52 protein-coding genes (1 of these 52 cut by a window edge) are annotated in these 57,190 nt (G+C 62.8%); 29 read left to right on the top strand and 23 right to left on the bottom strand.

The features are described from left to right. The 3 genes from NE591_RS08175 to NE591_RS08165 all read left to right on the top strand — a co-directional run. Window positions 1-639, top strand: the 3' portion of a protein-coding gene (locus NE591_RS08175; protein ID WP_114539532.1) for a carboxymuconolactone decarboxylase family protein. The gene continues 117 nt to the left of window position 1, outside the view; only the last 639 of its 756 coding nucleotides appear in the window; its start codon lies beyond the left edge, outside the window; its stop codon occupies window positions 637-639. 476 nt (window positions 640-1,115) lie between these two features. Beyond that, on the top strand, window positions 1,116-2,291 hold the full coding sequence (locus NE591_RS08170) for an SLC13 family permease (protein ID WP_231699583.1): 1,176 nt from the start codon (window positions 1,116-1,118) through the stop codon (window positions 2,289-2,291). 86 nt (window positions 2,292-2,377) lie between these two features. Further along, window positions 2,378-3,709 carry a helix-turn-helix domain-containing protein gene (locus tag NE591_RS08165; RefSeq protein ID WP_173112041.1) on the top strand — a complete coding sequence of 444 codons (1,332 nt, stop codon included), beginning with the start codon at window positions 2,378-2,380 and terminating at the stop codon, window positions 3,707-3,709. Between the two features lie 101 nt (window positions 3,710-3,810). On the opposite strand, the gene NE591_RS08160 is transcribed toward NE591_RS08165, so the two are convergent. Next, on the bottom strand, window positions 3,811-5,352 hold the full coding sequence (locus NE591_RS08160) for a helix-turn-helix transcriptional regulator (RefSeq protein WP_161128322.1): 1,542 nt from the start codon (window positions 5,350-5,352) through the stop codon (window positions 3,811-3,813). A gap of 253 nt (window positions 5,353-5,605) precedes the next feature. Between NE591_RS08160 and NE591_RS08155 the strand changes: the two genes are divergently transcribed. The 3 genes from NE591_RS08155 (at window position 5,606) to NE591_RS08145 (ending at window position 8,956) form a co-directional block, all read left to right on the top strand. Then, complete coding sequence (locus NE591_RS08155; RefSeq protein ID WP_256156566.1) at window positions 5,606-7,318, top strand: FAD-binding protein; 1,713 nt, start codon at window positions 5,606-5,608, stop codon at window positions 7,316-7,318. A 284-nt stretch (window positions 7,319-7,602) separates the two neighbouring features. After that, window positions 7,603-8,055: a hypothetical protein gene (locus NE591_RS08150; RefSeq protein ID WP_173112035.1), complete on the top strand. Its 453-nt coding sequence runs from the start codon at window positions 7,603-7,605 to the stop codon at window positions 8,053-8,055. A gap of 148 nt (window positions 8,056-8,203) precedes the next feature. Then, window positions 8,204-8,956: an SDR family NAD(P)-dependent oxidoreductase gene (locus tag NE591_RS08145; RefSeq protein ID WP_202427919.1), complete on the top strand. Its 753-nt coding sequence runs from the start codon at window positions 8,204-8,206 to the stop codon at window positions 8,954-8,956. A gap of 103 nt (window positions 8,957-9,059) precedes the next feature. Here NE591_RS08145 and NE591_RS08140 read toward each other — a convergent pair whose 3' ends face one another. Together NE591_RS08140 and NE591_RS08135 are read right to left on the bottom strand one after the other, a co-directional pair. Then, a complete protein-coding gene (locus tag NE591_RS08140; protein ID WP_173112032.1) occupies window positions 9,060-10,544 on the bottom strand; it encodes a S10 family peptidase in 1,485 nt (494 codons plus the stop codon). 216 nt (window positions 10,545-10,760) lie between these two features. Further along, complete coding sequence (locus tag NE591_RS08135) at window positions 10,761-11,690, bottom strand: DMT family transporter (RefSeq protein WP_114539358.1); 930 nt, start codon at window positions 11,688-11,690, stop codon at window positions 10,761-10,763. Between the two features lie 112 nt (window positions 11,691-11,802). Between NE591_RS08135 and NE591_RS08130 the strand changes: the two genes are divergently transcribed. Further along, window positions 11,803-12,675: a LysR family transcriptional regulator gene (locus NE591_RS08130; RefSeq protein ID WP_173112029.1), complete on the top strand. Its 873-nt coding sequence runs from the start codon at window positions 11,803-11,805 to the stop codon at window positions 12,673-12,675. 97 nt (window positions 12,676-12,772) lie between these two features. Further along, complete coding sequence (locus NE591_RS08125; protein ID WP_114539360.1) at window positions 12,773-14,470, top strand: FAD-dependent oxidoreductase; 1,698 nt, start codon at window positions 12,773-12,775, stop codon at window positions 14,468-14,470. Window positions 14,471-14,488: 18 nt separating this feature from the next. On the opposite strand, the gene NE591_RS08120 is transcribed toward NE591_RS08125, so the two are convergent. Continuing rightward, window positions 14,489-15,283, bottom strand: a complete 795-nt coding sequence (locus tag NE591_RS08120; RefSeq protein WP_157012876.1) for a ZIP family metal transporter — start codon at window positions 15,281-15,283, stop codon at window positions 14,489-14,491. Between the two features lie 229 nt (window positions 15,284-15,512). Here NE591_RS08120 and NE591_RS16270 point away from each other — a divergent pair, with 229 nt between their 5' ends. Further along, on the top strand, window positions 15,513-15,734 hold the full coding sequence (locus NE591_RS16270) for a 4Fe-4S binding protein (protein WP_181815543.1): 222 nt from the start codon (window positions 15,513-15,515) through the stop codon (window positions 15,732-15,734). Here the strand turns inward: NE591_RS16270 and NE591_RS08110 are convergent. After that, window positions 15,731-16,774, bottom strand: a complete 1,044-nt coding sequence (locus tag NE591_RS08110; RefSeq protein ID WP_157012875.1) for a deoxyguanosinetriphosphate triphosphohydrolase — start codon at window positions 16,772-16,774, stop codon at window positions 15,731-15,733. The two genes, NE591_RS16270 and NE591_RS08110, sit on opposite strands and share 4 nt — an antisense overlap. A 189-nt stretch (window positions 16,775-16,963) precedes the next feature. Between NE591_RS08110 and NE591_RS08105 the strand changes: the two genes are divergently transcribed. The 3 genes from NE591_RS08105 (at window position 16,964) to NE591_RS08095 (ending at window position 21,427) form a co-directional block, all read left to right on the top strand. Then, complete coding sequence (locus tag NE591_RS08105) at window positions 16,964-17,614, top strand: putative ABC transporter permease (protein ID WP_114539363.1); 651 nt, start codon at window positions 16,964-16,966, stop codon at window positions 17,612-17,614. A gap of 132 nt (window positions 17,615-17,746) precedes the next feature. After that, the gene (locus tag NE591_RS08100; protein WP_114539364.1) at window positions 17,747-19,657 is read left to right on the top strand and encodes a fructose-1,6-bisphosphatase; all 1,911 of its coding nucleotides are present in this window, start codon (window positions 17,747-17,749) and stop codon (window positions 19,655-19,657) included. A gap of 225 nt (window positions 19,658-19,882) precedes the next feature. Next, the gene (locus NE591_RS08095) at window positions 19,883-21,427 is read left to right on the top strand and encodes an APC family permease (RefSeq protein WP_161128329.1); all 1,545 of its coding nucleotides are present in this window, start codon (window positions 19,883-19,885) and stop codon (window positions 21,425-21,427) included. A 79-nt stretch (window positions 21,428-21,506) separates the two neighbouring features. Here the strand turns inward: NE591_RS08095 and NE591_RS08090 are convergent, their stop codons facing one another. Together NE591_RS08090 and NE591_RS08085 are read right to left on the bottom strand one after the other, a co-directional pair. After that, window positions 21,507-22,034 (bottom strand): adenine phosphoribosyltransferase, encoded by a 528-nt coding sequence (locus NE591_RS08090; RefSeq protein ID WP_114539366.1) that lies wholly within the window; start codon window positions 22,032-22,034, stop codon window positions 21,507-21,509. Between the two features lie 129 nt (window positions 22,035-22,163). After that, window positions 22,164-22,484, bottom strand: a complete 321-nt coding sequence (locus tag NE591_RS08085; protein ID WP_114539367.1) for a rhodanese-like domain-containing protein — start codon at window positions 22,482-22,484, stop codon at window positions 22,164-22,166. Window positions 22,485-22,597: 113 nt separating this feature from the next. Between NE591_RS08085 and NE591_RS08080 the strand changes: the two genes are divergently transcribed. After that, window positions 22,598-22,951: a GIY-YIG nuclease family protein gene (locus tag NE591_RS08080; RefSeq protein ID WP_114539368.1), complete on the top strand. Its 354-nt coding sequence runs from the start codon at window positions 22,598-22,600 to the stop codon at window positions 22,949-22,951. 156 nt (window positions 22,952-23,107) lie between these two features. Further along, a complete protein-coding gene (locus NE591_RS08075; protein ID WP_114539369.1) occupies window positions 23,108-24,811 on the top strand; it encodes a bifunctional aspartate transaminase/aspartate 4-decarboxylase in 1,704 nt (567 codons plus the stop codon). Between the two features lie 3 nt (window positions 24,812-24,814). Here NE591_RS08075 and arcC read toward each other — a convergent pair whose 3' ends face one another. Continuing rightward, window positions 24,815-25,780: a carbamate kinase gene (arcC, locus tag NE591_RS08070; RefSeq protein WP_256156565.1), complete on the bottom strand. Its 966-nt coding sequence runs from the start codon at window positions 25,778-25,780 to the stop codon at window positions 24,815-24,817. A gap of 286 nt (window positions 25,781-26,066) precedes the next feature. Between arcC and NE591_RS08065 the strand changes: the two genes are divergently transcribed. Beyond that, a complete protein-coding gene (locus NE591_RS08065) occupies window positions 26,067-26,711 on the top strand; it encodes a GyrI-like domain-containing protein (RefSeq protein WP_114539371.1) in 645 nt (214 codons plus the stop codon). Between the two features lie 36 nt (window positions 26,712-26,747). Here the strand turns inward: NE591_RS08065 and NE591_RS08060 are convergent, their stop codons facing one another. Next, a complete protein-coding gene (locus NE591_RS08060) occupies window positions 26,748-27,188 on the bottom strand; it encodes a GNAT family N-acetyltransferase (protein ID WP_114539372.1) in 441 nt (146 codons plus the stop codon). Window positions 27,189-27,492: 304 nt separating this feature from the next. Between NE591_RS08060 and NE591_RS08055 the strand changes: the two genes are divergently transcribed. The 3 genes from NE591_RS08055 to NE591_RS08045 all read left to right on the top strand — a co-directional run bounded on the left by NE591_RS08055 (window position 27,493) and on the right by NE591_RS08045 (window position 30,219). After that, the gene (locus tag NE591_RS08055; RefSeq protein WP_256156564.1) at window positions 27,493-27,705 is read left to right on the top strand and encodes a helix-turn-helix transcriptional regulator; all 213 of its coding nucleotides are present in this window, start codon (window positions 27,493-27,495) and stop codon (window positions 27,703-27,705) included. A 70-nt stretch (window positions 27,706-27,775) separates the two neighbouring features. After that, window positions 27,776-28,339: a hypothetical protein gene (locus NE591_RS08050; RefSeq protein ID WP_114539373.1), complete on the top strand. Its 564-nt coding sequence runs from the start codon at window positions 27,776-27,778 to the stop codon at window positions 28,337-28,339. Window positions 28,340-28,551: 212 nt separating this feature from the next. Continuing rightward, window positions 28,552-30,219 carry an FAD-binding protein gene (locus NE591_RS08045; RefSeq protein ID WP_114539374.1) on the top strand — a complete coding sequence of 556 codons (1,668 nt, stop codon included), beginning with the start codon at window positions 28,552-28,554 and terminating at the stop codon, window positions 30,217-30,219. Window positions 30,220-30,299: 80 nt separating this feature from the next. On the opposite strand, the gene NE591_RS08040 is transcribed toward NE591_RS08045, so the two are convergent. The 3 genes from NE591_RS08040 to NE591_RS08030 form a co-directional block, all read right to left on the bottom strand. Next, entirely contained in the window at window positions 30,300-31,697 is a 1,398-nt protein-coding gene (locus NE591_RS08040) for a helix-turn-helix transcriptional regulator (protein ID WP_198161069.1), read from the bottom strand. A 235-nt stretch (window positions 31,698-31,932) separates the two neighbouring features. After that, window positions 31,933-34,023: a SulP family inorganic anion transporter gene (locus NE591_RS08035; RefSeq protein WP_157012874.1), complete on the bottom strand. Its 2,091-nt coding sequence runs from the start codon at window positions 34,021-34,023 to the stop codon at window positions 31,933-31,935. A gap of 207 nt (window positions 34,024-34,230) precedes the next feature. After that, window positions 34,231-34,920, bottom strand: coding sequence for a hypothetical protein (locus tag NE591_RS08030; RefSeq protein ID WP_256156563.1), 690 nt, complete (start codon window positions 34,918-34,920; stop codon window positions 34,231-34,233). A 272-nt stretch (window positions 34,921-35,192) separates the two neighbouring features. On the opposite strand from NE591_RS08030, the gene NE591_RS08025 reads away from it, so the two are divergent. From NE591_RS08025 to NE591_RS08010, 4 genes are read left to right on the top strand one after another with little or no spacing between them, the layout of a single operon-like run. Next, entirely contained in the window at window positions 35,193-35,624 is a 432-nt protein-coding gene (locus tag NE591_RS08025; protein ID WP_022740587.1) for an NAD-binding protein, read from the top strand. After that, entirely contained in the window at window positions 35,621-36,202 is a 582-nt protein-coding gene (locus NE591_RS08020) for a TrkA family potassium uptake protein (RefSeq protein ID WP_117283815.1), read from the top strand. Before NE591_RS08025 ends, NE591_RS08020 begins: the two co-directional genes overlap by 4 nt. 5 nt (window positions 36,203-36,207) lie before the next feature. Next, the gene (locus tag NE591_RS08015) at window positions 36,208-37,743 is read left to right on the top strand and encodes a TrkH family potassium uptake protein (protein ID WP_256156587.1); all 1,536 of its coding nucleotides are present in this window, start codon (window positions 36,208-36,210) and stop codon (window positions 37,741-37,743) included. Then, window positions 37,733-38,599 carry a DUF4118 domain-containing protein gene (locus tag NE591_RS08010; RefSeq protein ID WP_256156562.1) on the top strand — a complete coding sequence of 289 codons (867 nt, stop codon included), beginning with the start codon at window positions 37,733-37,735 and terminating at the stop codon, window positions 38,597-38,599. Before NE591_RS08015 ends, NE591_RS08010 begins: the two co-directional genes overlap by 11 nt. A 56-nt stretch (window positions 38,600-38,655) precedes the next feature. Here NE591_RS08010 and NE591_RS08005 read toward each other — a convergent pair whose 3' ends face one another. The 5 genes from NE591_RS08005 to NE591_RS07985 form a co-directional block, all read right to left on the bottom strand. Beyond that, complete coding sequence (locus tag NE591_RS08005) at window positions 38,656-38,949, bottom strand: hypothetical protein (protein ID WP_022740591.1); 294 nt, start codon at window positions 38,947-38,949, stop codon at window positions 38,656-38,658. A 277-nt stretch (window positions 38,950-39,226) separates the two neighbouring features. Further along, on the bottom strand, window positions 39,227-39,703 hold the full coding sequence (locus NE591_RS08000) for a DUF454 family protein (RefSeq protein ID WP_256156561.1): 477 nt from the start codon (window positions 39,701-39,703) through the stop codon (window positions 39,227-39,229). 837 nt (window positions 39,704-40,540) lie between these two features. After that, entirely contained in the window at window positions 40,541-41,815 is a 1,275-nt protein-coding gene (locus tag NE591_RS07995; RefSeq protein WP_173112014.1) for an MFS transporter, read from the bottom strand. A gap of 54 nt (window positions 41,816-41,869) precedes the next feature. Further along, the gene (locus NE591_RS07990) at window positions 41,870-42,151 is read right to left on the bottom strand and encodes a hypothetical protein (RefSeq protein ID WP_173112011.1); all 282 of its coding nucleotides are present in this window, start codon (window positions 42,149-42,151) and stop codon (window positions 41,870-41,872) included. A gap of 124 nt (window positions 42,152-42,275) precedes the next feature. After that, complete coding sequence (locus NE591_RS07985; protein ID WP_173112008.1) at window positions 42,276-43,856, bottom strand: NAD(P)/FAD-dependent oxidoreductase; 1,581 nt, start codon at window positions 43,854-43,856, stop codon at window positions 42,276-42,278. 368 nt (window positions 43,857-44,224) lie between these two features. Between NE591_RS07985 and NE591_RS07980 the strand changes: the two genes are divergently transcribed. After that, window positions 44,225-44,935 (top strand): hypothetical protein, encoded by a 711-nt coding sequence (locus NE591_RS07980; RefSeq protein WP_147270688.1) that lies wholly within the window; start codon window positions 44,225-44,227, stop codon window positions 44,933-44,935. A 96-nt stretch (window positions 44,936-45,031) separates the two neighbouring features. On the opposite strand, the gene nagB is transcribed toward NE591_RS07980, so the two are convergent. The 3 genes from nagB to NE591_RS07965 all read right to left on the bottom strand — a co-directional run bounded on the left by nagB (window position 45,032) and on the right by NE591_RS07965 (window position 48,579). Next, window positions 45,032-45,760, bottom strand: coding sequence for a glucosamine-6-phosphate deaminase (nagB, locus tag NE591_RS07975; protein ID WP_114539388.1), 729 nt, complete (start codon window positions 45,758-45,760; stop codon window positions 45,032-45,034). A gap of 113 nt (window positions 45,761-45,873) precedes the next feature. Then, on the bottom strand, window positions 45,874-47,580 hold the full coding sequence (locus NE591_RS07970; RefSeq protein ID WP_114549670.1) for a SulP family inorganic anion transporter: 1,707 nt from the start codon (window positions 47,578-47,580) through the stop codon (window positions 45,874-45,876). 198 nt (window positions 47,581-47,778) lie between these two features. Continuing rightward, a complete protein-coding gene (locus NE591_RS07965; RefSeq protein ID WP_173112002.1) occupies window positions 47,779-48,579 on the bottom strand; it encodes an SDR family NAD(P)-dependent oxidoreductase in 801 nt (266 codons plus the stop codon). A gap of 114 nt (window positions 48,580-48,693) precedes the next feature. Here NE591_RS07965 and amrS point away from each other — a divergent pair, with 114 nt between their 5' ends. The 3 genes from amrS to NE591_RS07950 all read left to right on the top strand — a co-directional run bounded on the left by amrS (window position 48,694) and on the right by NE591_RS07950 (window position 52,022). Next, on the top strand, window positions 48,694-49,596 hold the full coding sequence (gene amrS, locus NE591_RS07960) for an AmmeMemoRadiSam system radical SAM enzyme (RefSeq protein WP_231699581.1): 903 nt from the start codon (window positions 48,694-48,696) through the stop codon (window positions 49,594-49,596). Between the two features lie 351 nt (window positions 49,597-49,947). Next, window positions 49,948-50,397 carry a hypothetical protein gene (locus tag NE591_RS07955; protein ID WP_173111999.1) on the top strand — a complete coding sequence of 150 codons (450 nt, stop codon included), beginning with the start codon at window positions 49,948-49,950 and terminating at the stop codon, window positions 50,395-50,397. Window positions 50,398-50,501: 104 nt separating this feature from the next. After that, window positions 50,502-52,022: an ATP-binding protein gene (locus tag NE591_RS07950; RefSeq protein WP_173111997.1), complete on the top strand. Its 1,521-nt coding sequence runs from the start codon at window positions 50,502-50,504 to the stop codon at window positions 52,020-52,022. Window positions 52,023-52,338: 316 nt separating this feature from the next. Here NE591_RS07950 and NE591_RS07945 read toward each other — a convergent pair whose 3' ends face one another. The 3 genes from NE591_RS07945 to NE591_RS07935 form a co-directional block, all read right to left on the bottom strand. Next, complete coding sequence (locus tag NE591_RS07945; RefSeq protein ID WP_173111994.1) at window positions 52,339-52,845, bottom strand: hypothetical protein; 507 nt, start codon at window positions 52,843-52,845, stop codon at window positions 52,339-52,341. 177 nt (window positions 52,846-53,022) lie between these two features. Continuing rightward, a complete protein-coding gene (locus tag NE591_RS07940) occupies window positions 53,023-53,349 on the bottom strand; it encodes a hypothetical protein (RefSeq protein ID WP_173111991.1) in 327 nt (108 codons plus the stop codon). Next, the gene (locus NE591_RS07935) at window positions 53,333-54,367 is read right to left on the bottom strand and encodes a hypothetical protein (protein WP_173111988.1); all 1,035 of its coding nucleotides are present in this window, start codon (window positions 54,365-54,367) and stop codon (window positions 53,333-53,335) included. The genes NE591_RS07940 and NE591_RS07935 overlap by 17 nt, the downstream gene beginning before the upstream one ends. An 83-nt stretch (window positions 54,368-54,450) precedes the next feature. Between NE591_RS07935 and NE591_RS07930 the strand changes: the two genes are divergently transcribed. The 3 genes from NE591_RS07930 to NE591_RS07920 form a co-directional block, all read left to right on the top strand. Then, complete coding sequence (locus tag NE591_RS07930) at window positions 54,451-54,654, top strand: YlcI/YnfO family protein (protein WP_173111985.1); 204 nt, start codon at window positions 54,451-54,453, stop codon at window positions 54,652-54,654. Window positions 54,655-54,656: 2 nt separating this feature from the next. Next, on the top strand, window positions 54,657-56,816 hold the full coding sequence (locus tag NE591_RS07925; protein WP_256156560.1) for an SNF2-related protein: 2,160 nt from the start codon (window positions 54,657-54,659) through the stop codon (window positions 56,814-56,816). Window positions 56,817-56,957: 141 nt separating this feature from the next. Beyond that, a partial coding sequence (locus tag NE591_RS07920) for a hypothetical protein (protein WP_256156559.1) occupies window positions 56,958-57,190 on the top strand: 233 nt, incomplete at its 3' end.

Genomic DNA, 57,190 nt, shown 5'->3' with positions numbered 1-57,190 from the left:
CTGAAGATGCGCTCCATCCTCACCGTGACCACGCTGGTGGCCAAGGGAATGGCCGACGGCTCGTTCGAGCACCACGTGGCCAACGCCAAGAAGAACGGCGTCACGGCCCGCGAGATGGCCGCCATCCTCACTCATGTGGCCTTCTACGCCGGCTGGCCCAACGCCTGGGCTGCCTTCCGCGTGGCGCTGAAGGTGTACGCCGCAGACCCGCTGGACTTTGAAAACCCCGAGGGTCACGGCGGCCTGTTCGGCCTCGGCGCGCCCAACGACGCCTACGCGCAGTACTTCACGGGTCAGTCCTACCTGAACCCGTTGACCGATTCGGAAAAGACCCAGTTCATCGCCAACGTCACCTTCGAGCCAGGCTGCCGCAACAACTGGCACATCCACCACGCGGCCGAAGGCGGCGGCCAGATCCTGCTCGTCACCGACGGCGAGGGCTGGTACCAAGAATGGGGCGAGCCTGCCCGCAAGATCGTCGCCGGAGACGTGGTGTATATCCCAGCCAACGTGAAGCACTGGCACGGTGCCACCGCCGACCGTTGGATGAGCCACGTGGCCTTCGAGGCCCCGGGCACCGATTGCGCAAACGAGTGGTGCGAGCCCGTCACCGACGAGGAGTACGCCGCCCTTTCGTAACAGCACGCACGAGTGGCCGCCCAAGTGTCTCGCAAATCGCTGGCACCCTAAACGGCTCGGCTCCGACGCCATCGAAGTAGGAGCCGAGCCGTTCCGCATACTTGCATCGCATTCAAGCATGCGTCAAATATCGAGTTATAAGCGACTCGCCGCCTCTCGGTCAACGAACCGTTCGGAAAACGCATGAGATCTTGAGTTATAAGCGTCTTAGGAGACAGATCCTTCAGTGACCCGGAATAGTCTCGATGCGCGCGAAGCTTTGACCAGGCGTTTTCCAAAAACTTCTTCCGAAGACCGAACGCAACGCAGAGTTCAGACGCTTATAACTCGAGATCTCGTGCAAAAAAGGCCTCCCTCGAGAGCAAAGCCCTTCCCGGGTGGCTCGGGGCTACTGCTCATCCCGGTAACGGCGCTCTTTGTTTGTGCGACGTTGGGGTACACTACGGGCACTGTCCTGTTTCGAGAAAGAGCGTCCCTTGCGTATCTCCGCCACCACTCCTGCTGCCTTCCTACGCGAGCACGCCGTGCTTGTGGTGGCGGCGATGGCGGCTGCGGCTTCCGCCCTGGCGGTGCCGCCCGACGAGGCCTATCTGGGGTATTTCGATTGGAAGACCCTTGGATGCCTGTTCTGCGTGCTGGCCGTGGCAAGCGCACTGCGGCTCATGGGCGCTTTCGACCGGGCGGCCCGCGCCGTCATCGCACGGTTTCGCAGTCCTAGGCCCCTCGCGCTGGCCCTCGTGCTCACGACGGCCGGGCTTTCATGCGTGGCAACCAACGACATGGCCCTTATCATGATGCTGCCACTTTCGGCAGCCACCCTTATGGGCGCAAACCTCCCCCGTCTCGTGGCGCCCGTGTTCGTTCTGCAAAGTCTGGCTGCGAACCTCTGCGGGATGATCGTCCCCTTCGGCAACCCGCAGAACCTGTATCTCTATTCCTACTACGGGCTCGACCTCGGCGATTTCCTGGCCGCTATGGCACTGCCCTTCGCGCTGTCGACCGCCGGCATCGTCGCCTGCACCTGGTGGCTGTGCGGTCAGTCGAACGGCAGCTGTGGCCGAGACGATACGCGCAGTCTCGCCGTGCCGATGCCGCTCAGCCGACGGCGCCTGGCAATCTACGGAGCGCTTGTCGCCCTCACTTTGCTGGCCGTATTCCGCATCGTGCCCGTCGCCGCCGCCGTCGCCGTCGTAGCCGCCGCGCTCGCCGCCCTCGACCGGCGCGCCTTGGCCGCCGTGGACTGGGGCCTACTCGCCACCTTCGCCTGCTTCTTCGTGTTCGCGGGCAACCTGGCGCGCGTGCCAGAGGTGTCCGCATGGCTCTCGCCCCTCATGGCCGATCACGGCCTGCTCGTGAGCGCCGGCTTAAGCCAGATCATCAGCAACGTGCCCGCCGCTGTGCTGCTCTCCCACTTCACGGGCGCATGGCAGCCCCTGCTCGTCGGCGTGAACATCGGAGGCGCCGGCACCCTTGTTGGCTCACTTGCGAGCCTCATCACGCTGCAGCACTTCACCAGCGTGCGCAAAATCTTCCCCCGAGCGACCGCGTTGCCCGAGCTATCCACTGGTCGCTTCCTCGCCCTGTTCAGCGTGCTGAACTTTGGTTTCCTGGCCATTCTCTTGATTGCTTGCGGGACGGCGTCTTCCTTCTAGAAAAATATTTCGATTTCGAAAGATTTTTCTAGAATTACTAATTCCGTGATAATATTTCGCAATCGAAAGATTTTTTGGAGGAGCCTATGTTCAGCATTACCGTTGCCGAAGCCAGCGCAAAGCTCGGCGTGAGCCCCGCCCGTGTTCGCCAGCTCATCAAAAGCGGCGTGTTAGCCGCCGAACAAGTTGCGGGCATTTGGCTCATAGACGAAAAGAGCGTCGAGGCACGCCGCGAGCACAACCCCGGTCGCGGCCGACCAAGCGCGCGCCTGAGCCAGCCAAACATCTCCCGTTACCTGCTCATGAACCGCGACCATGAGGTGCTCGCTTTCCGTTTCGACGCCTCGACGGGAGAATTTCTCGATGCCGATGAGATCATCGACGCCAAACGCGCTCCCCTTTCCATCATGTCCCCGCGGGGAACAAAAGCCTCGAAAACCGCACTTTCCTACTGGTGGTGTCATCGTGCCATTCCGAAGGCGCGCCACGGCATCGAAGCGAAGCTGGTCGAGCTCGGCGTTGCCGACACCTATGATCTCCCCTTCAAAAGTATGGGGCTCTCCCTTTCCGACCAGTACTGGATCAAGCCCTATGGAAGCGAGATTCGCTGGAGCGACGTCAACTACTTCGAGAACGATTTCTCCGAAGCGCCGGTCGAAGAATGGATGGCCGACGTGGGCCTCGACTCCCCCGACAACACCTCCGACGGCGTTCTTTCCAAACGCTGGGTGTGCCGCAATGGCGAGCGATGCTTGCTCAAGGGAGGTACGCTGCTCGATCAGGAACCCTACAACGAGGTTATCGCCACGGAGCTTTTCTCGCGCCTGCTGTCTGACGGAGACTACGTTCCCTACACGCTGATCGAATGGGGCGGCGCGCCGGTCAGCTCGTGCCCGAACTTCGTCGGCCCCACCGAGGAGTTCATCCCCGCCTACTACGTGAACGAGGTTCTCCCTCAGGTCCCCCACCGCGACAGCTACCGTCATTACGTGGAATGCTGCGCCGCGCTGGGCGTGGAGGACATCGAAACAGCCCTCGGAAAGATGATCCTCTGCGACGACATCATGGCCAACACCGATCGTCACTGGCGCAACTTCGGTCTCATCCGCGATGTGGAAACCCTCGAGTACCGCGCTGCCCCGTTGTTCGACACCGGCTCGAGCCTCTGGTGCCGCGTGCCCACGCGAGAGCTGGCTTACACGCCCTTCGTGGTGAATATGCGTCCCTTCTACGAAGACGCCGACCGGCAGCTGCGTCTCATAGGCGACACCTCTTGGCTCGATCTGGACAAACTCGCGGGATTCCCCGAATGGGCCAGCGATTTTCTCGACGAGAACCCTTCAATGTACGGCCGCACCGATTTCATCTACGAAGGGTTGCAGAAGCGCATCGATTTCTTGCATCTGCTGTTCGGCTAGAAGCAACACACGACCAAGCACCGCCCTGCCCATCGCGCCCAGAAAACGCCCACAAAGACATCTCCGTAAAGGCATCGAAAGAAGAGGCAACTCCGAGCCTTCTACTTCCTTGCCGCCTCGGTAGCTAAATCGATAAGTTCCTCTTTCGAGTGAATGCCGAGTTTTCCATAGATGTGCCTGATATGCGTTGCCACCGTGTTCTTGGAGATGAACAGCTTCTCGCGGATATAGGGACGACTGTAACCACGGGCTAGGAGAAAGGCAATTTCCGTCTCGCGATCAGACAGGCCGAATTTCTTCTGCAGCAGTTCGCACCCCACCATGAGTGAGTGCTCAAGCGCATCCGAACCCGCCTCAGCCATCGGCCGCACTTCAATCGGTTCGCGCTGGGGCGCCACAATGCCAACGAGGGCCACGAGGCAGATGAGCGCCGACAGAAAGGCAACCTCAGAAGACGCCGCGGCGGGACCAGCGCATGCGCTCCCCGCAAGGTTGCCAAAAAGCACACCCAGCTGCACGGAGCCATTGAGAAGCCCCACGCCCAAGGCCACAGGCGCCTTTCCTTGCTTGGCAAGAGTGATCGCAAACAAATACACCAGCACCTGAATGAGCGAATCAAGAGTATCCCCGATGGCGTTGGAGACAAATCCGGCCCACAGACCGGAAGACCCATGCAGTACAAGCGTTATGATCACGCACGGAACCGCCCAGCGGAACAACCCCGTGAAACTCACCCTTCTCGAAAAGAATACGATGGCAATGCCCAAAGCTACGCTGGCAAGGCTGGAAATGAGCATGGAGACATCAAGATCGATGAGCGCATGCATACTGTCGCGGACATCGGCCAAAGCGGCCTGCCACCCGATGGCGAGATACAGCACCACGAGAACAACCGCGACGCGTCCAAGATAGAAGCCCCACGATTCTGCAATTCCGAAGCGTCGGGATAGAGACGCGCCGGCACCCGACGAAGCTGAAGCGGCGCCCGACGCTTCAGCTTCCTTGAGGTAGGGCGACATCCCCCCAACGCCTGACGCCGCCTCTTCGACGCCGCACCGTTTAGCCCCCTCACGCAAGCAAAGGAGAAGCAAGACGCCGGACATCAGCGGCAGCGACGCCGTCGCCACTACGCCCACAACCCCCTCCAGCAGAGGGTATACCACAACGCACGGCACGATAACTAGCGACGAGAGAGGCACTACCGCTTCCAGCTCCTCCACATCCAGCACCATGAGCGCACGGGCCCACAGCAGACTGAGCAACGCATAGCCCACGCCTGTCATGGCCCCTCCCAGCCACGCAAGCCCCAATGCAAATGCGCCCAGAGCCGAAACAATGGTTCCCGCCGCCAAAAGCAGCGCTGCCGCTATGGAAAATCTTCGCAAGCAGTGGCCCCCGAGCGGTCTTCGACTCAGCAACAAGCCACCGACGAGAAATCCGAGCACGACAGCTACCGCCGAGAGGAGCCATGATTCATCGGAGTTGATGGACTGACCGCTTCGGTAGGGAAACACCGCTGACGTTGCATAGGTGCAATACAACCACGCCCAGACAAACCCAATGCCCATATAGCGCAACTTGAGCGCCGCCTCAACACGGCGCATCGAGTCGAATACGCTGTCCTTGGTTATTGCCTTTCCCATCGATTTCTCCCCGAGCCTCTCACGTTATCGCACCCGCACTCCACAGGAGCTCCTCCTCAAAAGAGAAGTATAGCAACTCGCCTCCCTCAGGTTCAGAAAACCCCTGGTAGCGGTATCACCTCAGAGAGGTGATTTCTCGAATAACCGCGCGCAAGCGATGGCCTCTATCGCGCAGTTCCTCCATGATGACGCATTGCGTCGGCCAATCACACCGCTCGTCGACGCAAGAGAGATCCACGATACAGGAGGGACTATGAGCAAAGAATCGATGAAGATGAACCGCCGCGACTTCCTCGGCCTTGGCGCCGTGGCCGCCGTGGGGGCCATGGGCTTGGCAGGATGCGCGCCCCAGACTTCGGCCGAGAAAGACCTCAGCGCAACCGGCGACGCAGCCGCGACGCCCGAAGCCGCAGCGGTCGCGGAAGACTGGCTTGGCGCAGAGCCCGAAATCGCCGAGAGCGACATCGTCGAAACCCTCGACACCGACTTCCTCATCATTGGCGCCGGCACGGCTGGCCTTGCCGCTGCTGGCGCGGCGGCCGATTTGGGCCTCAACTTCATTGTCTGCGATAAGAGCAACCAGGTTCCCGAGACCCGCGAGTACCTCGGCGGCGTAGACACCGCTTACGCCAAGGCCAACAACGTGACCATCGACCGGCCGAAGCTCTTGAACGAGCTGACGCGCTACGCCTCCGGCAAGTGCAACCAGAAGCTCATCAAGCGTTGGATCGACGATTCGGCCGAATACATTGATTGGGTGACCGAGGTAATGAAAGACGCCGGCAAAGAGGTCATGCTGGACATGCCGCCCGAGCACGCCACTGGCGGTACCGACTACTATGTGCCCTATGTGCAGCACCTGTGGGAGCCCTCTTACGTCCCGCCCACGCGCAACGACGTCATCGCCGAGCGCTTGTCCGGCCAAGGTCACGACATTCTGTTCGAGCATAAGATGGTGAAGCTTGTTCACGCCGATGGCAAGGTGACGGGCGCTATCTTCGAAACCAAAGACGGTATGAAGCAGATCAATGCTAAAAACACCCTGCTCGCCACGGGCGGCTACGCGGCCAACCCCGTGATGATGACCGCCCTGCAGCCCTCCGCTGTAGCCTGCTGCACCGCCTCCAGCTTCAATCCCACTTGCACAGGCGACGGCATCAAGGCGGGGCTGTGGGCCGGAGCCTCTAAAGACAAGGACGCCGCCCCCATGGTCTTCGACCGTGGGGCCGTGGCTCCTGGCGTGGATGCCGGCTACGAGGGCGAAGGCGAAGGCGCCATGTTCCGTGGCAGCATCTTCCAAGAGAACATCGGCAGCCAGCCCTTCATGAAGGTGAATCGCCGCGGTCAACGCTTCGCCAACGAGTCTACCCCCTACGATTTCATCTGCTTCGCCGCCACCTACCAGCCCGGCGGGGTGTGGTGCCAGGTCTACGACAGCAACATGATGGATGATATGCTGCGCTTCGAAACCGTCGGCTGCTCGCGCGTGGTGCCCTACATCGAGATGGGCATGACCTACGACGAGTACACTGCCGCTTCCCAAGAGGCCGGCATCCTCATGAAAGCCGACACCATTGAAGAGCTGGCCGACATGCTCGGCTTCACCGGCCAGGACAAGGATAACTTCCTCGCCGAGGTGGAGCGTTACAACGGCTTCTACGACAACCAGGTGGACGAGGACTTCGGCAAGGAGGCCTACCGCCTCTCCGCCATCCGCCAGCCCCCCTTCTACGGTTGCTGGTTCGGCGGCTCGCTGCTCACCACGATCGACGGTCTGCGCATTAACGAGAACTGCCAGGTGCTCGATCCGGAGCTGAACGTCATCGAGGGCCTGTATGCCGCTGGTGACGTATCCGGCAGCTTCTTCTCGGGTAACTATCCCGAGTATGTCGTAGGCGTGGCCTGCGGCCGCAGCTCCGTTGAGGGCCGTCACGTGGCGAAGCTGCTCTCCGGCGCCGCTCAATAGCAGCCTGCGAGCACGGGAAGGCTCATTCGTCCATTTCGCCTTCCCGTGAGCCCGCTTCACCAACCGCCAACCATCGCCCCCGCCGCGCGTACGACCCTCCCCGTCGCGCGGCGGTGGACTTTCTGCAGGTTTTTGGCTTGAAAAGCCGGACGCCATCCAGACCACCCTCCCTTTCCCTGAAATCGCCAGCAAACCGACACAGAATCGCCCTCGCGCCGCGAGTACGCGCGTGCTATAGTGAGCGCGTGGCTTCAAACACTGCTGAAACGACAAAAGGGGCCCTTATGATTACCACTGAAGTGGCATTTGCCCGTTCCACGTGGCGCAAGTCCAAGGAGTTCAGCGCCGGCCTGCACGATCTCGCCCAACGCATGCCCATGGAGCTCGTGCGCCTCTACGTGACCGAGGGCGTGCGCACGCCACGGGTGCGCATCGACTACTACGACCGCATCGACGAGCTGCGCGAACTGCGTCGCGAAGCCCTGCTGGCCGAGATGCGCCACGTGGAGACCCAGGCCGAAAGCTGGCTTGAAGAGCATCCCGACGAAGCGGCCCGCATCGCCGCCGAGCATCGCCGCACCCAGGCCACGCCGGAGATGCTTTTGGGCACCGCCGTCGTCAACGGCGACAGCCCCGCATTCGGCTTCACGCCCGAGACCTACCTGATCGCCCCCAGCCTTCGCGTCTACGAGCTGTTCATGTGGTACGACGAGAACGAACGCTGGACGCGGAATTAGCAGCTGCCGACTTGCGCCCCGCCCTCGCCCTCGCCCCTCTCTGCCCTAGCCTTCGCTCTGAGCCTCTCGCTTTGTAACCGTCCCGAAACCAACGGGGCAGTTCCTCCGCGATATGATTATGCGAGTTTACCCAAGAGAAAGGACGCCCATGGGCATCGTAGAAGGCAAGGTAGCCATCGTCACCGGCGGCACACGCGGCATCGGATTCACCATCGTGCGCGAGTTTTTGAAGAACGGCGCGAAGGTGGCGCTGGCCGGCTCGCGCCAGGAGACCGTGGATGCGGCCTTGGCCAAGCTCGCTGAGGAGGGCTTCACCGACAACGTCATGGGCATCGCGCCCTCGCTGACCGACCCCGATTCCGTAGCGGCGGCTTTCGCCTCAGTGGTCGACCGCTTCGGCCGTTTGGACGTGCTGTGCAACAACGCCGGTGTGAGTTCCCGCACGCCGCTGGTGGACTACACCTTGGAGGAGTTCAACAAGGTCATGTCCATCAACGTGACCGCCGTGTTCGTGTGCACCCAGGCGGCGGCGCGCATCATGATCGAGCAGGGCGAGGGCGGCTCCATCGTGAATACGAGCTCCATGGTGGGCAAGTACGGCCAGCCCTCGGGCTTCGCCTATCCCACGAGCAAGTTCGCCGTGAACGGGCTCACGCTGTCGCTCGCCCGCGAGCTGGCCAAGCACAAGATCCGCGTGAACGCCGTGGCCCCGGGCGTCACTCACACCGATATGGTGGACGCGCTGCCCGACTCGGTCATCAAGCCGCTCATCGAGTCCATCCCGCTCGGCCGCATGGGCGAGCCCGAGGACATCGCCTGTGCCTGCCTGTACCTGGCCAGCGACATGTCCAGCTACGTCTCGGGCGCCGTGCTGCCCGTAGACGGCCTGTCGCGTCCGTAAGCACTTCGCAGAGCCATACAGAACGGCCGCCGTCCTTCAAAGGGCGGCGGCCGTTTTCATGCATCTGCAGTTCCAAGCATCCGCACAAGCAATACAGCGCGTTTTACGCCTCGTGGCGCTTCTCGTAGAAGGCGGCCAGCTCCGGTGCCATCTTCTCCAAGGTGGGCAGATCCTCGTAGGCCATGTGCCCGTTCTCATGCACCTTGTACTCGATGCGGCTCGTGATGGACTCGGGCAAGAACATCTTCGAGATGGAGTGCTTCACGTTCCAGAACGGCGTGGCCGCGTCGTGGATGCCGCCGAAGAACAGCACGCGGCAGAACGGGTTGCGGCGCAGGGCCGTGCCCATATCGTAGGCGGTGTTCGGGCACACGGGGCTGCCCATGGTGCCGGGCGCCTGGTGCGTCCAGTTCCACTCCTCGTTCACCTTCATGGAAAGCAGCAGGTTGATCGGCGAGCCCTTGAAGCCCGTCTCCTGGACGAGCTTCATCCAGGCGGACTGGTCCGGCGTCATGATGGCGTCGCCGGAGGGATCCTCGCCGGCGAAGAACTCGTTGTCGCCTTGCACATCCATGTAGGCCGGCTCGGTGAAGCGCGTATCGTAGCGGCCGGTGAACAGGCCCTCGTCGGCCATGATGGTCTTGCGGAAGGTGTCCAGCTCGATGCGCAGGTGCTTGCCCTCGATGAACTCGGCCGGAAGCCCGATGAGCTCGCTCATCTCGACGGCCAGCTCGTGCTCCTCTTCTGGGGTGATGGAGTCGCTCGCGATGAGGGCGCGACCGTACTTCTCATCGACGAACCTCCAGGCGCGGTCGAACCACTCGAACTGGTCGACGCCGGCGCCGGCCTTGCCGAAGTAGTTGGCCGTGGCGGCGTACACGGGCACCATGCCCATGTAGTACAGGTCGTTGCCGGCCAGGGTGGGCGCGTAGTCCAGAATGGAGGACTGCTCGATGACGCCGGTCAGCGCGATGCCGCGCTCGCCGAGCACGCGCATGAGCACCGAGTTGCGCATGGTGCCGTAGGACTCGCCATACAGGTACAAGGGCGCGTTCCAGCGCTCGTGGGTGGTGAGCCACTGGGCGATGCCGCGCATGAAGGCGTCCGCGTCGCCGTCGACGCCCCACACCTTCTTGGGGTCGTAGCCCTCGGCCACCTTGGAGTAGCCGGTGCCCATGGCGTCCAGATACACCAGATCGGTCGTGGGCAGAAGCGAGTAGGGATTGTCCTCAGGCGCCGTCGGACAGGGCAGCTGCTTGATGGAGCTGATGGGCACGCGGCGCGGGCCCAAGCCGCCGATGTTCACCATGGCCGACGAGCCGCCCGGGCCGCCGTTCCAGCAGAAGGTGACGGGGCGATCGGACTTGTCGGCCGCATCGCTTACGTAGGAGAGAGCGAACATGTGCCCGATGAGCGTGCCGTCGTCGGTATGCAGCGGCAGCATCTCGGCAGTGGCGGTGTACTTGACGGTCTGCTTGCCGTCAGTCCAGGTGAGCTGCTTGCTAGCCGGCTCGGGGACGGGCTGTTCCGGTTGTGTGCTCTTCCCGTCGTTCATGGTGACGGTGAAGGAGGGGCTGGTTTCTGCCATGATGGACTCCTTTGTCGTGAACGGACCGCGCCCCCGCCCCCAACGGGGGCGGCAGGGCGAACGGCGCCATCGACGAGCCTAAGGCCCGCCGCGCCGTTCCCCCTCGGGAGCGCCCCGTTGTCACCCGGCCCGCGCCCAACCGTCGCCCAGCTGTGAACTGGGCCGCCGACCGCGCTGGCAGAGGTGCGCTGGAGCGCCTCCGGAAGATGCCCTCGGCTACCGCACGGCCCGGGAGGGGCGCGGCCGGCGCAGGCGCTGCCCGATGGCGCGCGGGGTGAGGCCGCGCGGGGTGAGGCCGCGCGGCAGGCTGGCGACGAGCATCGCGACCGCAATCAGGGCCATGCCGGCCAGACGGCACGGCGTGACCGCTTCGCCCAGAAACACCGCCCCCAGCACCGCGGCCACAAACGGCGACAGGGCGCACAGCAGGCCCGCGACATCGGCGGACAGGCGGCTTTGGGCAACGGGCTGCAGCGTGAAGCCGAAGCCGGTGCACACGACGATGAGCGCGGCCAGGCTGCCCCATTCCGCAGGGGCCGTCGGCAGCACCGGCGCCTCGAAGACGAGGGAGGCGCCCAGGGCCAGAAGGCCCATGGTGGCCACCTGCACGATGCCGAGGGTAAGCGGGTCGCCCTCCTGGGAGAGCCGCGCCGTCGTCAAGATGGCCGCGCTATAGGCCGCTCCCGACCCCAGCCCGAAAAGGACGCCGGGCACCGTATCGCCGCCCGGCCCGCCGCCCGCGGTGAGCAGCCCCACGCCGATCATGGCCACGGTGCAGGCCGCAGCCACGGGCGCCGCCGGCCGGCGCCGGGCCATAAGGGCCGCCGCCATCGGCACGAGCACGATGGCCGTGTTCTCCAAGAAGGAGACCGTCGACGAAGATGCCCCGGTGAGAGCGTGCATTTCCAGGGCCATGCTGGCGAAGAACACGCCTCCCATGGCCGCCCCGCAGCCGAGCGTTCGCCGGTCCAGCTTCAGCAGGCGCCGATGGAACAAGACGATCAGCAGCCCCGCGGCGATGAGGAACCGCACGGCGAGGATGTTGAAGGGGGCCATGGTCCCCACGAGGATCTTGCTGAACATGAACGAGGTGGCCCGCGCGGCGATGATCGCCGCCAGAAGCATCTCCGCCTGCCGCACTGTCATGGGAACCCCTTTCGCCGGAACCGCTTGCCATCAGGGTAGCGCCCCTGTATCATTGCGAAAAGCGCGAATACATCACCTCTGCTATGAGTATTACGCAAAGAAGGAGGCCGGCGTGGACACCGAGAAATGCACCGTGCTTCTGACCGCCATCGACCAGGGCAGCCTCTCCGGCGCCGCCGAGGCGCTCGGCTACACGCCCTCGGGCGTCAGCCGGCTGGTGGCCTCGTTGGAGGCGGAGCTGGGGCTGCCCCTGCTCGTCCGCGGCAAGGGCGGCGTGACCCCCACCCCCGAGTGCGAGGCGCTGCGCCCCCGCTTCGCCGAGCTAGCCTCCCTGGGACGGGCCTGCCGCGACGAGGCCGCCGCCGTGCGCGGCCTGGAGGCAGGCACGCTCACCGTGGGCAGCGCCTACCGACCGCTCTACCGCGCCCTAGCCTCCACCATTGCCGCCTTCAGCGCCGAGCACCCCGGCATCCAGGTGCGCATCGAGCACGCGAACAGCTCCACCTTGGCGGCCGGCATGGCGCAGCGCGCCATCGACTTCTCGCTTATGAGCCGCCGCGAGATCGACTGCCGCTGGACGCCGCTGTCCCACGACGCCATGGTGGCCGTGCTGCCGCCAGACCACCCGCTGGCCAAAGCCGACGCCTTCCCCATCGAGCGTCTGCTCGACGAGCCGTTCGTCGAGCTGTACCCCGGCGAGGACTGCGACAACTCGCGCACCCTAGCCACCGCCGGCATCCGCCCGCGGGCCGCCTACGCCGTCCACGACACCTCCGCCGCCTTCGCGCTGGTGGAGGCGGGGCTCGGCATCGCCCTCATGAACGACATCTACGCCCGCACCGCCGAGGCCGAGGTGGCCGTGGTGCCCCTGGCGCCGGCGCGCATCGTGGAGATCGGCATCGCCGCGCCGCCCGGGCGCCCCTCCCCGGCGCTCGCCGCCTTCGAGGCCTTCGCCGTCCCGCGCCTTCAACGTGAGGCCCGCTAGTGGCATGGACTTTGGCAGCAAGGACTACGAGCTGGTTTCGGCGGGGACGAGGCTCTGCTATGCTACGGGCAGGAGAAATCGCGAGAAGGGAGCTTCCATGAAAGTAGTCATCGTAGGAGGCGTGGCCGGCGGGGCCACTGCGGCGGCCCGATTGCGGCGGCTGGACGAGAGCGCCGAGATCGTCGTCTTCGAGCGGTCCGGCTACATCTCTTACGCCAACTGCGGGCTGCCCTACTACATCGGGGGCACCATCGCCGATAAGAGCGCCCTCACCCTGCAGACCCCCGAGAGCTTCCGCGCCCGCTTCAACGTGGATATGCGCACCCGCCACGAGGTGGAGGCCGTCGACGCAAAGCGCCATGTGGTGACCGTGCGCAACCTGGATACCGGCGAGGTGTTCGAGGAGCCCTACGACAAGCTCATCCTCTCGCCCGGCGCGCGACCCACCCAGCCGAAGCTTCCCGGCACGGGGCTCGACCGGCTTTTCACCCTGCGCACCGTCGAGGACACCTTCGCGATGAAGGACTTCATCGATGCGGAGGGCCCGCGCTCGGCCGTGGTGTGCGGCGGCGGGTTCATCGGCCTGGAAGTGGCCGAGAACCTGCGCGAGCTGGGGCTGGACGTGACCATCGTGCAGCGGCCGCGCCACCTCATGAGCCCCTTCGACGCCGACATGGCCGCCCTCATCCACCAGGAGATGCGCGCCCACGGGGTGCGTCTGGCGCTGGGGCGCTCCGTGGAGGGCTTCGAGGAGCGCGATGGCGGCGTCGACGTGCTCCTGGCCGGCGAAGAGCCGCTGCGCGCCGACATGGTGGTGCTCGCCATCGGCGTCACGCCCGATACGGCCCTTGCGGATGCGGCGGGGCTTCAAACGGGCATCAAGGGCAGCATCGTCGTGAACGACCGCATGGAGACCGGCGTCGAGGACATCTACGCCGTAGGCGACGCCGTGCAGGTGAGCCACCTCGTCACCGGCGACGACGCGCTCATCTCGCTCGCCGGGCCGGCAAACAAGCAGGGGCGCGTAGCAGCCGACGCCATCTGCGGGCTCGACAGCCGCTTCGCCGGCGCCCAGGGCACGTCCGTCATCAAGGTGTTCGACCTGACGGCCGCCGCCACCGGGCTCTCCGAGGCCGCCTGCGAGCGCGCCGGCATCGCGCACGACGCCGTGGTGCTCTCCCCCATGAGCCACGCCGGCTACTACCCCGGCGGCAAGGTCATGACGCTGAAAGTGGTGTTCGAGCGCGAGACGTACCGCCTGCTCGGCGCCCAGGCCATCGGCTACGAGGGCGTCGACAAGCGCATCGACGTTCTGGCCACGGCCATTTTCGCGGGGCTTTCCGCGATCCAGCTCAAGGACCTCGACCTCGCCTACGCACCGCCCTACTCCTCCGCGAAAGACCCGGTGAACATGGCCGGCTTCATGGTGGAGAACCTCGCCTTGGGACTGGTGTCCCAGTACCGCTGGGACGAGGTGGCGAAGCTGCCGCGCGACGGGTCGGTGCAGCTCATCGACATCCGCACGCCCGCCGAGTTCGAGCGCGGCGCCCTGCCCGGTTTCCGCAACATCCCCTTAGACGAACTGCGCGAGCGCTTAAACGAGCTGGATCCCGCGCTGCCCGTGCGCCTCGTCTGCCAAAGCGGCCTGCGCAGCTACGTGGCCGCCCGCATGTTGGCGGGCCACGGGTTTGCCGGCGTGAGCCATTTGGCCGGGGGCCTGCGCTTCTATGACATCGTCACGGGCGATGCGCGCCTCATCGAACGCGCCACCCCCTGCGGCGCCGACGCCTGTTAGAAGCGTCCGCAACCTCCCCTACCCCAGCGCCACATCGAGCACCATCATGAGCACGAAGCCGAAGGCGACGCCGATGGTGCCGATGTTGGTGTGGCGGCCCTGCTGGGTCTGGGGGATGAGCTCCTCGGTGACCACGTACATCATGGCGCCGGCGGCGAAGGCCAACACGTAGGGCAGAAGCGGGGTCACGAGCCCCGTGATGGCCACCATGAGCACGGCGCCCACCGGCTCCACGGCCCCGCACAACGTGCCGGCGAGAAACGCCTTGGGCCGCGACATGCCGTTGGCCGTCAACGGCAGCGACACCACGGCGCCCTCCGGCACGTTCTGGATGGCGATGCCGAGGGAGAGCGCCACCACCGAGGCAAGCGTGATGGTGGGATCCCCCGCCAGAAAGCCCGCCAGCACCACGCCCACGGCCATGCCCTCGGGCAGGTTGTGGATGGCCAGGGCGAACAACATCATCGTGGGCTTCTTCAACGTGGTGACGGGCCCCTCCGGCTCGTCGGAGCCCACGTGCAGATGCGGCGTGAAGTGGTCGATGGCCAAAAGCAGCAGCATGCCGCCGAGAAAGCCCACGGCAGCCGGCGCCCACGCCGGCACGGGCCCTCCCTCGGCCGCCTCCAGCGCCGGCGTGATGAGGCTCCACACGCTGGCGGCGATCATGACGCCGGCGGCGAAGCCCAAAAGCGCCTTGGTGAAGCGCTCGGACATGCCATGGCGCATGAGGAACACGAGCGCCGCCCCCAGGGTGTTCCCCAGAAACGGCACGATGAGCGCCACGAGCACGCCTGCGACCACGGGATTTTCCATCGCTGCTTCCTTTCCAACTTTCTCGACGGCTTCTTGACGCCGTCGCGGAACAAGCATAGCGTACCGCCATCGATACAATGGCATCAGCCTTCATGCGTTGTTGCCCTGTAGAGATAGAGCCCCGCGACCTGCTACACTGGCATCGACGCCGAAAGAGGATCCGCGACATGACGCCAACACGATTCGGGGCCGGCCGACGACAGCCGCAACGAGGAGCGAAGGAGAGACGGTGCGCCAGACCTACTACGTCATAGACAACCACCTGTGCTGTCGCTGCGGAGCCTGCCAGAAAGTGTGCCCCCACGGGGCCCTTACGACGGCGAGCCCCGTGCCCGTCATCGACCAGACGCTTTGCCGCCATTGCGGGATGTGCTTCCGCGCCTGCCGCCTCGGCGCCGTCACGCGCCCCTACGAGCTGTACCAGCTGAAGAAGGGCCGCCGCCTTCTCTAATACGAAAGGGCGTGGGGGATGAACAGGCGCTGGTAGGTGGCGGTGGCGTAGCGATCGGTCATGCCGGCGATGTAGTCGGTGACGGCACGCAGATCGTCGCCCTCGGAGATGGCGCGGTAGTCCTCGGGCACCTCGTCGATATGCGCGGCGTAGTAGTCGAACAGATCCGCCAGCAAGTGCTTCGCCTTCTCCACCTCGGCCATGACCGAAGGCGCCGTGTACACGTTTTCGAACAGAAACGCCCGCAGCTCCATCATGGCGTCCCACACCTCGGGGCTCATGGCGATACCCCCCGTCTCTGCCGAGGTGCGCACCATGTCGGTGACCAGCGTCTCGATGCGGGCCGAGTGGTTGGCGCCGAGCACCCGATGGGTCGTATCCGGCAGATCGGCCTCGCGCAGAATCCCTGCACGGATGGCGTCGTCGATGTCGTGGTTCACGTACGCAATGCGATCGGCGGTGCCCACGATGCGGCCCTCGCAGGTTTCGGCCTGCAGGTCGCCCGTATGGTTCAAGATGCCGTCGCGCACCTCGAAAGTGAGGTTCAGACCCGCGCCGCCGTTCTCGATGCGCTCCACCACGCGCACCGACTGCTCGTTGTGGCGGTAGAGCGCCGCGGCCTCGGGCGTGCCGGGCGCGAGCCCCTTATGGCGCGCGAGGCACGCGGCCAGCGCCGCCTCGCCGGTATGTCCGAAGGGGGTGTGGCCCAGATCGTGGCCGAGCGAGATGGCCTCGGTCAGATCCTCGTTCAGCCCGAGCGCCCGCGTGATGGTGCGGGCAATCTGCGCCACTTCCAACGTGTGCGTGAGCCGCGTGCGGAAGTGATCGCCCTCGGAAGCGAGGAACACCTGGGTCTTGTGGGAAAGCCGCCGAAACGATTTCGAGTGCAAGATCTTGTCGCGATCGCGCTGGTAGTCGGTGCGCAGCGCGTCAGGCTCGCTGGAGGAGCGGCGCCCCTCGGTGCCGTCGGCGAAGGCGGCCTCCTCGGAGAGCACCTCGTGCTCCCGCTGCTGCTGGTCTTCCCGATACACAACGCGCATACATCCTCCCTTCCACGGATGTTCTCAGTGTAGCAAATTCCAGAAAGCCCGTTCGGCAACAGGCAAGCAACGTTGAGTCAAAAGCTGAACGATGGAAGGCGATCGCGGCGTCGCGCGGGCGTTTCAGGGAGTACCCTTGAGCTATCGACCGTCCGAAGGGGTCGAAGGAGCCGAAGAGAAGAAGCAGCCATGGCGTTTCTCAGGATACATAAACTGACCGAGAAAGACGAGATAGGCTACTTCGCGCCGCGCACGTGGGATTTCTGGCGCGCGCTTATCGTCTGCTTCTGCCTGTGCTGCATCTTGGGGCATTGGCTCGAGATGCCCTACTGCTGGCTTATGGACCGCCTCTTCGGCATTGTGGCCGACGACTACGCCGTATGGACCGACCCGTGGTATCACCCCTACTGGGTCTACGGCTTCGGCGCGGTGTTCATGACGCTGCTCATCGAGCCTTTGAAGGAGCGGCTGATCCTGCACCGCAAAACGCTGTGGGGCGCGTTTCTGGAATCGCTCGTCATTGCTATTCTCGCGGCCATGGTGCTGGAGCTGGTCATGGGCTGGCTCATCAACCAGCCCGATCCCACGACCGGCGAATACCCCTTCTGGGACAACTCCCAACTGCCAGGCAACGTGTTCGGCCAGGCGTGGCTCGTGAACGACTTCTTCATCGGACTGGTGGCCATGATATATGTATGGGTCATCTTCCCGCTCGTCTGCGAGGGCTTCTCGCGGCTCTCCCCCAAGGCGGCCAACGTCGCCTTCGCCCTCATCATCGTCGGCTTCGCCGCCTGCGTGACCGCCTCCTACCTGGAGCTGAAGCTCTGGGAGAAGTACTAGGCAGCAATGCGACTCGCCCGCCCTCTCGCATTCCGAAGCGCCAATTTTGCGCGCCCGCGCTGCACAGGCACGCCCAAGCAGATACAATAGGGCGATGCAACTGACGCGGGGCACGGACGCAAGGAGGCGTTTATGGAAGCAAGCGGGTGGGCGTACACGGAGGCACTTTCCGAGCTGTACCCGACACGAGCCGACGTGGCGGCGGAAATCGCGGAGCTGGAGGGGCGCCTTACGCTACCGCGCTCAACCGAGCTGTTCGCCTCGGACATCCACGGCGAGTACAACGCCTTCTCCCATGTGCTGCGCGGTGGCTCAGGCGCGGTGCGCGCGCTCATCGAGGACGTTTTCGGCAGCACGCTGAACGACGACGAGAAAGCCGCGCTGCTCGCACTCGCCTGCTATCCTGCCGAACATTGCGCTTACGCTTTGGGGCACGTCGAAGACGCCGACGCATGGCTTGCCGAAGCCGCCGCGCGCCTGGCCAAAATCGCTCGTCGGGCCGCCGGCGACCGCACCATCGACGAAGTGCGCGCGCTTCTGCCTGACGACCTCGCCATCGCTGAGGAGCTCGTCGCCGGGCGCAGCACGCCGGCCCGACAGCCCTATCGCGAGGCGATCATCGAAAGCCTCGTCGCCTCCGGCGAGGGCCCGGCCCTCCTGGAGGTGCTGGGCGCTCTCATCCAGCACCTCGTCGTCGACCAGCTGCACCTCATCGGCGACGTGTACGACCGCGGGCCGGCGCCCCAGCTCATCATGGACGAGCTCCTCTCCTACCCCAACGTCGATGTGCAGTGGGGCAACCACGACATCCTGTGGATGGGCGCCGCTGCCGGCAGCCCCGGCAGCGTGGCCAACGTTGTGCGCATCTGCGCCCGCTACGGCAACCTGTCCATTCTGGAGGACGCTTACGGCATCAACCTGCGCCCCTTGGCCACCTTCGCCGCCGACGCCTACGCGAACGACCCCTGCGCCGCCTTTGCCCTGAAGGGCAATCCGGGGCTTTCCGAGGCCGAGACGCGCCTCACCGAGAAGGTCCAGAAGGCCATGGCCGTTATCCAGTTCAAGGTGGAGGCGGCACTTATCGCCGAGAACCCCTCGTTCGGCCTGGACGATCGCAACCTTCTGCACCTGATCGACCGTAAGCGCGGAACGGTCGTCGTGGACGGCGTCGAGTACGAGCTGCTGGACACAACCTTCCCCACCGTCGACTGGGACGACCCCTACCGCCTCACCGAGGACGAGGCCGCTGTCATCGAGCAGCTGTGCGCCGCGTTCACCGGCAGCGAGCGCCTGCAGCGCCACATGCGCTTTTTCCTGGATCGGGGCAGCCTGTACAAGATCGAGAACGGCAACCTCATGCTGCACGCCTGCGTGCCCCTGGCCGACGACGGATCGCTTCTGGAAGTGACCCTGTTCGGCAAGACCTACCGGGGTCGCGCCCTCTACGACATGGTGGACGCCTCGGTGCGCGCGGCGTTCTCGGCCACCGACGAGGCCGAGCGCAAGCGCGGGCTCGACATGCTGTGGTACCTGTGGCTCGGCCCTGGCTCGCCCCTGTTCGCCAAGAGCAAGATGGCCACCTTCGAGCTGTACCTCATCGCCGACAAAGCGGCCCGCAAAGAAGTGAAGAACCCGTTCTACTCGCTGCTCGATGACGAAGCGGTCGTCGACGGCATCTTCCGCGACTTCGGCATGGATCCGGCCACCTCGCGCATCATCTGCGGGCACGTGCCGGTGAAGGTGAAGGACGGCGAGGACCCCGTGAAGGCGGGCGGGCGGGTGCTCTGCATCGATGGCGGCTTCTCGGCGGCCTACCAGAAGACGACGGGACTGGCGGGCTTTACGCTCGTTTCGAACGCTGAGGGGCTGTTCCTCGATGCCAACGAGCCGCTCATCTCCCGCGACGCCGCCGTGGAGGGTACCGCCGACATCCATGCCGAGCGCCGCGTGCTTGCCGCCTACGACATGCCCCGCACGGTGGCCGACACCGACGAGGGAGCGTGCCTGCGCGAACGCATCGCGCTTTTGCGCACCTTGCTCTAGCTGCCCGCACGCCGGCTTCGATGAGCCCCTACTCGGGCAATTGAAGCCGGCACTGCAACGCCGCCCCAGGGGCGCCAAGACGCCGATTGCTTCGCGCGAAGAGCCGTCGTCACCGCGGGGCGGCCGTTTGTGCGCATGCACGAAACATCCCTCGCTAAACCACCCCCGATGGGCTACACTTCGTCCTTGTCGCATTTCTCATACAACGATTGGGGTGGTTTGAGCTTGTCTGCCAAAGATGCGCTCCCTCCGGGCAGCGAAGACTTCTTCCCGCCGGCTTCTCCTGATGGAACCGTCGGCAACCTCCGCAAGAGCAAAATCAGCGCTCTTGGCATTGCGTTTATGCTCTTCTGCCTGGTATCGGCCGGTGCCTTCGGCATCGAGGAGATCATTCCCTCCGCCGGCCCGGGCCTCACTCTTATCATTCTGATCGTGCTGCCCTTCGTTTGGGCGCGCCCCATCAGTCGCCTCGTTGCCGAGGCCAACGCCATTCTGCCGCGCGAGGGCGGCATCTACGCCTGGGCCAAGGAGACCTTCGGGGAATTCTGGGGCTTTCAGGCCGGCTGGTGGACCTCCATGGACACCTACATCTCATCGGGCGCCTACATCGCCATGGTCGGTGGCTACACCTCGCAGCTGCTCTCGCTGGACGATGCCGGCACCTTCGGCGTGAAGCTGCTCGTCGTGGCGAGCTTCACCGTCATCAACCTGGTGGGACTTGTGGAAGTCGAGCGCATCAGCTCGTTTTTCTCGGTGCTCATCATCCTCGTGTTCGGCATGGCCGTCGTGTTCGGCCTCGTCAACTGGCAGACCAACCCCTTCGACCCCATCCTTGCCAACCCCGAGGCCCCTATGAGCTGTTTGGTGGACTCGCTTTCCATCGGTATCTGGATGTACTGCGGCTACGAGTGCATTGCCGCCATGTCCGGCGAATACGAGGACTCGTCCCGCAATGTGGCAAAGGGCTTCCGCATCGCGCTGCCGCTCATCGCCTTGTCTTACGTGCTGCCCACCCTCGCCTGCCTTGCGGCCTACCCGGCCGGCTCTTGGACCCAATGGGGCATCGACGGCGGCTTCTCTTCCGACGTGCTGGGCTACGGCACGATCTTCTCGACGGTGCTTGGGCACTCCGGCGTCGTGCTGTTCCTTGTTATCGCCATTATGAGCCAGTGCACGATCTATAACACGTATCTGGCGAGCGGATCGCGCAGCTTCTGGGTGCTCTCTGAGGACAACCTGTTCCCTCGCTTCATCCGCAAAGTCGATCGCGCAGGTCGCAGCCCCTACATCGGCGTGCTCACCATTGCCGTCTCATCGCTTATCTTCTCGCAGTTCGACTTCACCACCATCATCGAGATGAACATCATCTTCATCTTGGCGCGCTACATGTTCCTCGGTTTCATCGTCTTGAAGCTGCGGAAAATGTACCCTGTGCAGGATCGCCCCGCCGACATGTTCGTCATCGGCGGCGGCAAGGTGGGCGTGCGCTTGTACTCGGCGCTGGCTTTCGGCATCGCCACGTTCACCCTGTGCTTGAACCCCGTCGCGAACTTCTTCGCCACCGTGGCGTTCCTCGTCTCGGGCGTTGTCGCCTACGTCATCTTCAAGAAGGTCTATGGCGGCCTTACCATGGAGAACCCCTCGGCGCACCCGATCGACCCGAAAACCGGTCTCGCGGTGGGCGACACCCGCCGCATCGGCCTGTTCGCGCTCATCATCGTAGGACTGTTCGCCCTCAACGTGCTGATGAACCTGTTGTTTTTGGGATAGGAAGAGCGGCTCTCTCGCTCTTCCTATCATCTGCCAGACGCTGCGCCGTAGCTGCCTCCGGGGGCCGCGCCCTAGCTGTCTAATCAACGGCAACGAGCGAGAATACCTCGGCGTCGGTCTCGGCGGCGATAACGGCACGAGGGTCGAGGAAGGCGAGCTCCACGACAAACCCGAAGCCGACGAGGCGGGCGCCGCTTGCGCGAACGAGACGCACCATGGCCGTCGTGGTGCCGCCCGTGGCCACCAGATCGTCCACGATGAGCACCACATCGTCGGAGGTGAGCGCGTCGGCGTGAATTTCCAGCACGTCGGTGCCGTATTCCAGCGCATAGGACTCGCGCAGCACCGTGCGCGGCAGCTTGCCCGGCTTGCGACAGGGAACGAACCCGGCTCCCAGCCGCAGCGCCACGGCCGCGCCCACGATGAACCCGCGGGCCTCGGCGCCCACCACCTTGGTAATGCCGTGATCGGCGAAATGGGCCGCCAGATCGTCTACCATGGCGGCGAAGGCGTCGGCGTCAGCGAAGGCCGGCGTGAGGTCTTTGAACACGACCCCGGGCTTCGGATAGTTCGGAATGTCGACGATTAATTCCTCATAGGGGCGCATGGGGCATCCTTTCTCGCACCGCCTATTTTCGCTGAGACGCACTCGCCTGGCGAGGTTTCGGCCAACTTCGAAGCTTCACTGTAACCGTCGCGGTCCTCTCCTGTGGGGGCCGTAAGCCGAGCGATGGCCCTAGCGTTCTACGTCTCCGCGCCAGCTGCCGATGCCGCCGATGTTGCGCGCGTCGGTGTAGCCCATCTGCTTGAGGGCGCCGACCGCCTGCTGGCTGCGCGCCCCGCTCATGCAGTACACGAACAGCGGCGTGCTCTTGTCGGGCACCTCGCTCGCGATGGCGCCGATCTGCTGCAGCGGCACGTTCACCGCGCCGGGAATGTGGCCGCCCGCGTATTCCCCCGCCGTGCGCACATCGATCAGTCGCGCGCCGGGCGTCGCGCGGAACTCCTCCACGCCGGCGTTGATATCGGCCGGTTTCAGAAAATCCATCAGTCCCATCGCTGCATCCTCCTTGTGAAGTTATTTTTGCTTGCTGCCGCTTATGATACTCTGCGTTCCCGCCTATTCGCGCGCACTCTCGATCACTAAATTTCAACGGACAGGAGGCATCGATGAACAACCAGCGCAAACGCGAACTGAAAGAAGCGTATCGCACCAGTCGGCCGCCTATGGGCGTGCTGTCGTTTCGCTGCGCGCCTACGGGAGAGAGCTTCCTTCTGGCATCGCGCAACATCCCCGGCGACACCAACGGCGTCACGTTCAAGTTGAACTCGGATTACCATCCCAACCGGCATCTGCTGGAGCTTTGGCGGCGCTACGGTGAGGAGAACTTCCAGGTGGAAGTGCTGGAAGAGCTCGATTACCGCGACGAGTCGGATGATCCCGCCGACTACAAGGAGGAATTGGAGCAGCTGCGCGATTTATGCCTCGAGCGCGACGAGAGTGCCTCGCTTCTGTGGAAGTAACCGACTGCGTGCGGCTGAACGAGCGGCTGCGCGCAATTTAAGCGGCTGCGCCAAAACGAACCTTCGAGGTTCTCACTTTCCTTACAGGTGACGGCACGCGAGGGGCATCTGCGCTCGCGCGCGGCACAATGGGGCCAACGCGAGAAAGGACGCCCCATGAGCACTTCCACCCCTTCGACTTCCCACGGTGCCGGCACCGCTGCCACCGACTCCCCCGCCGCCATCGAGGCCGGCATCAAGGCCAACGACGATCGCGCCTTCGAGGAATCCCTCGGGGCCATGTCGCCCTTCGAGGTGAAAAACCTCCTGGTGAAGATGGCCAAGAAGGGCGATGAGGGCACCACGCGCACCCTGCTGAACGCCGGGCGCGGCAACCCGAACTGGATAACCACGCTGCCCCGCGAGGCCTTCTTCCTGCTGGGCGCCTTTGCCATGGAAGAGGCGCGCCGCACCATGGACGAGCCGGACTTCGACCTGGCGGGCATGCCCGCCGCCGAGGGCGCCGCCGCGCGTTTCCTCGCCTTCCTTGACGAGCACGGGCGCGAGAAGCCCGCGCAGTTCCTCAAGCGCGCCTGGGACTACCTGGATGCCGAGGGCCTGGCCGGCGACGAGCTCGTCCACGAGTGGACCGGCGGCATCGCCGGGGACGAGTACCCCATGCCCGACCGCATCCTGCGCTACACCCAAGAGATCGTCAACCGTTACCTGGTGAAGGCCCTGGACGACGGCCACGCGCCCGCGACCCCCTACGACCTGTTCGCCACCGAGGGCGGCACGGCGGCCATGTGCTACCTGTTCTACAGCCTGAAGTGCAACTTCCTCGTGAACCCGGGCGACCGCATCGCGCTCATGACCCCCATTTTCACGCCGTATCTGAACATCCCCACCCTGAACGACTACGACCTGGACGTCACCTACATCCAGGCGAACACCATCGATGCGGACGGGCTGCACACTTGGCAGTACCCCGACAGCGAGCTGGAGAAACTACGCGACCCGTCCATTAAGCTGTTGTGTCTCGTGAACCCGTCCAACCCGCCGTCGGTGGCCTTGGACGATGCCTCGCGGGCCAAGCTCGTCAGCCTCGTGAAGAACGAGCGGCCCGACCTCATCATCATCAGTGATGACGTCTACGGCACCTTCGTTCCCCACTACCGGTCGCTTCTGGACGATCTGCCCTACAACACCGCCTGCGTGTACTCGTTCTCGAAGTACTTCGGCGCCACCGGCTGGCGGCTGGCCGTCATTGCCACGGCGCAGAACAACGTGTTCGACGACCTCATCGCGAAGCTGCCCGACGACAAGAAGCGGGCGCTCGCGAACCGCTACGCGTGCCTCACCGACCATATAGAGAAGGTGAAGTTCACCGACCGCATGGTGGCCGACTCGCGGCTCGTGGCCCTAAACGGCACGGCGGGACTCGGCACGCCCCAGCAGGTGATGATGTCGCTGTTCGCGCTGTACTGCCTGCTGGACGATCACGACGCATACCGCACGAAGATGCAGCAGCTCGTGCAACACCGTCTGGGCCTTCTGTGGAAGAGCCTCGGCTGGACGCTTGAGCCCGACCCCGAGCGCGCCGGCTACTACTCGGTGATCGACTTGAGTATCTGGGCCACGCGCCTGTACGGTGCCGACTTCTTCGCGTGGCTGAAGGAAAACTACGACTCGCTGGACATCGTGGTGCGACTCGCCCAGGACACCGGCGTCGTGCTCATGGACGGCCACGGCTTCGACGCCCCAGAATGGTCGGTGCGCGTATCGCTGGCGAACCTGAACGCCGACGACTACATCGCCATCGGCCAGCGCCTCTCGGCCATGCTGGCCGACTACGCCGAGGTATGGAAGACGGAGAAGTAGCCGCTACTTCTCGTCAGCCACGATAAGCGTGCCGGTTTCGCCGCGCAGGCCGGCGGCGGCGTGGTCGAGCGAAGTGATGACGGCGCGGCCGCCCGGGTGCGCCTCCACGAACTTCACGCAGGCCTGCACCTTCGGCAGCATGGAACCGGGCGCGAACTGTCCCTGCTCCATGTAGGCGCGGGCCTCGGAGACGGCCATGGCGTCGAGGGCCTTCTGCGTCGGCTTCCCGAAATCGAGGTAGACCTTCTCCACCGCCGTCAGGATGACGAGGATGTCGGCCCGCACGCGCCAGGCGAGAATCGCACTCGTGAGGTCTTTGTCCACGATGGCGTCCACGGCGGTATGCACGCCGTCGCGCACCGTGACGGGAATTCCGCCGCCCCCGGCCGCGATCACCACGCAGCCGTCTTCCATGAGATCGCGGACGGTCTCCAGCTCCACGATGTCCTGGGGCACGGGGCTCGGCACCACGCGCCGCCAGCCGCGACCGGAGTCCTCGCGCACCTGGTATCCCGTGGCCTTCGCGAAGACGCGGGCCTCGGTCTCGGTCATGAAGGCGCCGATGGGCTTCTCGTAATCCTTGAAAGCGGGGTCGTCGGCGTCGACCACCACATGGGTCGGCACGTTGGCCACCTCGCGCATGATGTCCTGCCGGCGAAACTCGTTGCGCAGCGTGCAGGAGAGCTGGGCCCCGATGTATCCCTGGCTCATGGCGTTGCAATCGGAGAGCGGCATGGGCGGCACCTGGGCATCCTTGTCCTTCGACGCCACTTCGAACGCCTCGTCGATGATGCCGACCTGCGGGCCGTTGCCATGGGTCACCACGACGTTGATGCCCTCCTTCACCATGTGGGCCAGATTCTTCGACGTGTTTTCCAAAAGCTTCAGCTGCTCGTCCGGCGTCTCCCCCAAGGCATTACCACCCAGGGCCACCACCACGCGCTTGCCGTCCAGTTCGCTCTGTAACATGTTCGCAACTCCTTTCTCACGCTCCGTCCCACCGTAGCAAAGGCAAGGCAGAAGACGCCTTGCGAACGGCAAGCTGGCACGGGGCCGTTGCCGATCGCGCCGATGGGAGGGACGCCGCCACGCGATCGCCTAAGCAGCCGCCTCGATCGTCGGAGGAGGTCGACGCAAACGACACGCGAAGATGCGAGGCGCGCCGAAGCCGTACGCCCTTGGCGAGTATCCGACCCGCAGCCTGTGGTAGCATAGCGCTATCCGCCAATTCACCCTTACATCGGAAGGAGCTTCCGTGGCGTTCGATTTCAAGAAGGAATACAAGGAGTTCTACTTGCCGAAACGCACGCCGGAACTGGTGAGCGTGCCGCCGATGACCTTTGTGGCCGTGCGCGGCGAGGGCGATCCCAACGTGGAGGGCGGCGCCTACAAGGAGGCTGTCGGCGTGCTGTACGCCATCGCCTATACCATCAAGATGTCGAAAATGGGCGACCACCGCATCGACGGCTACTACGATTTCGTAGTGCCCCCGTTGGAGGGCTTCTGGTGGCAGCCGGGCGTGGAGGGCGTCGACTTCGCGAACAAGGCGACGTTCCACTGGATTGCGGCCATTCGCCTGCCCGACTTCGTGACGCCCGAGGAATTCGCCTGGGCCCAGACGGAGGCGGCGCGCAAGAAGGGGCTGGACACAACAGCCGCCGAGCTTTTGACCATCGACGAGGGCCTGTGCGCCCAGATCATGCATCTGGGCCCCTACGACGACGAGCCGGCCACGGTGGCGCTGCTCGATGCCTTCGTCGCCGAGCAGGGGCTCGCGAACGATATGTCGGACACGGCCGAGGGGCGCCACCACCACGAGATTTACCTGTCGGATCCGCGCCGCACCGCGCCCGAGAAGCTGAAAACGGTTCTGCGGCATCCCGTGCGGCCGCGAGGCTAGCGCGAATGCTCTGCGGCATCCCGTGCGACCGCGAGGCTAGCGTGTGAGCTTCATCTCCACGTGCATGATGCCGCCGTCGTCGAACTCGTCGGAGGTGCGCACGAAACCGAGCCTCTCGTAGAAGCCCTGGGCGTAGGCCTGGGCCTCGATAGTGATGACGTCGGCGTTCAGCTCCTGCTGGGCCACGCGGATGGCCTCTTCCATAATGCGACGACCCATGCCGCATCCGCGCTCCACGGCGATGACGCGCCCGATGGAGGCCGTCGGGTGCGTGACGCCGGCCGGCAGCACCCGCGCATAGGCGGCAAGCGCCCCCTCATCGTTGCGGAAGTACAGGTGGATGGCCTCCTTGTCGGCATCGTCCACCTCCTGGTAGGGACTCTGCTGCTCCACGAGAAACACCGCGCAACGCAGCTTCAAAAGCTCGTGGTACTCGTCCAGACTCAGTTCGTTAAACCGCTTCGCAACCAATTCCATAGCCAGCCTTTCTCTCGGTCGCGTTACCCTTCGATGGCATCCATCGAGTTCACCAGCGTGGCATCAGCTCACGGGCCCCTCATCCGCCTATTTCAACTGATGGGGCTATTGTACCCTACACCCTCCCCGCGCCGACCATTCCCATTCCGCTGAACCAACATGCCCCCTTGACAACTCTGAAATGCAATATATACTTTACAAATGCAAGATATATTTTACATTTCTAGAAATCTGCGAGAGCCGTGGGCGCACGCCACCCAAACGCGACGTGGCGGAAAATATCCAGAAAGGAGCGAGGCGCTTCGTGAGAGAAGAGAAGAACCTGCGGATGAAAGTTGCCCGCACGCGGCGCGGTCTTTCCCAGAGCGATCTCGCCGAGGCCGTGGGCGCCACGCGACAGACCATCGGGCTTATCGAGGCGGGACGCTACAACCCGAGCCTCAAGTTGTGCGTCGCCATTTGCAAAACTCTGGGAGTCACCCTGAATGACTTGTTTTGGGACGACGACGCATCGTGAGCAGAACTCATGCTCGAAACAGAAGCCACCCTACCGTCACGACACCACCCTGGAACGAGGAGGTTCCGTTATGAAGATCATCGATCGCTGGAATGAAATCATGGGGCCGAAGGACGAGCGCCTGGCGGCCGAGGCGAACCGCTGCGCCGCCATTGGCTACACCATTCTCATTATCGGCTCGGCGCTGTGCCTGTACTACGGCATCATGCTGAACCAGGTGGCCGAAACGACCGGCCATCCCCTGCTCACGCCTTTGGGCCAATCGGTCTTCCCCGTGGATACCGCCCTGCTCATTGTGATTCTCGGCTCGGGGCTCATTTCCACCTACCTGCAAGTGCGCAGCGGCGCCTTCGACACCCACGCGCGCATCGCCCAATCGGATCGCATCCCTTGGGACTACGTGGCCTTGGTGGCCCTTCTGTGCGGCCTCGGACTGGGCATCACCACAACAGCCATGCGCATTCTCGCGGAAGTGCAGATCGTCGGCATAGAGAACGTGATGTGGGGCGGGGACATCGCCATCGGCATCGTGTACTTCACCCTGGCGTTCATTCTGGCGTTCGTACTGTTCGCCGCCACCTTCCGCAGCGCCATCGACCGCCGCCGCCAACTGGAGCGCAAACTGGAGGAATAAGCGCCACGCAACAGTTCCGCGCTGTACGTGGACGAATAGCCCCTAACCGGGTCAAACGACCTTTTTCATCCCCTTTCTCATCCCTCTTCGACGCCTTTTCATCCCATTCATAATGCCCGCGATTCTCTCGTTTCTCCGATCATGGCACCGAGACGTCGGCAGTTCCAACGAGGAATCCACCGACGCGAGGCATTCACGTAAAGGAGGGCATCATGGAGAAATCAGTTACACGTCGCAACTTCTTGATTGGAGGCGCAGCCGTTTCGGGCATTGCAGCTTTAGGACTCGTCGGCTGCTCTTCCACCGAGAGCAGTTCGGGCACACCTACGGCAGAAACGGGAAGCGATCAGGTTATCACCCCGACCTACCCGGCCTATGCGCGCACGCTCGATGTAACCGAGAAGGACATCGTCCGTACCGAAGACGCAGACGTGGTCGTCGTAGGATCGGGAAGCGCCGGCACTTTTGCCGCCATCAGGGCGGCAGAGCGCGGCGCCCATGTTATTTGGCTCGAGAAGACAACTGCCAAAGGGGGAACTTCCACGATCACCGAGGGCCTCACCGCATTCGATGGAGAGCAGCAACGTGCCACGGGTGAGGCTAGCGATCTCAACGGCATTTATACGGCCCTTATGGATTGGCACAACTGGGGGGCCAAAACAGAGGCTTTCCAAACCTACTTCGACTTTAGCGGCAAAGCTGTTGACTGGGCCGTATCCCATGGTGCCAGCCTGGTTTACAGCGGAAACCCCAAAAAGCCCCACTACAGCCCTGTTGACGCTCAAGGCAACTGGATGAACATCGGCACGGGAGTTCTCACGCCCTTATGGGAGTACGGAGAGACCTTGGACAATCTTGATTTCAGGTTGGAAACCCCCGCTGTAAACATCATTGTCGACAACGGAACCGTCAAAGGCGTCTACGCCCAGGAAGCCGACGGCATTGTTCGCATTAACGCGAAATCGGTCATCATGGCGACAGGCGGCTTTGCGAGCAACGTGGATATGGGAAAGGAGTGGCTGCGCGTACCCGCTGAGCGCATTAAATTCATGAGCTTCGAGGGCCAAGATGGCGACGGCATCAACATGGCTCTCGCTGCGGGCGCAGCTCGGCACGCACCCACCACGGTCAATTATGGGCTCACCACCATCGAGGGCTCGGCATGGGACAGTCAACTGACTATCTTCACCGTCTGGTGCCCCTCCTGGCGCGTCGATATGCCCGATGCCATCCTGCCCGCAGGCAAGCCACTTCCCTTCGTGAACCACGCCGGCGTGCGGTTCTACAATGAAGCGAAACTGGAAGAGCTCAACACTTCGATGCTCAACACAGCAGTATCGAGCCAAAAGGCCGCCTTTGCGGTGTTCGACGCCGATCATGTCGCAACGTATGGCGGATTCGGCGATTTCAACTACGGCAGTGGAATTTCCGAAGGAGATTTCGCGAAAGAGTGCGAGAACAGCCCTGCCGTATTCGTCGACGACACCCTTGAGGGTCTGGCGGCCCAAATGGGAATTGATACCACCGCCTTCACCACCACTATCGCCGAATACAACGACCACGCAGCCACAGGGACGGACGCCGACTCCTTCGGCACCATGCCCGGAGAAAAAACTCCCGTGCTGAAAGCCCCCTTCTATGCCGCGAAGATCGTCGCCTGCGCCTACGGCACCAACGGCGGCGTCAGCACCGATTACTGGTGCCGCGCCGTCAATTCCGATGGCGATATCGTCGAGGGACTCTATGCGGCCGGACAGGACAACGGCTCAATGTACTTCAACGACTATCCCTATGGATTAATGGGTGGAACATGCCAAGGAGGTGCCTGCACAACAGGATTCGTTTGCGCCGAAAGCGCCTGCGACGCCCTCGGCCTTTAGCGAGCCCTTCCCGCATAGGCAGCGCGCCCCGCCCGGGCAATGGCACCGGGCGGGGCGCGCTTGCCCGCTTGACGAATGGCCTAATCGGCCTCCTCGGAAACGGGCATCTCGGCATCGAGGAGGGCAAGCAACTCTGCCCGACTGTGTATATCGAATTTCCGGTAAATGCTCTGCGTATGAGTTTTGACCGTTGGTATAGAAATGAACAATTCGGTCGCAATGTCGGAAGCAGTCTTTTTCTGCGCGAGCAGCTGAAGAACCGTTTCCTCCCGCTTCGATAATCCGTACTGTTTCGCAAGAGCCGTGCACACGTCCGGCAAAGTGTAATAGTACTTGATCACGCTATCAACGGAAGGTCGCGAGCGTTTTGTTCCCCAATCTGAGCGATACTGGGCATCGCTGAACAAGAACAAGAAGGTCACCGCCAGCAGCGCCGAAAGGAACACGAGGATGGTTCCCAGGTCGATGCCAGCATCGCGCGCGACCATGCAAAACTGAATGCCGGCAATCGATGCGAAGCATTCGCACGCGATGGCGATGGCGAAAATTCTTATCGGATCGAGCCTATGTCTCAGGCAGATGGCGCAGTAAACGGCAAAGCAGAACACTGCGAAGAAAGCGTAGGCCACTCCGTTGAGAGCACCGGCAGCCAGATACCCCATCGCTCCCAGCGATGCAGCTAAAAGAGCCAGCTCGGCGCAAAGCAACGAAAGGTTATACAATCCCTTCAGTTTGATGACCTTGCCTCCGAAGAGGGAGAAAGCGACAACCGTCAGAGCCGCAATGGCGAAGCCCAGGCCCGATGCAAGGACAAAGTGCGGAGAAGCGATAACCCCACATGCCTTGATCACGAAAAGAACGGCGAACTGCACCACGAACAGCCCCACGGGCAAAAAAGGTTGCGAAGCGCTATCGTCAATGTCACCTCCCCGCAAATCCCCCGGAACGACAAACCCCTTTCGGGAAGCAAGCAGGAAAAGGACGATAAGCACCGTCGCCACGCCGTTGGCGATTATTTGATGGAGAGAAGAGGGCAGCAGGGCAATAACGACGATGAGAGCCCCCGTCGCACAAAGCCAAAAGGCGAGCCACAGCAGCACTAATGTCATTTTCAGTCGCGAGAGCCTGGCGAAACACCCCAACAGCACGACAGTTTGGAAGACAACCGTGCAAAGTGCAGCTGCATATGCCAGAATCGCACCGCCCCAGGTACTCGCCACTGACAGCAAAACCCCCGCAAACCCCGAGATTACCAACCCTCGCGGGCATACCGAAGAAGTCATTTTTCGCACAGCCCCAGGGATAAGGGCGGCAAGCGCACAGCAGGAACCCAAAAGCAGGTAATCGAAGCGTATCGAGGGGGCATAGCCTTCGAGGGGAGCTCCGGCATCGATCGACCAGGCGAATGCCAACGCCAACACCACGAATACCATTGATGCGTCTGCGGATTTTTCGAACAATCTTCCCTTTTTCGGCATTCCCACTCCATTTCCCTTTGCGACGCATTTCAGTGTACCCGAAATGAAAACGGCACGCGAACCCAGCATCGATATTACTTCTGAGCGAGCGCATTCTGTTTGCCGCCACCTTCCACAGCGCCATCGACCGCCGTCGCCAGCTGGAGCGAGAGCTGGAGGAATAGCCGGAAGCACCCTCCAGAGAGCGCACACCCGACAGCGCCCTCACCACGCGCCAGGCGCTTAAGCGCGACGCTCACTGCGCCAGGGCGAACTCGCGGATGGTGCGGTCGATGGGCTCCATGAGGGCCACGGCCACCGCCTCGTCGCGGCAAATTCGCATGGCGCCGCCGCGGTAGTCGAGCACCACCTCGCCGGTCACCTCGTCCCACAAAAGCAGCTTCGAGAAGAAGTGCCCGTTTTCGTCGGCCTGCCCGCGCGCGGCCCCTTCCAAATAGTCGGCAGAGAACTGGAAGGCGCGGCGGGACTGCAGAAACGACAACTTGCCGCGAATGTCCTCCAGAAAGGGGGCGCCGTCGGAGTCCACGACGTCGCCGGCGTGGTTGCGCAAGCCGGCGATGGCCACCACGGGACGATCGCCGTCGATGATGGAGGCCTCGGCCGCCACTTTCCGCAACCGGCGCGGCGCCGGCGCATCGGCGAGCCAGGTGTCGGGGCGCTGGGGTTCCATACCGGCCGCGTACTCTTCGGCCAGCGAGTGCATGGCCGTGCGCACCGACGGGTAGAACTTGAAGTCCTGCATGAGTCGGCGCAGCTCGTAGCGGGTATAGTGGTCGCTCGTCTCCTTGATGGGCCGCACGAGCTTCACGTGCACGCCGCGCGCCATGAGGGAATCCAGCGTCTCGTCCAGCTTGTCGGCGGCGGTCGTGTCGATGGTGTCGAGCTTCGACAGCTTCAGGATGAGAGCCTCGTTGCCGGCAGCGGCGGCCTCTATCTCCTCCTGGGCCTTCGCGATGTTCATGAAGGACAAATCGCCCGAGAGCTTCGCGATGCCGAGCGCGTAGCCCACCTCGATGTCCTTCTTCGCCGGCAGATCGTCGGGCTTGTAGGGCACCGCGCCCAAAAGCTCGGGGCCGGAGGTGTCGATCTTCTCTCGACCGGCGCGCAGGGCGAGCGCCAGAATGAAACCGCCCAGGATGCCCGCCACGGCGCCGAGCAGCACCACGAGGGCCGCCGAGGCGGCGAAGACCATGAACTCCCGGCGCGTCTTTAGAGCGTAGGTGGTGATCTTCCCGAAGTCGACAATGTCGAGCAGGGCCACCACGACGATGGCCGACAGGGCGCAGCGGGGCAGAAAGCCCATGAACGAGCCGGCGGCGAAGGCGACCACGGCCACAATGAGGGCCGAGAACACGCTGGCCACCTGGGAGAGGGAGCCCGAGGCGATGCCCGCAGCCGTGCGCGACATGGAGGCCGAGCACGGCGGGCAGCCGATGAGGCCCACCAGCGCGTTGGCCAGGCCGAAGGTGCGCATCTCGCCGTCGGGAGACGGCGCGGGCACATCGCCCGCCGAGAACGCCTCGACACACAGCAAAGATTCCAACGACACCACCACCGCGATGGCGAAGGCGGCCAGAAGCAGTGCCACGATGTCGAGCCCCTCGGGCAGCACGGTCGCGATATGGGGCAGCGTGCCCGATACCTGCGGAAGGAAGACGATGGGAAGCCCCGCCGCTGCCAGCCCGTTGCACACAAGCGCGGCCGCGACGAGCACCACGATGGCCGAGGGCACTTTCGGGAAGAAGCGCTTCAGGAGATACATGCCAGCGATGCAGAGAGCCGACACCACGGCGCAGGCCCACGAGGCGCCCGGCAGGCACGAGACAATGGCGACGACCTTCGACACGATGGCGCCGGAGGTGTCGGCCGTCGTGCCCAGAAGCAGCGGCACTTGGCCGATGACCACGGTGAGCGCGATGCCGAAGATGAACCCGTGCATGACCGGCAGCGGCATACGGCGGATCAGGCGACCGGCACCGGCCCAGCCGAGCAGCAGCAGGAACAGCGCCGTGAGAAGCGTGAGCAGGGGCATGGCGGAGACAATGGCGTCCTGGCCCTGGGCCGCAATGCCGGCGGCGGCGAGCATCGAGGCGGTCATGGCGGCCGCGGCCGAATCCATGCCGAAGACCACCCGCCGCGTGCCGGTGAGCAGCCCGAAGGCCAGCGGCGCCACGATGGAGGCCCACAGGCCATAGATGGCCGGCAGCCCCACCACCTCCGCATAGCCCATAGCAATGGGGATGGAAAGCGCGGCGATAACCAGGCCCGCGACGGCGTCCTTCGGCAGATCGGCCGCTCGATAGCCCTTCATGGCCTCAACGATCATCGCCCCTCCTCACTTTTTATCTTCTCGTCTCCCGTTTCCCGCTCAGCTCGCGTGCCTCGTCCGGCCGCCGTCCGTGGCCTTTTACCCCACACAGCCGTCCAACACCCGACGCCACCTCTCCGCCGACTTTCGGCAATCCTCGCATCATGGGGCGCCCGTCTTCCAGAAAGGCGAGATTGTACCAGATAAATGCCGAGATCGCAGCGCTTATTCCAACGGCTTGTCCCGACCAGGGACGTCCTGGATGGTGCGCAGGCCGTTTGACGGCGGCTCGCCGAGGGGGAACCAGTACTTCCACGCCTCGAAGGGATGGGCGCCCTCCACCCGGTCCACGTCCCTAAAGGCGTCCTTGGGGACGATGGTGTGCAGCTCGCGGCCGCTTTCCGTGAGCAGGTGGATGCCGCCGGCCGCCAGCGCCTCGTCGCAGAAGGTGAGGCAGTTGTAGGTGATGAGGTTGTAGGTGCCGGTATGCGCGCGGCGGTCCTCGGCGCAGGCCTGCACGGCGCGGAAGGTCGCCTCGTCGCACCACAGGGCGATGGCGCAGTTCACGTGCTCGTTCCACCAGTTCCCCGGCTGGCCGTGCACGATCCAGCCCGAGCGCTCCCGCAGCTCGGCGAAGGTCATGGGCTCCTTGAGGTCGGCCATGATGCCCGGCGCCTCCAGCTGGCTGCTGTGGCGGTAGTAGGAGTAGGTCTGCAAGGGGCCGCCCACCGGGCCCAGCGCCAGGATGCAGTGGCCCTCGTCCCACGCCGCCTCCAGGTTGAACAGCAGGAACACGTTGTACGAGTTCGCCGGCGGCTTCGTCCATGCCGCGGGAAGCAGCGCCTCGCGCTGCTGGTTAGCGTGGCAGCGGCGAAGAGTCTCCCTCGTCTCCGCCTCCTTGAGAGAATGCACCATGGCTCTCGCTCCTCCTCTTTCGGCGGCCCCCGCCCTCCGTATCGGCGGGGTGGCCGGTCGACGCCCATTATAGGGAGCGCCCCTCGGGCCGGCGCGGGCCGACGGCCATCCGTTACCGTTTCATAGGCTCTACCGCGACCTCGCCATTCGGGCGCCCTCCCAGTCCTCGGCCCCGTCACTGCTTGGTGACAGTTCGCCCTTCCCGCCTTCCGCCGCCGTTGCAATCATTAGCATTTTCCCGTGAAAAGACCTGCGCGAAGGAGGAACAAGCAGTGGCGAAGAGGGCCCGCATTATCGTGGTCGGATGCAGCCTGTTCGGGTGCGCCGTGGCCCAGGCGCTCTCGGCGGCCGGCCACGACGTCATCGTGGTGGACATGCAGGAGGACGCCCTGGACGGGCTGGGGCCCGATTTCGACGGCGAGACGCTCACCGGCGACGGCAAGAGCGCCCTGGTGCTGGAAGAGTGCGGCGTGCGCCGGGCCACCCATCTGGTGGCCGCCACGGGCGACGACGCCTCCAACCTGCTCATCGCCGAGCTGGCCAGCGAGATCTTCGGCGTGCCCCACGTGCTGCCCCTCGTGGACGACGACGCTTTGGCGGACATCCTCGACGACATGGGCATCGCCCCCATCTGCCCCCATCGCATCTGCGAGGACGAGTTCTTCCGCCTCACCGGGCTGACGCGGAAGGAGGCCGACCTATGAGGGTGGTGATCGTGGGCGGCCGCTCCCGGGCCGATTATCTGATGGGCGCCTTAGCTGAAACCGTCGACACCGTCGTGGCCATCAACGACGACCGCCGCTTCTGCGAGTACCTCTCCAGCCGCCATGACGGCACGGTGATCTGGGGCAACGGCATGAAGCTGGCCGTGCTCGAGGAGGCCGGCATCGCCGGGTTCGACGCCATCGTGGCCCTCACCGGCCTCGACGCCGACAATTTGGCCATCTGCCAGGTGGCCAAGAAGTTCCTCGGCATCCGCATCCAGCTGTGCATCGTGTCCAACCCCGAGAACACGGCCATCTTCCGCCAGCTGGGTGTCACGGCCGCCATCAGCGCCACGGCCACCTTGGCCCAGGCCATTCGCGGGGCCCTGGAGCTTCCCGACCCCGTCGGCGCGAAGGCCCGGGCCGCCACGGCGGCGGCCGTCGCTGCGGCCGAGGCCGGCAACGGCGAAGGGGACGGCGCCGATGGCACCGCCGACGACGAGGAAGACCCCGGTGCCCCCTCGCCCTTCCGCTCGATTCTGGGCTCGTGGCACCACTTGGGGAAAGAGCGCCGGTGACCGTCATGGGAAAGACGCGCGGCGACAACCTTGCGCCGGCCATCGCCCTGGGCGAGCCGGGCGGCGAGCGCTCCGGCCCCGGGCCCCTGCTCGCGCGCTACGTGGGCGTGGCCGTCATGTTCGTCGGCCTGGCGGGCTTGGCACCCCTGGCGGTGCTGCCGGCCTACCCCGACGAGGTGGCCCTCGCGCCGTGCTTCATCTTCCCCGGGATCGGCGCGGCCATGGCGGGCTACCTCGTGTACTTCGCCTCGCCCGACCCCGCCCCGGGCGCCCGCCTTACCCGCGGGCAGGCCGCCGCGTGCACGGTGCTGGTCTGGGTTCTCGCCATCGCCGTCTACGCGCTGCCCTACGTGGCCGCTGGGCTGCTCTCCCCCGTCCAGGCCGTCTTCGAGTCCACCAGCGGGCTGACCACCACGGGCTTAAGCGTGGTGGACGTGGACGCCTGCCCGGCCATCTTCCTGTTCCACCGCAGCCTCACCTGCTACCTCGGCGGTGTGGGGCTCGTGCTCATCCTCACCTGCGTGGTGACCCAGACCGGCGGCCTGGGCGTGTACAACGCCGAGGGCCACACCGACCACTTGCTGCCGAGCGCCGCCAAGACCGCCCGCATGATCCTGCTCATCTACAACGGGCTCATCATCGCCGGCGCCGTGGCCTACTGGGCGGCCGGCATGACCCCCTTCGACGCCATCAACATCTCCATGTGCGCCGTGCCCACCGGCGGGTTCGCCACCCACGGCGAGAGCATCGCCTATTGGAACAGCCCGGTCATCGAGGCCATCACCATCGTGCTCATGGTGGCCGGCGGCACGAACTTCCTTCTGCTGTTCCTGCTGCTGCGCGGCAAGCTCAAGGCGTTCCTCACCCATATCGAGACGCCGCTGTACTTCGGCACCATCGCCGTCATGGCCCTGGTGGTGGCCGGTTTCTTCCTAGGCCAGGGCGTCAGCGGCGACGGGGCCGAGGCGCTGCGGCAGGGCACGTTCCAGGTCGTGTCGATCCTGACCTCCACGGGGTTTCAGACCATCCCCTCCTTCGCCGATCTGGGGCCGGCGCTCCTGTTCCTGTTCGGCCTGCTCATGCTCGTCGGGGCCGAGGCGCGCTCCACCTCCGGCGGTATCAAGCTCTACCGCGTCGCCGTCGCCTCGCTGGGGCTCGGCCACGATTTGCACGAGCGCTACGGTAACAAGCGCCATGTGACGAGCATCAAGATCAACCGTTTCGGGAAGCGGTCGGTGCTCACCGAGGTGGACGTGGCCGAGGCCCAGACCTACGTGGTGCTGTACCTGCTGCTGTGCGCGGCCGGTGCGTTCGCGCTCATACTCTGCGGAGCCACCCTGCAGGAGGCGGTGTTCGACTTCATCTCGTGCCTCGGCAGCACCGGCGTGGGCACGGGCTTCCTCGGCGCGGAAAGCGGCCCCGCGCCGCTGCTGATCGGGGGCGCCGGGATGCTTCTGGGCCGTCTCGAGATCATCCCCCTGTTCATGGGGGTGGGCACCTTGGCGTCGATGATTCGGAAAGGGGTTCGCCATGGCCGCTAGCAGTCGCAGATTCCCGCTGAGAAGCTCCCTCTCGACACGGCGCGTCCTGCGCAACTTGGTCGCCTTCGCCCTGCTCTACGGGGCCGGCCTGGCCGCCGTGTGGGGCTTCTCGCTCTTGGGGGTGAGCACGCTTGTGGCCTTCCCCGTCTTCGTGCTGGGCGTGCTCATCGCCAGCCTGGAGACCGACTCGGGGCTGTGGGGCGCCGCGCTGGGAGTGGCCTACCTGCTCTCCTACGACTTCCTGTTCACCGCGCCCCTCTTCACGCTGAAGGTGCTCAGCCGCACCGACGTGGCGGCGCTCGCCATCTTCCTCGTCGTGTCGCTCATCATGGGCGTGATAACCCACCGCATGAGCCGCCAGGTGCAGGCGGCCGAGCGCACGGCCTGCGCGCTGGGGCGGCTGAACCGGCTGAGCGTCGGGCTGCTGGAGAGCTCCACCTCTCAGGCGGCTTGCAGCTTCGCCCAGGAGTTCCTGACCCGGGTGCTGAGGCGGCCGGTGACCATCACCTTGGGGGAGCCGCCGGTCGCGGGCAGCGCGGCGGCCCGCGACTGCTACGAGCGTCGCTCGCCCACCGGCTACGGCGAGCCGGGCTGGCGGGATGCGACGGAGAAGTACCTGCCGCTCGGCATGAAGGGGCGCCTGTACGGGGTGGTGGCCATCGACTGCTCCTCGGGGGATGTGGATAGCGGCAGCCTCTCCCTCGTCAACGCCGTGGTGGCCCAGACCCTCGTGGCCGTGGAGCGCAACGAGCTGGCGGAAAGCGAGCCCGACGGTGCCGGCGTCCCAGCGGCCATATCGGCCCCGTCCAACGACAAGAGCGCTGCCGAACCGATACGTCCGACAGCGCTCTCATAGACTGATCGCGATATCCCAAGGCCAATCGCGGCGGGCCGTTCTCGGCTCCAGGCGCGCTACTTGTCCAGCATCTCGCGCACTTCGCCGCGGCCCTCGTCGTGCAGGGCCTTCTCGTCGGGCGCCAGGCGCTCCAAAAGCTCCAGCAGCTCGCCCATATGCTCGCGCTCCTCGTCGCGGATGTCGGAGAGCACCTTCTTCGCATCCTCGTTATCCGTCGCCTGGACGTGGGCGTCGTACTCGTGGATAGCCTCAAGCTCCCCGATGATGTCCTGGCGAATGGCGTTGACGAGCTCCTCGTCAGTCAGCTTGCGCGGCACTTCCATCACGAACGGATTCGAAATTGTGGCCATGACGGTTCCTTTCTCGCAGCTTCTAAAAGGCCCGCGCCTGCAACGCCTGCGGTAGCACGGCGGCAAGCGCGAGGGTCTGTGGGCCATCCTAGGCGATTGGGTTGGAGCCGCAGCCCAGGCCGCCTTGTTGCCACCGACCTGTAGACACTGCGACAAGAAGCGTTGGATTAGACGGCAACGGCTCGCCCAGTCCAGGGCGTAGCGCGCCGCCGTCACCGACGTGCCGTTGGAATGCACGCTCAGATCGTCCATCACAAACGCGATCCTCATGAGGCCCTTACTCCTCGGCCGCCAGGGCGAGACCCTCGGCGGCGGGAGCGGCCGAGGCGGCCTGGTCGCGCTTCGCCTCGGCGACGCGGGCCTTGCCGCGGGCGCGGGCCTCTTCCACCGAAACCGTTTCGATGCGGACGATGAAGTACCAGATCTCGAACACGGTCAGTCCGATGAGGATGGCCTTCAGCCACCACTGCGGCACCACCAGCGCGAGCATCGGCATGGCGGTCACGCCGGGGGCAGCGCACAGGATTTTGGCCCGCAGTGTGAGCGAGCGCGTTTCCATGAAGTTGGCGATGAAGCGCTTGTACATGCGGGTTCCCTCGAACCACGTGTTCAGACGTTCGGAGCTGCGCAGGAAGAAAAACGAGGTCAGCAGCAGAAACGGCGTTGTGGGAATAATAGGAATGATGACGCCTATGGCCCCCAGTCCCAGGAACAGCAGTCCCAGCCCCGCATAAAGATAGCGCTTGATCGTCATCGCATCTCCCGTTTCGTTTATCGCCTTGAAGGCTCGTCCGTCATCCCGCAACGGCCTTTACCGAAAGACCCCATTTCGGACAACCCGTCGCCTCAAAGGCGCAGCGTGCACCACATTAGGGATATCTTAGCGATCAGCGCCCACCAACCGCATCACCCAAATGAGCTATATGCGAAGCAGTGGTACGCGTCAGTCGCGACCGTCCAATCTGCTGTGATCGATTTGCTTCGCGGGACCCGACGTGTGCGTCATATCGTCGGCCATCATCAACCGGACGCAAGCCAGAAGAACCGTATCGCATCCTTCAAGTTCCATGGGAAAGTCAAGGCACCTTCTCCCTGCAGGAGCATTTTCATCTCCGTTTATGAGGAGAATAACCCCTCGCTGCAATTGCTCTCCAACGCGGTGTCTCCGCAATCGGTCTCATAGACCGCGATGCTTCTCAGCTTCTTCCGCACATCGCTTTTGAGCGTCGCACTTCCCCCTCCGAAAACGCCGGCGGTGGAAGTTCGCGTGGCGAAAAAACGCCGAAATTTCCCGTTTTCCACATTTTGAAGTCCCTCAGAAGTGCAAAGCCCCTTCCAATGTCAGCGTTTTCCCAGGTCAGATATTTCCGCTCAGTCCAAAGCCTCGAGACCACCGTGGAAACGGGAAATTTTGGCGTAAAACCTTCAGCCTGGCCTCATTTCGTAAGACTCGAACAAAGCGCAAGCGGGCCGCGTTATGTCGGCCCGACCCCATTCCGCACGACTTTGGGCGAAACGCAAGCGAGCCGCGCTCGGCCTCCCTCCGAGCGCGGCCCATCGTCCGCATTATGTCAGGTCAGCGCATTTCGACCTAAGACTGCTCCATCTCGGGAACCAGCTTGCGACCCGCCGCAAGCGACAGCAGACCCAGCACAATGAGCAACGCGATGATGACGAGCATCACGATGAACGTGAACTGGAAGCCGATGGAGTCCACCAGCAAGCCCCAGAACGTCACGGCGAACGCACCGCACAGGGAGCCGACCATCGCAACACGCGAGTAAATGCTCGAGTACTCAAGCGTACCAAAAATAGTGCGCGTCATGAGCGGAGTGAGCACCGTGCCGCTGGCGTAGAAAACGCCGAACATAAAGCCGCCGGCAAGCACCACAAACGACACGCCTGGGAACAGCAGCAGCACGCCCAAACCGGCAAGCCCGCAGATCATGGCGAAGAAAAGGCCGCCACGCACGCTGATCTTATCGTTGATGATACCGATAAGGATCTTGCCTGCCGCCTGCCCGAGCATAGCCATCGAGGCAACCGTGGCGGCAATGGCCACCACATCGGGGAACTGCTGCAACGAAGACACGTACGACGGCAGATACTGGTAGAAGTTCATGCCCAGGTTCACCAGCGCGGTGAAGATGGCCAAAACGAAGAACGCCGACGTCTTCATGGCGCGAGCCGCCGGAATGCCCTTGGGAGCGGCGGCCTGGGTAGAACCCGCCTCGGCCACTTCTTCAGCGCCCACGGGCAAAAGACCCACATCTTGAGGATGGCTGCGAACACCAAACAAAGTGAACGGCAGGGCCATCACCAAGCAGAGCACGCCGAATACGAGGTACCCTGTTCTCCAACCCTCGGGACCCGTACCGATGAGATAGCCTCCCACCAGGTTGAACACTGCGCCACCAATGCCCGTGAACGCCATGCACAGGCCGATGTAGAATCCCACATTCTTCCGGAACCAACGATTGATCAGCGTTGGCACCGTAAGAATGAGCATCTCAGCCAAACCGATGCCCATGATCGCGCCCGTCACATAAAACTGCCACACCGCATTGAAGAACGACATGGCAATAAGGGGCACGCCAATGCAGGCAACACCCGCCGAAAGCACCAAGCGCAAGTCCTTCGTCTCGGTCAGCTTTCCCAGCACGGGAAGAACCAAGGCCGTAACGACCAGCATAATGGTGAGGTACAGGGCAAAAGCGCCTCGGCCGACACCGAGCGACTCACTTACCGGGGTAAAGTAGATTCCAGCGCAGCTGAGGGCGAAAGAACACGGCCCAAAGCAGCAGATAATGCCCGTTGCAACAACAAGGTAGGGAAAGATACTCTTCTTACCGGGAGATGTACTCATCGACATCCTCCTTCGTATCGGCCCGCCCGACACGAATCGGACGGGCAAGTAATGTTATTTGCCCGACTCCGACTGGCCGCTCTCTTTCTTCTGAGCACGCAACGCTTTGGGGAGGCGCTTGGCAAACTGCATCAGGGCGCCGCGATCTTTCTTGACAATGCTCCAGCCCTTTGCCAAATCCTCAGGCGCGATAATGACATCCATGCGCATGCTCCCCAAAGCCTTGCAGTCCATGACGAGCTTTCCGTCCTTGTACTCGAACGCAAACACCTCGACAACAGGGCTGCCATCCTCCGTGCGAGCCATAATGGACGGTTTGACCAGCTTTGCAGCCATGCTTCTCTCCTTTGTTTGTAAGGGATTCGACTGATTGCAAGACTGCCGAGCGAATCCGGGGAATAAAAATGGGGAGGGCGCCGCGCCTATCGGCAAGGCGCCCTCGATCAGCGTCTTCGACGCGTTACTTCTTCACAATGTCGCGGAAATCGACACCGTAGTCCTCGAGCACCTTCTGAATGCCCGAACGCGCACTTGCGGCGATGGCACCGCCCGGATGCGAGCTGCAGCCGAGGAAGTACAGGTTCTCGATGTCGCCATGATAGTCGTGGCCGCGGCCCGGCAGCGGACGGAAGTCGTACATCTGCGAGGGCTGCATGCCGATCTGGCCGATGTCGCCATCGCGGAACGCCGGGTTCCACTCGGTGTACTCGAGCGGGGTGCAGCCCCAACGGCCGACCAGGTCGTCGTCGGTGATGTTGGTGCAGCGGCTCTTGAAGAACTCCCACAGGGCGTCCTTCAGCTCTTGGCCCTTGGTCTCCCAGTTGTGCCAATCGCCGTCGAGGTTCCACGGAGCGTAGCTGTAAACGTTCACCACGCAGCCGCCCTCGGGCGCACGGCTCGGGTCGCGCAGGCTGGGCATGGTGATCAGCGGCAGCTTGGGGCTGAAGCCGCCCAGGAGGTACTCGGAGAAGGTACGCAGGTACTCCTCTTCGTCGGGCGCGAACTCGATGCAGAACGAGTCCTTCACGGCCTCGCCCGTCTTGAACTCGGGAATCTTCGACAAAGCGAAGGCCTGGTTCAGGGCCACGAAATCGGCATTCTTGATCTTGGCGATATGCTCGCGCTCGTGGGCAGGGGCAGCGTCGCCCAAGCAGTCGTACACGTCGCGCACGTTGATGGTGGAGATGACGCCCTCCGTTGCCACGAACTCATCGCCGCACTTGGTGCGAACGCGCTTGACTTCGCCGTCTTCCACAACCAGCTCGTTGACCCACTCATTGGTGAACAGGTCGACACCATGGTCGCGGGCGCAAGCGGTGAGCGCGTTCACGAAGTTGACGCAGCCGCCAACGGGGAACGGGGCGCCCGGATTGCCCGGCGCGTGCAGGGCCGCGCAGAAGGCCAGCAGCGTAGCGGTGCCGATCTGGCGCGGATCGATCATCATCTCGGTGCACCAGCGCGTAAGCGTGACGCGCACTTCCTCGCTCTCGAACCACTCTTCCACGATCTGCTGCGCAGAGGAGTTCATGACACGAATGAACTCGCGCCCTTCGGGCGACATGGCGAGCACGTTCATCATGGGACCATACGCAGGAATGGCTCCGGCAGTGCCCGCGGCCGCCGCACCGGAGAGCTTCAAGAAGTAATTGACGAACTCACGATACGTTTCGGCATCGCGCTCGGAGAACTTCGCAATCTGCTCGCAAGTCTTATCGAGGTCGGAATACAAAATCAGATGCTCTTCGTTGGGAAAGATCGAGCAGCACAGCGAATCGACGAACTTGTACTCCAGGCCGTACTTCGAGAACAGCTCCAACTCATCCTCGCGCACAATGGGCGTACGCGAAATGAGGTTGTGCACCATGCCCCCTTGATCGGCAATGTAACCGGGCGCAATCTCCCCTGATCGCGTACCACCGCCGAACTCGTCGAGCGCCTCGAGAACGCAGACCTTGTAGCCCGCCTTCGCGAGGTAGATCGAGCTGAGAAGGCCATTGTGGCCACCGCCCATTACGACGAAATCGTATGTTCCACCGCTCATACCTTTTCCTCCTTTTCCGGAGCCCGGGGCCGGCTTTTCCGACCCTCAAGGTGAATATAGAACGCAGCCCCCACGCATATAAATGCCCGCATTCCCTTTTTCGTAGAGAAACGAATCACACTTTTCGAATTATGTAGACATTTAGCAGAACAGATTTGCCAATGTGGGGAAATTCCCCCGAACGATGCCGCCCGCTGGCTAGACATCTCATTTCACCGAAGCTATGATCTGTTTTGCCTTGACGTGTGGTTCGTACCGCAAGCAATGGCGATATGCTCGATCAGCCCTCCGCCAATTGAGCACAACCAAGGAGCCGTCCTCGTCAGCTTTTGCGAGCAGATTGGAACGTCATGGGAAAAGCCTCGGAGATGACGAAGCAGAGCATCGCCGACTGTTTCATAGAACTGGTCGTTGCGCAACCCGATCCGCGTCGGCGAATTGATGTAACCACCCTGGTGAAAAAACTCGAAATCGATCGGAAAACCTTTTACAACCACTTCGACAATACGACCGACCTCGTTATCTGGATCTTTCGGGCGCGCTTGGCTGAGAAACTGCGAGATCGGAAGTTCTATCAGGCCGAACTTGACTACCCTGCCGAGGAGCTACACGACAAGTACACCGATCTTCCCTGCTATGCCCGGTTTTACGGCAGACGCGAGGGAGAGCTCAATCAAGGGCCTTTCTTTCGCACCGTGTGCGGCGTGCTTAATGAGCAGAGCGAATACTATCGGCGAATCTTCGGCTTCGCTTGCTATATCGATTTCTCGCGTTATGTCGAGCTTCTGTTCATACCGCTTTTCAGGACAGATATCCAGATAATGCTCGGCGAGGGCCGCAAGCTATCGGCATCCACCCACGAGTTTTTGGCGGAATATCACGCCACGGGGCTTTGGGGACGCGTTCGGCTGTACTTCTCCTACCTCAACCAATCCATCCCCGACCAAAATCTCGACCCCGTTTGGAACTACGCCCATACGGCCATTCGCCTCACCCTCGATGCCATGTTCGAAGGGCCCGAGGGCAATGCAACTTTTCACGCGCAGCTCGCGCAGAAGCGATGCGGCCGCCCCCTGTAGCGGCAGGCGCTGCTCACCGTCACGAACCCGCACCTACAAGCGTGCCGTCAGCACTTCCCCTTTTGAAGCGCTGACGGCACGAGCGTTTGCATTGCGCTACTGGCAGAGCGCGGCGGCTTCCTTATCCACTACAACCGTGACGTTCGGATGGAACTGCAAGATGGAAGCGGGCACCTCGGGGGTAACCGGCCCGAAGAAGGCGCGGCGAACGATGTCGGCCTTGTCGGCGCCGTTTGCGACCACGAGGATTTCCTTGGCCGCCATAATGGTGCCAATGCCCATGGTGTACGCCTCGCGGGGCACATCGTCGGCAGAATCGAACAGGCGAGAATTGGCGTTGATGGTGCTCTCCGTCAACGCCACGCAGTGCGTCTCCTTGGGGAACTCAGGCGCGGGTTCGTTGAACCCGATGTGGCCGTTGTGCCCCAGGCCCAGAAGCTGCAGGCCCAGTCCGCCCGCCTCGGCGATGGCCTGCTCGTAAGCGGCGCACGCAGCGTCGGCATCGGGGCAAGCGCCGTCCGGCACATGGGTGCGAGCAGGGTCGATATCAACATGGGAGAACAAGTTGTGCTCCATGAAGTAGCGGTAGCTCTGGTCATGCTGCGGATCGAGCCCGCGGTACTCGTCCAGGTTGAAACTGGTCACGTCCTTGAAGCTCAACGCGCCGGCCTCGCAATCCTCAACCAGGCAGCGGTACAGGCCGATGGGGGTCGAGCCCGTGGCCAAACCCAGCACGCAATCAGGATGCGAGGAAACGTAGCCGCTTATCACGCGCGCGGCCGTACGCGACATAGCCTCGTAGTTCTCGGTGACGATGAATTTCATGGGAAGCCTCTCTCTTTGGAGCCACCAGAAAAGATGCGTGCCCATGCTAAACCATGTCTTTCCCGCAGCGGAGATCAGCCGCAAGTTTTCATCAGGTTTTCAGCTCGCAAGTGCTACGAGCGCCTCGCCTCGCGCGAGGCCCGACGCACGTCCTGCTCCGCTTCCAAAAGCTCGCGGGCATGGGCGATGGCGTCGTCGATGCAGCTGCGGAAGTGCTCCTCTCCCACCAGGTCGACGAAGCCGGCGCGCCGCATGGTCTTCATCGGCTGCTCGTTCACATGCGAGAAGATGAGACGCACCCCATGGGAGTTGCAGTAGTCGTACAGGTTCTCCAGCGCGTTCATACCCGTGGCGTCCAGCGAGGGAACACCGCGCATGCGGATAATCAGATAGCGGGTGAAATCCTTCACCGAGATGTCGGCGATGCGCTCGGTCATGCCGAAGAACATCGGCCCGTTGATCTCGTACACGCGCACACTCTTCGGCAGCTCGCGCAAATGCGTGACCTCGGAATTCTCGTCGCAGTAGTACTTCCAGCCCTTGACCTCGGTCTCCTCGCTCACCATCTTCATGAACAGCACCACCGTGATGAGCATGCCCACCCCGATGGCCACCACCAGATCGAACACGATAGTCAGCACGAAGGTGAGTACGAGCGTGGCAACGGCTCCCTTCGACGCCGTCTGGCACAGATGCGCGAAGTTGCGCCAGCCGGACATGTTGTAGGCGACGTACAGCAAAATAGCGGCGATGGTAGGCATGGGAATGAGCGCCGCATAGGGCATGAGGAAAGCGAGCACGGCGACGAGCACCAGCGCGTGCACCATGCCGGAAATGGGCGTGCGGCCGCCGGCCTTCACGTTGGCGGCGGTACGCGCGATGGCGCCGGTGGCGGGGATGCCGCCGAAGAGCACCGAGGCGATGTTGCCGACGCCCTGGGCCACCAGCTCCATGTTGGCGCGGTGATGGCCGCTGATCATGGAGTCGGCCACCACGCAGGAGAGCAGCGACTCGATGGCGGCCAGAATGGCGATGGTGACGCCGTTGGCGAACTGGTCGCGGAAGAGCTCCAGGGTAAGCTCGGGCATACGGAAGGCGGGCAGGGCGCTGTCGATGACGTAGAGGTCGCCGATGGTGCTGACCTCAAGGCCGAGTCCGCTCACCAGCGCGATGCCCGCAAGCAGAGCCACAAGCGAGCTGGGCACGCGCTCAGTCACGCGCGGCCAGAGGAACAGTATCGCCAGGCAGACAACGCCCACCAAACACGCCTGCCAGTTCACCGTGGAGAAATTACCCACGAGGGCAGCCAGCTTCTCGGTCGTCTCCACCGTAACGGTGTCGGGCGGGTAGGTGAGGCCGAAGAAGTCCTTCAGCTGGCCGATGGTCAGCGTGACGGCGATACCCGCCGTGAACCCAGTGGTGATGGTGAAGGGGACGAAGCGGATGATGGCACCCAGCTTGAACAGACCCATGAGAACGAGCAGGATGCCCGCGATAATGGTGGCAGCAATGAGGCCCTCCATGCCATCGGTGGCCACAATGCCGGCCACAATGGTGGCGAAGGCCGCCGTGGGACCCGAGATCTGCACGCGACTGCCACCGAGGAACGCGATGAGGAAGCCGGCGACGATGGCGGTGTAGAGGCCCTGTTCCGGCGAGACGCCCGAGGCGATGCCCAGCGCGATGGAAAGCGGCAGCGCCACCACGGCCACCACGACGCCCGCCACGATGTCCTTAGGGATTTGCTCTTTCAGCTCTTCTTTGCTGGAATGCTTGATAATGCTGAAAAGGATGGGCTTCAACTTGTCGCGCTGCTGCATGGCGGGAAAACTCGGCTCCTTCGATCGTCGCGGGCGGAAAGACACGAGGCCGCATTTTATCGCTGACCAAAACACCCATCAATGCAGAACCCGCGTTCGGCAGAAAGTCGCCCTTCGGCGCATGAAAAACGGCCCCGCATATGGTGCGGGGCCGTCGGGCGCTGGATGCGCTCAGCTGCTCTGCTGCCGCTCGCTCTGCTACCAGGTGCGGGAGGCCAGGGCGCGGAACTGGGCCACGGTGGAGACGTGGGAGTTCAGGCCGCCGTCGACGGTCACCACCTGGCCGGTGAAGTACGAGCTCTCGTCGGAGGCGAGGTAGACGCACATGGCCGCGATGTCCTCGGGCGTGCCGTAGCGGGCCACCTCGATGTTGTCCAGGAAGATGTCCTTCAGCGCCTGGGGCACCTTCGCCTCGTTCTGCGGCGTGACAATGAGGCCGGGGCGCACGCAGTTGCAGCGGATGTTCTGCTTACCGTACTGCAGCGCCGTGTACTGGGTCAGCATGTCGACACCGGCCTTGGCGCAGGCGTAGGCCGTCGAGCCCAAATCGCCGCCGCAGGAGGCCATGGAGCCGATGTTGATGATAGAGCCCGCGCCCTGCTCTTGCATGAAGGGCAGCACGGTCTTAGTGCAGTAGAACGTGGAGCGCACGTCACTCGCGAACACGGCATCCCAGTCCTCCAGGGAGATCTCGTCCACACGGCCGTCCTTCAGCGCCATGCCGGCGGCGTTGTTCACCAGCACGTCGATGGAGCCCCACTTCTCCTTGGTGTCGGCGAACAGCGCGTCCACCGTTTCGGGCTGGGTGATATCCAGCTTGTGGAACCAGGCGGTGCCGCCCGCCTCGGCGATGGCGTCCACGACGGCCGCGCCGCGCTCCTCGTTGCGGCCGCACACCACCACGCGCGCGCCCTCGGCGCCGAACATCTTCGCGATACCCGAACCGATGCCGCTGGTGGAGCCGGTGACGATGGCGACTTTGTCCTTCAAACGATCCATGCTTGTCTTCTTTCTACGCGAGAATGCCAGCCAACAACGATAATTCTATCAGTAGGCATCCTTTGCGCTACCATAGAGGCCGCACAAACAAGGCGAGCGAGAAAAAGAGGCGTCGTGGAAAATACCGAAGGCAGAATTGCAGCGCAGGGTTCTTCGAAGGAAGAGCCCCGCGATCTTGGGGCAGATCGTGCCGTGTGCCCGATCTGCCCGCATGCCTGCGCCCTGGTCGAGGGGCAAACGGGGCTCTGCCGTGCGCGCGTCGCCGAGGGTGGAGAGGTGGTGGACGCCAACTACGGGCGCATCACGTCACTGGCACTGGATCCCATCGAGAAGAAGCCGCTGGCCCGCTTTCGCCCTGGAAGCAAGGTGCTCTCCGTAGGTTCCTACGGCTGCAACCTGCGCTGCCCGTTCTGCCAGAACGCTTCCATCGCCTGCGCCGGCGAGCGCGACGTGCCCTGGCGCGAAATCGCACCGGCCGAGTTGGTGGATGCGGCCGCATCGCTTGTGACCGAAGGCAACATCGGGCTCGCCTTCACCTACAACGAGCCGCTCGTGGGCCTCGAGTTCGTCCGCGACACCGCGCACCTCGCCCACGAGCGTGGCCTGGTCAACGTGCTGGTATCCAACGGCTACGTGAACGACGGCCCGCTGCACGAGGTGGCACCGTTCATCGATGCCGCGAACATCGACCTGAAGGGCTTCACCCAGAGCTTCTACGACCTCGTCGGCGGTGACTTGGCAACTGTGAAGCACACCATAGAAGTGCTGGCTGCCACACCCAGCTGTCACCTGGAAGTAACGACGCTCGTCATCCCCGGCCTGAACGACAGCGACCAGGAAATCGCCGAGGCCGCCCAATGGCTCGCCTCGCTGGATCCGTCGACCCCCTACCACCTGACCCGCTTCTTCCCCTGCCACCGCCTTACCGACCGCCCCGCCACCCCACCCGAAACCGTACACCACCTGGCCAACGTAGCGAGGCGCTATTTGAAGCACGTCTACGTAGGAAATTGCTAGGAGAGGCAGCTTGATTTGTTTTAGCGTCCTTGATTTGTTTTAGCGTCCTTGATTTGCTTTAGCAAGCCTTAGCGCACGCGATCAAGGAGACAATGAAGCGCATGCGCGACCGATAGCGACCGATAGCGACCGATAGCGACCGATAGCGACCGATAGCGACCGATAGCGACCGATAGCGACCGATTTCGCCCCTTGCGCAGTTGATCCTTTTGCTGCTAGACTGCACTTCCGTCAGCGAGAGCGCTGGCGCATTTTATCCAGAGTCGGGGTAGAGAGTTGGCTCGACGATCCCGGCACCAACCGGCCGCGCGGCACGGTGGTCCCGCCAACATCGATGAAAGGAGTCCTGCCATGGACAACGTCTCTGTGCGCGATGCGCGCGAATTCCTTAACCTGAGCGTCGAGCAGCCGAGGATGCACCTCCTCGATGAGCCCACGGGCCACATTTCGGCCATGGGGAAGGCCAACTTGGGCCACCAGATGCGCTACAGCGTGGAACGTCTGGAAGCCGAACTGGCCGATGACGGCGAGCCGCGAGTGCTCCAGCTGGTTTGCGAAGGCGACGAGCACGAGCCCCGGGCGTGGACGCTCTACGCCGACGGCCTCAAGTGCGCCCACGGAACCGGCGAGTTCGCCCGAACGGGCTTCTGCGAAGCGGCCGACGCGTTCATGGGCGTCTGCCGTGAAGCCGTGCGCGCCTCCGCCCTCCCCTCCCGCAGCGAGCACGACTACGAGCTACTGCGCGCCGCCCGAAGGATAGCGGCGGTGGAAGCGGGCGCCTCTCGTCCAGCAAATCGATAACGACCGATAACGACCGATAACGACCGATAACGACCGATAACGACCGATAACGACCGATAACGACCGATAATGCCATCGAAACTTTAACTAAGAGATGGGGCAACATGAAAGATGGCACCGTGATGACATTGCGCGAGAATGGTCAGCTGGAAGCAAAACGCGCCAAAGGCGGTGTGCCCGAGAGCATCTGGGAAACCTATTCCGCTTTCGCGAACACCAACGGCGGGCTGATCATCCTCGGCGCAGAAGAAGGCCCAAAAGGAGAGGTAGAGTACGTCGGAGTCCCGAACCCTGAACAGCTCGTTAAGAAATTCTGGGACGGAGTGCACAATCCCTCGAAAGTCAGCGCCAACATTCTCACAGATGATTCGATCACCATTGAGACAATTAACGACTGCGACATTATCCGCATTCAAGTTCCTCGCGCCAACCGTCATTTGAGACCTATCTACATCTGCGGCAATCGGGAAAAGGGAACCTACCGCCGAGATGGCGAGGGAGATTATCGCTGCTCATCCGAAGAAATCGTTGCCATGATTCGCGATGCCAGCAACGAGCCGCTCGACGACACCGTGCTTGAAGAGTTCTCGTTAGATGCTCTTTCGTGGGACACGGTAAGCCGATATCGAGCCGTGGTGTCAGCTGCCCGACCGAATCATCCGTGGCTCAAGCTCGATGATGAGGGGTTCCTCGTGAAGCTGAATGCCATTGGACGAACAAATGGAGAGGGAGAATTTCATCCAACACGTGCCGGTCTTCTCATGTTCGGTTTCGAGTACGAAATCGCAAAGGAATATGCGAACTACTTCCTAGACTATCGCGAAGCAGATCAAGAACGCCGATGGGCAGACCGCATCACATCGCAAGACGGAACATGGACGGGAAACCTTTTCGATTTTTGGACGGAAGCGCTACCGCGACTGACAAGCGGCCTTAAGAAGCCGTTTGCGCTCGACAACAATCTCCAGCGCATCGAAGACACCGAGATGCACGCCGCAATAAGAGAGGCACTCGCGAACGCACTCGTTCATTCGGACTACTATGGAAGAAGAGGCATCGTCGCTCTGAGATATTCTGACCGAATCGAAATAGCCAATCCCGGCAATTCACGCGTAGCGCTCGATGTGGTGAGAGCGGGCGGAATTTCAGATGCGCGCAATCCGACTCTGATGCGAATGTTCGGGCTTATCAGCGCTTGTGAGCGAATGGGAAGCGGATTCGACGTAATGAGCAACGCTGCGAAAGCGGCAAGCGCTCCCCCGCCCGAAATCGAGGAGCTTTTCAACCCAGACCGCGTAATGGTAAAAGTCTACACAGGGAAGCTGTCTGCGTTCTATTTTGACACCGACGCACCCAGCAATAGCTCTCCCTCCGAGACAAACCACACGCCGGCTTCTTCCAGCTCTGCCCAGCCATCCGTGCCCGCTCCACAACTTGCCCTCTCCCACGATCTCGCAAAAATCGTAGAGGTCGCCCGAGAAAAGGAAAGTTTCACACGCAGAGATGTGGAATCCGCGTTAAACTGCGGGCCAACCAAGGCCAAAGGGCTTATTGCCGAATTGCTGGGCATGGGCATTATCGCGTCCGAAGGCTCGGCGCGCGGAACAAGGTACCGCTTGCGCTAGAACAAGGGGCGGTTCGGCCGCCCCTGCAACTCGACGCGGTCGAATTTGGCTAGGATCTCACTGGCCTCTGCGAGCTGCTTGCAGGAAATGACGCCTATGACCGTGCTTCGGCATCGCGGGCGGCCTCGCGCGGAGGCGCCCGAAGCTTTCGATCTGCGGCGGAATGGGTGGAAGCCAGATCTTCCAGCAAGATGCCAACGCTCAAACCGCATGGCACTGCCGACAACAAACTACCCGACAACTCCAACGCGAAACCGCAACGTCCCAAAGTATCCTTTGCGGGGAAAAGCCGCAGATCCGGAAAGTAAGCGAGTCCTTACAGCTCGATCGAGAAGACCTCCGTCTGGTTGACCAGGTCCAACTCAAGCTGCAGCGCAGCGATCTCGTCCGCGACGGCGCGGTAGTCCGCCTCCGCTTGGGCAACGTCATAGTTCGCATATCGGTACTCGATGGGCCCGTTGCTGCTGCCGAAGTACCGGTTGCCCAGTCGCTCCTGGGGTTGCCGCGAAGCGAGCGAGTTCAGGCGATCCTTACGCCCCGACAGCTGCGCGAGCAGGATAAGGGCCTCGTCGATGGTGATGCCTCGCTCGGGCAGAACCGTCTGCATGTTGAACCGGTGCAGAGCGTGGCGAATGGCCCGCGCCTGCCCGTCGATCTGCGCGACCTTCTCACGCACGGCCCCGTAGTCGTAAGCAGGAGGCTCGGCTGCCTCCCCTTCCGCAAGCACGTAGGTGCTCACCTCCTGCTCGGCCCGCAGGAGTCGATCCTTCTCGTCCTGCAATCTCCGCAGGTACTTGTTGGCACTAGCCGATGTGAATTCCACGCGCCACCTCTTTCTCGCGCCGACTATTCGATGGCCTCCACCATACCAGGCACCAGCAGTCGCATTCATCAGGCAAGCGAGTCCGATTTAGGATTGATACTTTTGCACTGGATCCCGTAAACTATCCCAGCGCAAATCCCTAGAACAACCGTTTTCACAATGAGTAGATATGGGCGCTTATTTTTTAAGCAGCAACTCAGGTATCGTTTTAACGACCCCGAGAAGTTGACGACGGTATTTTACGCCAATGCCGAACAGCCCAGCACCTCCAATGGCGACACCTTTTCCTGCTGCGGCCTTCCTGTCCTCTCTTTCCGCTTTGCAAAGCACACAAAAGGCCTCATCGTCGCCATCAACCACTGTTCTGCACTTTTTGCTTTTGCAGATGTGAACCAGCTTCGATCCGCATTCCGGACACTCGGCAACAGCACTCTTGAACTTCTCGTTCTTCTTATAATTTTTGCAATCCTTGTTGGGACATCCCAGTCTAATCTTCTTTTTCATCGCAGTCCTCTTCCGAAGCTTGAGTAAGATAGAGCACGGTTTCCTGGCTGCGCAGCTGCTTTGCCAGATCGCCCATATTCAACGACAACTTCGCCCGCCGCCTCCAGACACCTCGCTCTGTTCCGTTGTCAACCGGGTCACATTCGGCAAGGAACCCCGCATTAGCGACTATTGCGGAATCTATGAATCGCGAATACCCTTCCAGTGCGCTAACCATAGCTGCATATTCGCCCGTCTCTCCATAGATAGCCGCCCTGAGGATGTACGACCGATGAATGCCCTCGAATCCTTGATTGATTTGAGCCATGCGCTTCAGAATAAGCTCTCTGTTCTTACCTTTTGCATCTTTGTACGACTCGCTCCTAAGCCATTCCACATCGGACTGCAGTTGCAGGGATAGTTGCGACGAGGCGTCCGATAAAGCACGTATTGCCTGTGAAGTCAGCTGCCTTTTCAGTGCATCATCTGAAACGTTTCTAGCCTCCAGGAACAGCTCCAATCCGCTTTGATATAACGCGAGCCTGTCGTTTTGCTGACCACGTACAACATCCCTGACGTTGAGGTCTATCAGCGTGATGCAATCTTGCATTTCCTTGACTTGGGTTTGAAGGGCGCGCAATTGCATGGCGTTTGCCATTTGGATGGGATCTATTCCCTGACTAAACTCCTCACGCCTGATAGGAACCTTCTCTCCGTAATGCCCATTACTTTCCCTAATTTGGGCATACATCTTGCCGTTATTCTCTTGCGTAAACTTGATTCGTCCTTTTTCCAAAGAGTCGATCATTGCGTCAGGCGTGTCGACAACGTACCGAACGCCTTTCGTAAAGGCTTCGGCGGTTTGAGCAACAAGCGAGGCGTCCTTGGATACTGCAGCGATGATGGCCTCAGCTGCCCTATCGGCCTTTTCAAGAGACGAGCCTACGCTCTTTGCAAGAAGAGCAGCAGGATAGTTCGAGTCATATGGATCGATTTCGTTGCTAGCTCTTGGAATGATTTCTTTGTCCGATTCAGCCATGTTCGTCCTCTTTATCATTACTCGGATTGGTTGTAGATATTATAATCGTTTGTATTGCAAAACGAACCGTTCGGGAGAGGTCTATGAAGTTCACAGAGCTAGTAGATTCAGGGGCGAGCAAGACAAAGCAACATGAATACCTAGTCGATGGCGAGCAAACCGCCATCACCATTCGCATACCGAGCAACCTCAAGGATGCCGCTGCCGAGGCGGCGACGCTTAAAGGACTAAGCTTCAGTGCCTTCGCGCGCATGTGCATGATCGACGAGCTCGTTAAGGAAGACTAGCGATGGAGTTCCTGAGCAACATCGGAGAGGAGCGACTCGGTGACGCTCTGGCAGAGTCCATCGGCAACGATGCGAAGCTCTCCATCATCAGCTCGTATTTCACGGTGTTCGCATACGGCGAGCTGAAGGATGCCCTTTCCAAAGTTGAAGAGCTTCGCTTCGTGTTCAGCGAGCCCACCTTCGTCAAGCGCATGCAGGATGCCAAGGAGCCCATGGAGTTCGAGCTGAAGCGCCGTTCGCGCGAACAGGGCATAGGCGGAACGGGACTTGAGCTTACCTTGCGCAACAACCTCAACCAGCGCGCACTTGCCATGGAGTGCGCGGAGTGGATCCGCGAGAAGGCGACATTCAAGTCCGCCAAGCATTGCGGTGCCATCCAGCCGGGCGGCACCTATCACATAGACAACGCGAATGGCGAGGCGCAGGCCTTCATGGGGGCATCTGCCGACTTCACCTTGGAAGGTCTCGGATATGACCGCAGACCCGAGACTGTGATGGGTGTGAGCCACTATGAGGGCAAGACCGAGGCTGCTGGCCTCAAGGCCATGTTCGATTCCGTGTGGGACAACCCCGCCATGGTGGAGGAAGTGACCGATGCGGTAGCCGAGCAGGTCCAGACCCTCTATAAGGACAATGCTCCCGAGTACATCTACTTCCTCACCCTCTATCACCTTTTCAGGGACTTTATGGCTGATGACGAGGACGACCCCATAAAACCGGAGTTCCGGCTTGAGGACTCGGTCATCTGGAACAAGCTCTACGACTTCCAGAAGGACGCCGTGGTCGGTGCCATTCACAAGCTGGAGAAGTACAAGGGCTGCATCATCGCCGACAGCGTGGGTCTTGGAAAGACCTTCGAGGCGCTCGCCGTCATGAAGTACTACCAGGAGAGAAACGCTCGCATCCTCGTGCTCGCCCCCAAGCGCCTGCGCGAGAACTGGACGCTCTACGCAGCGGACAACGACGAGCGCAACGTGCTGGCAGACGACCGCCTGAGCTTCACGGTGCTCAATCACACCGACCTTTCGCGCTACACCGGATATTCGGGAGACGTGAACTTGGAGACGCTTCGCTGGGGCAACTACGACCTCATCGTCATCGACGAGTCGCACAACTTCCGCAACAAGCCGACCGACACCACCAAGAAAAGCCGCTACGACCGCCTGATGGAGGACATCATCAAGTCGGGCATCCGCACGAAGGTGCTCATGTTGTCGGCAACTCCCGTGAACAACCGTCTGCTCGACCTGCGCAACCAGATAGAGATCATCACCGAGGGCGACGACGAGTACCTGGCAGAGGACGGCATCCCCTCCATCAACAGCGTGACGCGCAGGGCGCAACAGCGATTCCAGGAGTGGAGCAAGCTCGACGACGCCGAGCGCACCACCCAGTCGTTCGTGAACGCCGTGAACGCCGACTATTTCAAGCTGCTCGATGTGCTCACCATCGCACGCAGCCGCAAGCACATAGACAAGTACTATACGGCAGGCGATACCAAGTTCCCCGAGCGCCGCAAGCCCGTCTCGCTCCACCCGCCTATTGACTCGAAAGGCGAGCTTCCCTCCATAGCCGAGCTGAACGACATGATCGCATCGCTCACGTTCGCGCAGTACCAGCAGCTCGCCTACGTCATGCCGGGACGCCAGCAGAAGTACGTGGACATGTACGGCGACACATGGGGTCGCGACTTCGACAGCCAGATCAACCGCACCCAGGCCGTGGCCAACCTCATGCGCGTAAACCTGCTCAAGCGCCTGGAGAGCTCCATCGACGCGTTCAGAATCTCGCTTGAGCGCATCTACGAGGGCAACCTCGCCACCAAGCAGATGCTCGATAAGGCGGAGCGGCTGGTCGCCCAGCGTGACATGGCGCAGATTGACGCGGCCATGTTCGACGACGAGGACGATTTCGCGGAGTACCGCGCTTCGTCGAAGGTGCACGTGGATCCCGCCGATCTCGACCGGCTGAAGCTCGGCCAGGACATCGACTACGATATAAGCGTGCTTGAGCAGTTGCTTGGCTACGCCCGCGAGATCACGCCCGAGCGCGATGAGAAGCTCCGCGTCCTGCGCGAGCTCATCGAGCAAAAGGCCGCCAGCCCCTTCAACGGCGGCAACAGGAAAATCCTCGTAAAATCCTCCTTTGCAGAATGTGGGTAGCGCATCCGCCGCCGCGCGCGTTGCCCTATAATCGCAGGCAACAGAACATCCATCCGCGAGACCGCCCGGATGGACGGCGATGCTCTTGCGATGTGGAAGTCCTCGGCGTCGCCGTCCCTCCGGGCAGCGAGGACTTCCACCATGAGCGGAGAAGAGAAGCGGCGGCGCCCGGCGCCGTCGGCCACGCCGTGGGACGGCGCCGGCGACGGCGAGCTGTCCCCGGCCGAGAGGATCGTCAGGGACTGCTACCGCGACATGTACCGCTACCGCCACGCGGGCGCCGGCCTGGTCGGCGAGGCCGATTTCTTCAACGGCTACGACCGCGACGCGTGCCCGCGCTGCGGCTCGCCGGCGATCGAGGGCAACGGGCGCGA

This window comes from Adlercreutzia sp. DFI.6.23, assembly GCF_024462535.1.
GTDB classification, from domain to species: Bacteria; Actinomycetota; Coriobacteriia; order Coriobacteriales; family Eggerthellaceae; genus Adlercreutzia; species Adlercreutzia rubneri.
The sequence above is the reverse complement of the archived record's forward strand: the minus strand, read 5'-3'. Positions and strand labels throughout refer to the sequence as shown.

Excerpts from the sequence above, each read along its gene's own strand:
- NE591_RS08165 (WP_173112041.1), top strand. The coding sequence starts at position 2,378 with ATGTTCAGCATTACCGTTGCCGAAGCCAGCGCAAAGCTCGGCGTGAGC.
- NE591_RS08160 (WP_161128322.1), bottom strand. The coding sequence starts at position 5,352 with ATGGGAAAGGCAATAACCAAGGACAGCGTATTCGACTCGATGCGCCGT.
- NE591_RS08155 (WP_256156566.1), top strand. The coding sequence starts at position 5,606 with ATGAGCAAAGAATCGATGAAGATGAACCGCCGCGACTTCCTCGGCCTT.
- NE591_RS08150 (WP_173112035.1), top strand. The coding sequence starts at position 7,603 with ATGATTACCACTGAAGTGGCATTTGCCCGTTCCACGTGGCGCAAGTCC.
- NE591_RS08145 (WP_202427919.1), top strand. The coding sequence starts at position 8,204 with ATGGGCATCGTAGAAGGCAAGGTAGCCATCGTCACCGGCGGCACACGC.
- NE591_RS08140 (WP_173112032.1), bottom strand. The coding sequence starts at position 10,544 with ATGGCAGAAACCAGCCCCTCCTTCACCGTCACCATGAACGACGGGAAG.
- NE591_RS08135 (WP_114539358.1), bottom strand. The coding sequence starts at position 11,690 with ATGACAGTGCGGCAGGCGGAGATGCTTCTGGCGGCGATCATCGCCGCG.
- NE591_RS08125 (WP_114539360.1), top strand. The coding sequence starts at position 12,773 with ATGAAAGTAGTCATCGTAGGAGGCGTGGCCGGCGGGGCCACTGCGGCG.
- NE591_RS08120 (WP_157012876.1), bottom strand. The coding sequence starts at position 15,283 with ATGGAAAATCCCGTGGTCGCAGGCGTGCTCGTGGCGCTCATCGTGCCG.
- NE591_RS08110 (WP_157012875.1), bottom strand. The coding sequence starts at position 16,774 with ATGCGCGTTGTGTATCGGGAAGACCAGCAGCAGCGGGAGCACGAGGTG.
- NE591_RS08105 (WP_114539363.1), top strand. The coding sequence starts at position 16,964 with ATGGCGTTTCTCAGGATACATAAACTGACCGAGAAAGACGAGATAGGC.
- NE591_RS08100 (WP_114539364.1), top strand. The coding sequence starts at position 17,747 with ATGGAAGCAAGCGGGTGGGCGTACACGGAGGCACTTTCCGAGCTGTAC.
- NE591_RS08090 (WP_114539366.1), bottom strand. The coding sequence starts at position 22,034 with ATGCGCCCCTATGAGGAATTAATCGTCGACATTCCGAACTATCCGAAG.
- NE591_RS08085 (WP_114539367.1), bottom strand. The coding sequence starts at position 22,484 with ATGGGACTGATGGATTTTCTGAAACCGGCCGATATCAACGCCGGCGTG.
- NE591_RS08080 (WP_114539368.1), top strand. The coding sequence starts at position 22,598 with ATGAACAACCAGCGCAAACGCGAACTGAAAGAAGCGTATCGCACCAGT.
- NE591_RS08075 (WP_114539369.1), top strand. The coding sequence starts at position 23,108 with ATGAGCACTTCCACCCCTTCGACTTCCCACGGTGCCGGCACCGCTGCC.
- arcC (WP_256156565.1), bottom strand. The coding sequence starts at position 25,780 with ATGTTACAGAGCGAACTGGACGGCAAGCGCGTGGTGGTGGCCCTGGGT.
- NE591_RS08060 (WP_114539372.1), bottom strand. The coding sequence starts at position 27,188 with ATGGAATTGGTTGCGAAGCGGTTTAACGAACTGAGTCTGGACGAGTAC.
- NE591_RS08050 (WP_114539373.1), top strand. The coding sequence starts at position 27,776 with ATGAAGATCATCGATCGCTGGAATGAAATCATGGGGCCGAAGGACGAG.
- NE591_RS08045 (WP_114539374.1), top strand. The coding sequence starts at position 28,552 with ATGGAGAAATCAGTTACACGTCGCAACTTCTTGATTGGAGGCGCAGCC.
- NE591_RS08040 (WP_198161069.1), bottom strand. The coding sequence starts at position 31,697 with ATGCCGAAAAAGGGAAGATTGTTCGAAAAATCCGCAGACGCATCAATG.
- NE591_RS08035 (WP_157012874.1), bottom strand. The coding sequence starts at position 34,023 with ATGATCGTTGAGGCCATGAAGGGCTATCGAGCGGCCGATCTGCCGAAG.
- NE591_RS08030 (WP_256156563.1), bottom strand. The coding sequence starts at position 34,920 with ATGGTGCATTCTCTCAAGGAGGCGGAGACGAGGGAGACTCTTCGCCGC.
- NE591_RS08020 (WP_117283815.1), top strand. The coding sequence starts at position 35,621 with ATGAGGGTGGTGATCGTGGGCGGCCGCTCCCGGGCCGATTATCTGATG.
- NE591_RS08015 (WP_256156587.1), top strand. The coding sequence starts at position 36,208 with ATGGGAAAGACGCGCGGCGACAACCTTGCGCCGGCCATCGCCCTGGGC.
- NE591_RS08010 (WP_256156562.1), top strand. The coding sequence starts at position 37,733 with ATGGCCGCTAGCAGTCGCAGATTCCCGCTGAGAAGCTCCCTCTCGACA.
- NE591_RS08005 (WP_022740591.1), bottom strand. The coding sequence starts at position 38,949 with ATGGCCACAATTTCGAATCCGTTCGTGATGGAAGTGCCGCGCAAGCTG.
- NE591_RS08000 (WP_256156561.1), bottom strand. The coding sequence starts at position 39,703 with ATGACGATCAAGCGCTATCTTTATGCGGGGCTGGGACTGCTGTTCCTG.
- NE591_RS07995 (WP_173112014.1), bottom strand. The coding sequence starts at position 41,815 with ATGAGTACATCTCCCGGTAAGAAGAGTATCTTTCCCTACCTTGTTGTT.
- NE591_RS07990 (WP_173112011.1), bottom strand. The coding sequence starts at position 42,151 with ATGGCTGCAAAGCTGGTCAAACCGTCCATTATGGCTCGCACGGAGGAT.
- NE591_RS07985 (WP_173112008.1), bottom strand. The coding sequence starts at position 43,856 with ATGAGCGGTGGAACATACGATTTCGTCGTAATGGGCGGTGGCCACAAT.
- NE591_RS07980 (WP_147270688.1), top strand. The coding sequence starts at position 44,225 with ATGACGAAGCAGAGCATCGCCGACTGTTTCATAGAACTGGTCGTTGCG.
- nagB (WP_114539388.1), bottom strand. The coding sequence starts at position 45,760 with ATGAAATTCATCGTCACCGAGAACTACGAGGCTATGTCGCGTACGGCC.
- NE591_RS07970 (WP_114549670.1), bottom strand. The coding sequence starts at position 47,580 with ATGCAGCAGCGCGACAAGTTGAAGCCCATCCTTTTCAGCATTATCAAG.
- NE591_RS07965 (WP_173112002.1), bottom strand. The coding sequence starts at position 48,579 with ATGGATCGTTTGAAGGACAAAGTCGCCATCGTCACCGGCTCCACCAGC.
- NE591_RS07955 (WP_173111999.1), top strand. The coding sequence starts at position 49,948 with ATGGACAACGTCTCTGTGCGCGATGCGCGCGAATTCCTTAACCTGAGC.
- NE591_RS07950 (WP_173111997.1), top strand. The coding sequence starts at position 50,502 with ATGAAAGATGGCACCGTGATGACATTGCGCGAGAATGGTCAGCTGGAA.
- NE591_RS07940 (WP_173111991.1), bottom strand. The coding sequence starts at position 53,349 with ATGAAAAAGAAGATTAGACTGGGATGTCCCAACAAGGATTGCAAAAAT.
- NE591_RS07935 (WP_173111988.1), bottom strand. The coding sequence starts at position 54,367 with ATGGCTGAATCGGACAAAGAAATCATTCCAAGAGCTAGCAACGAAATC.
- NE591_RS07930 (WP_173111985.1), top strand. The coding sequence starts at position 54,451 with ATGAAGTTCACAGAGCTAGTAGATTCAGGGGCGAGCAAGACAAAGCAA.
- NE591_RS07925 (WP_256156560.1), top strand. The coding sequence starts at position 54,657 with ATGGAGTTCCTGAGCAACATCGGAGAGGAGCGACTCGGTGACGCTCTG.